The organism is Nostoc spongiaeforme FACHB-130, from assembly GCF_014698475.1.
Taxonomy (GTDB): Bacteria; Cyanobacteriota; Cyanobacteriia; order Cyanobacteriales; family Nostocaceae; genus Nostoc_B; species Nostoc_B spongiaeforme.
The window spans coordinates 1-49,397 of sequence record NZ_JACJTB010000049.1; the positions used below are offsets into that span (position 1 = coordinate 1).

Here is a 49,397-nt window from a genome sequence, read left to right on the forward strand (position 1 = left end):
GAGGTACTCATTTTTTAGCATTTGAGCCTCTGTTTCACTCTATGATTCTGCTTTTATTTTCTGTCGAGAGTGATTGACTACTCACACCTTTGTAAAAAACCTACACCTGTCAGCCATCCTCCCCACCCTTCCCACACCCCACACCCCTGACAGGTGTAGGTTTTTTACGTTCTGCCCCAAAAATCTTGATTTGGGGTGTGAGGGTGATGAAACTCTGATTAAATCGTGATTTTTAGAGTCGCTACTCATCACTCTGTTAAAAACCTACACTTGTGAGACCCCACACCCTCCCCACACTTTCCACACTCCCCACTCACCACTCCCTCCGTGAACGTTAACTTACTTTAAAGTTACTCTCATAAAATAAAGCTTTACCTATATATGTTTACAATGTGTGGTATTTAGTAGAGATAAGCTCAAACCCTGAATTAGCAAAGATTTTATCGCTGCTCAAGTTGATTTTTCTTTGAAGCAGCTTGTGTTGTTACTGTCTGTTTTTTTAATTAAAACTTAAGATTTTTGACAGATTGGCCTCCAAGGGGCGATCGCACGTATTGTAGAAGATGAAAGATAGTTATTGGGCTGTTGTGCGTTGTCTTCCTGGAGGTTGTCTTTCATGGCTTTTTTGTTGAACTTTCTGCGTTCCTTATTAGTGACGGTTATTTTTAGCTTTGTTGCACCAATATTTTTCGTAGGCGGTATCTTGTTACTTTTAGCTGTGATTGGTTATTTGCCAGGATTACAAACAATCACAGAAGCTAGTGCCGCCAGCATATTACATTTTCTGGCGATTTTTGGTAATGGTACACCCCTACGCGGGCTAGTAATCATCGGTTTAACCTGGAGTTTTGTCGGCGCATTATTTGATTCTTATGCGTATTATCGTTGTCAAATTCTTCGCATAGATTCTTAAGTAAATTGTGTAAATCTTCAGGTTTTAATCTGCTAGAAAAAGTTTAAAAATCAACTAGAATAAGCGTTTGAGATTTTAAAGCCCATCCTATTCGGGATAGGAATTATAAATTTAAATTGTAAAATTAATTACTTAATTATTAATCATCACAATCGAAGTTGGGCAGAAGTTAGCAACTGCGATCGCAAAATTGTTCACAAAAAAGCCCATAGCCCCCAGACTGAAGTTTGGGGCTAGATAAACTATGCTTGAATAGCGGAATGCCCATTTATTTTAAGCTCTGGGCATTTTATAGTGGGATTATATACGAGGTTTTTTGACTGCTCATGGTTTGGCCGTTTAAATCCAAGTTTCGTAAACAAATTGCGCGGATTGAAATTACAGGTGCGATCGCAAGTGCTACTCGCAAACGTGTATTAGAAGCCCTCAAGACCGTAGAAGAAAAGAAATTTCCAGCTTTGCTTTTACGCATCGATAGCCCTGGGGGAACAGTAGGCGATTCCCAAGAAATTTACAGCGCCCTGAAGCGACTGCGCGAAAAAATCAAAATTGTTGCTAGTTTTGGTAATATTTCCGCTTCCGGTGGAGTTTACATCGGTATGGGAGCCGAACACATCATGGCTAACCCCGGAACTATCACCGGTAGCATTGGTGTAATTCTGCGTGGTAATAACTTAGAACGCTTGCTCGACAAAATCGGCGTTTCTTTCAAAGTCATTAAGTCAGGGCCTTACAAAGACATTTTGGCATTTGATCGAGAATTAACAGAACCAGAACAACACATTCTGCAAGAATTGATTGACACCAGTTACCAGCAGTTTGTCCAAACTGTAGCCGAGGGTCGTTCTTTAGCCGTAGAAACTGTGAGAAGTTTTGCCGATGGACGGATTTTTACCGGACAGCAAGCTTTAGAATTGGGAATTGTAGACCGCCTAGGAACAGAAGAAGATGCGCGTCGGTGGACAGCAGAACTAGTCGGTCTTGACCCCGAAAAAACCCCATACTTTACCCTCGAAGAACCCAAACCTTTGTTAAGTCGGATTATACCGGGGAGTCGTCAGGTTTCATCAAGATTGAGTGCTGGTGCTGACTGGCTAGAATTTGAAATGTCTACTAGTGGTCTGCCATTGTGGTTATATAGACCATAAATGTCATTGGTTATTGGTCATTAGTCATTAGTAAAAGACAAATGACTAATAACAAAGGACAAAGGACAAATAAATTAAGGAGGATTTTTGGCGTGGAATGGCAAATGCGAGCAATTCGTGGAGCAACAACTGTTTCAGAAAATACAATTGAAGCTATGCGAGAAGCAGTTACAGAACTGCTAGATGAACTAGAACAACGCAATAAAATTCAACCACAGGACATGATTAGCGTGACTTTTTCGGTCACACGCGATTTAGATGCAATTTTTCCCGCCGCGATCGCCCGTACACGTTCTGGCTGGGATAATGTAGCGATGTTGGATGTACAACAAATGTATGTTGAAGGTAGTTTACAACGTTGCGTCCGCTTCTTAATTCATGCTTATTTGCCAGTCTCTGCGCCAATTCACCACATTTATTTACGTCACGCTTCTAATTTACGTCCCGACTGGAGTTTACCTCAGACTCTACATACATCACAGACAGCGATTGAAATACTGAACTCCTAACTAAGTAGTTGAACAAAATTTTTTTCAGCAAGCCCTAAAGAACTTCCAACTTAAAAAGTATACTATCACTGTGTAGGCAGAGGGGCAGGGGGAAAATAACGATGTCTTATCTCAAAAATTGGATAATTTATTTTCAGCAAGCCCTAAGTAATTAGTCAATAATTTAAAAATGTGATGATTGCCGTGGGATCACTCATGACAGGCTGTTGCTCAGTACGGTAAAAGAGTTGTAATCGAATTGCTATAAACGCCAAATAGCTTGAACATCAACTTATTCAAACGTAACCAAAATCAAGTAACTGCGACTAAGCGTCAGTTCCTGAAGGCGCTACGTCGGCGTGATGCTGCGGCTATCCAAGGCTTAACCATGCGGTCGCAAAATCTAATCGGCGAATCAAAATTAACCCAGATCGTCGATGAAGCATTGCGTGAGTGCGATGCTGAAAGCCACAGTTGGTTTTTTACTAATTTCCTAGGGCAATTTAGATATCAACAGATGCAGCAAGCTGCTCAAAATAATGTCTTTCATCTACTTGTCACCGCAGGTTTAGAACCGGGAAAGGACTTTAGTTTTGGGCTAGATGGTGAGATGATTGTCAGCGATCGCGCCAAGCAAATCTTACTTGATCACCTCCCGCACGAACAGCGAAAACTGTTTGCGGCACAATTGCAAGTCTCGGCAGTGGCAGATCCGATTGTGGCAATTGAACAGCAATTGGGTTGTCCCTTTTATCAAAATTTAACTAAAATTGCGGCGGATAAACTCAAGCAACTAAATAACAAGCAAGCTGCTGCTTATTTAGGAGTCTTACTAGCTGGTTTAGTCAAGCGCCATCCAGCCCTGCAAGATGTTGACTTTCCCACAAAGTTTATTTTGAATACTCTGCAAGGCTTACCACAGCAGCGAGCCACAGCTATATTAAACGATCCCGAAACCGATCCGCAGTTTGATGAAGTAATTATCTTCCAAGATTTATTAGCTGCAATGGCAGAACCGGAAACTAGCGAAACAGAAAACTGTAATAGCTTAGAACAACTCAAAAAACTCGATAGAGTTTGGTGTGGTGAATATCGCCTTGCCGAAATCGTCGCCAGCTTGGAAGAGTTATCTAGGGAATAATAAATCCCCAGATAAGATTACGTCAAACCTTGAGTTTGGCTAAGTTTATACTGGCACTACGAATTTCTCGCTACCAGCAAGCTCAAAGGCTGCATGAATCGCTTGTAAAGCTTTCACGCCTTGTTCTTGGGCGACAACACAACTAATTTTGATTTCTGAGGTAGCAATCATTTGAATATTGATTTGGTGTTGCGCCAACGCTTCAAACATTTTGGCTGCTACACCTGGTTGTGCTACCATCCCTGCGCCGACAATGCTAACTTTAGCGATCGCACTATCTAACACAACTTCACCCCAACCTAATTCTGCGGCAACTTGAGTTAGCAGTTTTTGGGCAGTTTCCCCATCCATCCGTGGAACTGTAAAAGCAATATCTCGTTTGGGAACACCATCAATGATGCGACAGCGTTGCGATTGAATAATCATATCCACGCTGATATTGTGCTGTGCTAATATCCCAAACAACTTAGCCGCCATCCCTGCTTTATCAGGAACTTGGCGAATTGCCAGACGCGCTTGGTTCAAGTCTAAGGCAACACCGCGCACAGGGGAAGAAGAAACGGGGCAGGGCGCAGGGAGTGGGGGGCAAGGAAATACCTCTTGTTCCCTGGTTGTTGTTTCCTCTGTCTCTCCCTTAGCTGCAATTTCAAAGGCGTTACTGAGTGCAGTAACGGCGCGATCGCAATCTATAGCATCAACGACACAGCTAACTTTGACTTCACTTGTAGAAATCATTTGAATGTTCACCCCGGCTTCTGCAAGGGTAGCGAACATTTTCGCCGCCACCCCAGGACGGCCAATCATCCCTGCACCTGCAATGCTGACTTTGGCGATGTCTTGTTCGATCATTACTTCCGCTTCGTCTGATTTCGGGTTGGCTGGATTTCTCAGGGCGGGTGCGATCGCTGCTGCTACTGCTTCGGCTCGTTTTAATATTGGTGTGGTGACTGTAAAGGCAATGTCGTTACTATTACCTTCGTGGATTGATTGAATAATTAAGTCTACATCGACGTTTTGCCGAGCAATTTCTCCAAATAACTTAGCTGCTACCCCTGGCTTATCGGGGACTCGTAACAAAGCCACCTTGGCTTGATTTGTATCAAATTCTACCGCATCTACAGGACGGGCAATTTCTAGATTGATCAGCGATCGCTCTTGGGGTTTCGATGATGTTACCCAAGTACCAGGATCATCTGTCCAACTAGACCGCACTACTAAAGGTACACCATAGTTCCGGGCAATTTCTACTGAACGCGGATGTAATACTTTTGCCCCCAAGCTTGCCAGTTCTAGCATTTCATTGCAGGTAATCGCATCCATTAACTGGGCTTCGGGAACTAAGCGGGGGTCTGTAGTTAAAATCCCTGGTACGTCTGTATAAATTTCACAAAAATCTGCCTGGATGGCTGCGGCTAAGGCCACGGCTGAAGTATCAGAACCACCACGTCCCAAGGTCGTAATTTCTAACTCTCCGGTGCTGGATATGCCTTGAAAGCCAGCTACCACAACTACTTTACCTTCCCTAATATGACGCAAAAGGCGGTCTGTTTCGATGCGTAAAATTCGGGCGCGGGTGTGTTCAGCTTCTGTTACAATTCCTACTTGTGCGCCAGTCATGGAAATTGCTGGTTGTCCAATTTCTTGCAATGCCATACTGAGTAAAGCAATCGTGACTTGTTCCCCAGTAGATAGCAACATATCCATTTCCCGGCGGTTAGGATTTTGAGAAATTTCGCTGGCTAGTTTGACAAGTCCATCTGTAGTTTTTCCCATTGCGGAAACCACGACAACCAAAGAGTTTCCGGCTTTAACTGTTTTAGAGACACGCTGTGCAACAGCTTGGATGCGTTCGACTGAACCGACAGATGTACCACCGAATTTCTGAACTATAAGCGCCATATCTTTGTCTTAAATGAAGTTTGCCTACTTTCATCAAGGCTCCTACCGGGTTAGGAAGCTTTGAAGGCATTAGCAGTAGTTATTTAGTTTACAGAAAATAGTGGGAAGTTTGAAATTTTCATAAAAATAAAAGGCAAAAGTCAAAAGAAATAATTTTGACTTTTGCCTTTTTACTTTTTACTTATATTTATTCGCCTGCTGCACGCTTAACTTGTCGGGATTCCAACCACAAGGGAATAGCAATCACAGCAACTAAAATCAGTAAAGCTGCGATCGCAAATTGGCTAACCCAAGCTACTAATTGTTCTAAAGAAATTACTTTGCCTGCAAAAAAAGCTAATGTCACCATCACAGCAGCCCAGGTGGTTGCTCCTGCTAGGTTATATAAGAAGAATTTTGGAAACGGGATTTCTGCAATTCCAGCTAATGGAGCCGCAAAAATTCGCAACAAAGCAAAAAATCTGCCGAAAAATACAGCTTTAATAGCATTTTGACTAAATTGCTCTTTAATATTTAGTAATCTGTCTTCAGAAATCCTAAATATTTTCCCGATTTGCAGCAGGAAAGGCCAGCCTCCCAGTCTCCCAATCCAATAGCCGCAAGCACCACCAATCACAGCACCTGCAACTGCATCACCCACAACTAACCAGTAACTTAGTTCATCACTACCAGCTAGAAACCCACCGACAAGGGTGACGGTTTCACCAGGAAGAGGAATGCCCAAGTTTTCTAGTAAAATTCCCAAAAAAATTGCCCAGTAACCATACTGGTGAGCAAATTCCTGGATGTTTTCTAGTGAAATAAATTCAAGAGACATCCCGCACCGCCGCCTTTACAATTTTTTACCTTTACTCTATCTTGGCGTGTTTGTGGCTGGAGTGTCAATCAAAGTACTGTTTTAACAACTCTTATTAGTTGCAGTATATCGCGGTACTCATTGCTAAAGCTTGATGATATTTATAACTTACTTGGTATTGACTATTATGCTTTTAAGCGTTACTAACACAGTTGCATAGTGTATCAAACAAATCAATAAATTTTTTATGAAAAATTCACAAAAATCTCGTTAAATTATAAAAATATTGTAAAAGCTACTATTGATACTGAATTTACTAGGCGTTTGTGCCTATATTTAGAAGAGTTAGTACAAATTATACGGCATGAATACGTAAGCTTATGAGGTTGAGTTCACAGCACCTGTGAATCAGCAGTTTTTCATTATTGAAACCGCGCAGTATTGATGTCAATTTTCATTTTGTCCAGTAGTTCAGCTACCCAGATAAATACATGACTATCGCACAAGAATTGCAAGTGGTTTTATTCAAACCCCAAGGAAGCATAGATTTGCAGGGTGGTATGGCTCTTAGCCAAAGCATGGCAGAAGTGATACCCCAACCCGATCAACTTTGGGTCATTGACCTCGCAGAAGTAGATTTCATGGATAGTTCTGGTTTAGTGCCGTTAGTTAAAGCACTGACAACAGCCCGACAATGCGGTTGTCGCTTAGTGATTTGTAATGCTAAAGCGCCTGTAAGGTTAATTTTAGAACTGACCCAGTTGGATTCGGTTTTTGAAATTTTTAACACTTACGAAGAAATCACCAATGTGATTAATCAACAGCCTTTGCCACTAGCAAGCTAACTTACTATCATAGCAATAAACAGCAATTATCTTTGTTACTGTGAATAAATTGATAGCGATCGCTAGATTGGTGTAGTGCTAAAATTTCACACTTGCACAACACAAATAAAATAAAAGTCTCAACTTAGGAACAGCAAAGACTTTGAGAGCCTGTAATTGCAGGCTTTATTTTTTTTTAAGCATTTTGTACCGCCGAAACATTTCCTTGTCCTGTGGTGGAGCGAGGAAAGTTAGGCAAGTCAATACCACTGTGACTGGAATTACGAGTTTTCAGTGCCAAACGATAGCTGACGCTTTGTAGTTCTGCTTGCAGTTTGCGATTTTCTCGTTGCAACATCGCAACTTTTTCTCTGATGGGAGTCATTCGTTCCTCAAACTTCCGACGATAAATTTGAGGTAATTCTTGTACTACCTGCTCCAACATCCGGCTGCGGTCTGTTAACTCTTGGACAGACTGGCGCAGTTGATAAATTTCGCCATCACGAGTGGCGATTTGCTCTTGATAAAAAGTTACCTGCTGCTCAACAGCTTGTAATTGTTCTCGTAACGCTTGCAACTGACTTAAATCGCGCTCTGATTCAGAACGTTGGGGCATGAAATTAGCATTGCCCTTCACCAGCCGGAAGAGTTCTTGAGATAACTGCTGCACTAATTGGTCTCGCAGTTGCAACTCTTGGCGCAATTGCGATACTTCTTGAGAGAGAGCTTGGATGTTGGGTATGTCAGTTTGGCTCACAGTGGCTTACAGCTCCCGTTGACGAATCTTGGATCATCTTAGGTATAACGGCGATCGTACTGCCTTTGGCAAGTACTTGTTAATTTAGCATTCCCAACCGAAGCACAAAAAAGTCAAAGGTAAAAAAAATTTTTGTTTTACTGTATCCAGTACTGAGTTTTGTAGTATAAAAACCCAGTACTCAGTACTTAATTATGTCCTTAGTACAGTATGGCGTAAATCAAGCAAGCAATTGAAACAAGTGCAAAGCTGAGAAGAAAAACACTCTTTCTTTTTACTTTTGCCTTCTTACAAAGTTAGGCGGGACGGAAACCGACACCGCCTACTTTGCGCTTTTTACTTTTGCCTTTTTGTACTATGCAGTTACGGCAACTTTTTCTGCTGCTGGTGCTGCAACTTCTTGCTTAATGGTCAAGTAGCGAATTACTTCTTCACTCAAACGCATAGCACGTTCTAAAGGAGAAACAATGGTTCCTGGCCCGTTGTAGTTCATTTGGATGTAGATTCCATCCCGTTGCTTTTTGATTTCGTAAGCCAGACGACGCTTACCCCGATTTTGAATTTCAATATTTTCGGCACCTTGCTCTTGAATCAAGGTTTGGTATTTAGCGATCGCTTGATCTACCTGTTCGTCATTGAGATCAGGACGCAGGATATACATTGTTTCGTAAACTGTGGACATGAGTTAAAAATCCCTTTTGGACAAGTTGGCTGCTAGAGTTAAATGATACAAATATTCCTAGAGAATATCCGTACACTTCAACATCTGAAGCAACAAGGAACTATAATCTTACCAGTTTTTTATATGAATCATCAGCAAAATCTGCCAAAATTCGTATTTTAGCCAAAAGTTATTTTATGGATGAGAAGGAGTCAATAAGAGGAAAGGGCGTAGGTGGCAGGGAGCGGAGGGGAAGACAACCGGATGTGGGCATCTGCCCTGTATACGTATCCTGAAAGGGCGGGGATGGTACCCATTTTCGGCTCGGCTCTTGCAGGATAATTGGGTAAATTCTCCGCCCTGTTTCCTGCTGCTTTTCCCCTCCCCTGCCTCTTCCGGTAAACAACCGCAAATTAATTGATCTATTGGCTGAACCAACAGGTATGCTTCCCAAAGGGGGCTATTAACTCCTGGTTCTCACTACTGAAGATTCTTTGTACTTACGGCTCTTAATTGCAGACAATAAGGATATTATCAAGGTTATGGCACAGCGTTATGTGCGAGTTCAAAATCTAGAAGGCAAAATTTATTATGGGTTGCTCCAACTATCTCTGAATGTACAGGTGTTGGATGCGCCGCCTTGGTTACAAGGACAACCAACAGATTTAGTTTTAGAACCCGATAGTTACCAAATTTTGTCTCCTTGCGCTCCCTCAAAAATTATAGCGGTTGGTAAGAATTATGCAGACCACGCAGCAGAGATGGGAACACCTGTACCGAGTGAGCCGTTGATTTTCCTCAAGCCGCCAACATCGATTATTGCAACTGATGCCAACATCAAATATCCCATTCAGTCTCACAGAGTTGATTATGAAGGTGAATTAGCATTGGTAATTGGCGATCGCGCTTTTGACTGCACCCCAGAGGAAGCCCAAACCAAAATTTGGGGTTATACAATCGCTAATGATGTGACAGCGCGAGATTTACAACAAAAAGACGGTCAATGGACTAGAGCCAAGGGGTTTGATACCTTTTGTCCCCTAGGCCCTTGGATCGTCCGAGAATTGAATCCAGGTGCAAGACTGCAAACTTTCATCAACGATGAGGCAAATCCCGTGCAATCTGCGGGGATTGATCAAATGGTGTTTGCCCCTGATGTTTTGGTATCTTACATCAGTAAAGTGATGACTCTGATTCCAGGGGATGTGGTACTAACGGGTACACCATTAGGCATTGGCCCCTTGCATATAGGCGATCGCATCCGGGTAGAAATCGAAGGCATTGGTCGTTTAGAAAACACCATCGTAGCCCGTTAAAAAGTGCTGAGTGCTGAGGAGCCACTGCGTTGCGGTGAGCAGTCCGTTGGGCGGCTTCGCCGACTTGAAGGAACTGCGAACCCGAAGGGAGGTTCCCTCCGTTGAAGCAAGTGGCGTTGCTGAGTCACAAAACTAGCCCCTAGCCTCTAGCTCCTAATTCATCCAGTTACCGCACCTGCATGTAAACGGCATCGGAAATTGCAGGAATTTCTGCGTAACGTCCCAAAAGCGACTGGACGACTGAATATGCTACTGCTGCTACAATACCTAGAAAAATAGTGCTGTATAGAGTTTGCAGGGCAAAACCACCATTGGGAATTAGCCCCACAATATCAGTGAGGATGCCACACAAAAAGATAATAATGTCTAACAGAATTGCTTGCATGGTGTTGAAACGAATGAAGTGAGATATCTTTTCGTTTCTGACTACTAACAGCCATAAAGCAAAGAAAATAATTAATCCAGCAAATCTTACACGTCTATATAATGACCATAAAATTAGTACAGGCCCAAACACAACTGTCAGCGCCGGGAACTGTTGTAATAAAACAAAACCAAAACTGAGTACCTCAATCAAAGGCAGTAAATAAGGTAAACAAGCAAAAATTCGATCAGAAACGTTTGTCGAACCACGCCAGGCCATTTTGCGTTCTCCTGTGGCAGAATTTTCAGAGCTACTTGAGCCTAGGATAACGCAGTTGTCTAGTCTACCAGCAGCAAAAATCAGCGAATTTCGGCAATCCGAAAGCCCATGATACACTCATACTGTTCTGGTTGTTGTTCGGTGAGTTTGCGAATAGCTTGACCGCAATGCAGTTGTCCACCATTCCAACGAGGTTGACCACTTCTATTCGCAAGTACACAAGACTGACACACCTGCTCAGGAGCAAGGATTTGATCATCCATTAAAATGACTAACATCCAACAACTTCCTGTAAATTTCAAAATTATTAATCTTGGTTCAGCTAAGAAAATTTTTGTTGGCAGCTCAAGAACTGCTGGTGACAGAATTTACCCAAGTTCTACATCAAAGCCAAATTGCTTTGGTGTAAGAATTCAGCACTCAGGAGTCAGAAGTCAGAATAATAAAGTTCAGTAGTAAGTCAGGAAATAAATTTATCAAATATTGTTCCTTATTCTTTAACCCTTCTGGCTCCTGAATTCTGACTCCTGAATTCTTAAGCTTTGATTTAGCTGCGTAGTTGGGCTGTGCTGCTCCTCTAAAGCTGTTTTTGAAAAAAATGAGGTTAATCGCCAAAGATTCCTCAGTGAACCTTAACTTTATTTTATGTTGAGTTTTTCGGAGATTGAGTTATGAAGTCATAACTCAATACATAAATTTTTAACCCAAGGTTAAGTAATGTTTGTTGTATTCTCTAGATAACTGTTAAGTTCATGTTCCAGAAAGAGCTTTATAATAATTAACACATCAATGGGACTTCATCGGGCTGGGAGCTAAGTAATCAATTTTAGTTACTACCAATAGTGAATAGTCGGCAGTCAATAAATCGCAATGTAAACATATATCTTGCACTTAGCCCCGACGAATAGAATTCGCGGCTATAAAAACAAAGTCCGCCTACGCGGACTAATTTAAAATCAAGGGTTTTGAACCCGCGTAGGTGGTCACTGAGCTTGTCGAAGTGCGGGTTTTGTCTGTGTAGCCGAGCCAGTGCGTTGGGGAGACAGCGCCGTGGGCGGGTTTCCCGACTTGAGGCGACTGTCGTCGGCTTTGCCGACTTGAAGCATCTGGCGTGCGACTTCAGTCGCTTGGTGCAAGATGTGAATAAAACTTTGACTGCGAGTTATTACTTTGAAACTCAGTTCCAAAAAATACCATTGTCCAAATTTCCACTAAGGATAGTTAAAGTGACTAGGACTAATTCAGATTTTCTTGCATCTTCTGACCCTGCGATCGCCGGATTAATAAATGAAGAACTCCAGCGTCAACGCGACCACCTAGAATTGATTGCGAGTGAAAACTTTACCTCTGCGGCTGTACTAGCGGCTCAGGGTTCAGTTTTAACTAATAAATATGCTGAAGGACTACCCGGTAAACGTTATTATGGCGGCTGTGAGTTTGTTGATAAAGTCGAACAAATCGCTATTGACCGAGCTAAACAAATGTTTGGGGCGGCTCATGCTAACGTCCAACCCCATTCCGGCGCACAAGCCAACTTTGCAGTTTTCCTGACTTTACTCGAACCAGGCGACAAAATCATGGGAATGGATTTGTCTCATGGTGGACACCTGACTCACGGTTCGCCTGTCAACGTTTCCGGTAAGTGGTTCCAAGTCAGTCACTACGGTGTCAGTAAAGAAACAGAACAACTCGACTACGACCAAATTCGAGAGCTGGCGTTAAGGGAGCGTCCAAAGCTCTTGATTTGTGGTTATTCGGCTTATCCTCGGATTATTGACTTTGAAAAATTCCGTAGTATTGCTGATGAAGTTGGTGCTTATTTACTAGCTGATATTGCTCACATCGCTGGTTTAGTGGCTTCTGGCTTACATCCTGATCCCCTTCCTTACTGTGATGTAGTGACGACAACTACTCACAAAACCTTGCGCGGCCCCAGAGGCGGGTTAATCTTAACTAAAGATGCTGAATTGGGTAAGAAGCTGGATAAATCAGTTTTCCCAGGAACCCAAGGCGGGCCTTTAGAACACGTCATTGCAGGTAAAGCAGTGGCTTTTGGCGAAGTTTTAAAGCCTGAATTTAAAACCTATTCTGCACAGGTAATTGAAAATGCACGAGCTTTAGCCACACAACTGCAAAACCGTGGCTTAAAGTTAGTATCTGATGGTACAGATAACCATTTGATGCTTGTAGATTTACGCTCCATTGGTTTGACAGGTAAACAAGCCGATCAACTGGTAAGCGGTGTAAATATTACTGCAAATAAAAATACCGTACCCTTTGATCCCCAATCACCGTTTGTTACCAGTGGTTTGAGACTAGGTTCTCCCGCTATGACTACCAGAGGATTAGGTGTAGCAGAATTTACTGAAATTGGTGATATTATTGCCGATCGCCTGCTCAACCCCGAATCAGAAGCAGTCGCAGCTGATTGTAAACATCGGGTAGCGGCATTGTGCGATCGCTTCCCCCTATACCCACACCTGCAAATTCCCGTACCCGCACTAGCATAAAGTCAAAAGTAAAAAGGCAAAAGGAACTATTGGTTTTTCCTTTTGCCTTTTACCTTTTGACTTAAAAATCTTCTGCTGATAAAAACCGAAAATGTAGTAGATATTAAGTAGAACCCTCCCTCGGCAGAGTTTTGTCTTAACCACTACTTAATTTAAAATACAGATGCCTGCTCAGATTTATCATCTGATTGCCTTCTTAGTCGCAGCCGTAGTCGTTCTCTGGACTACGCCTGATGTAAAAAACATTGGTATAAAAAGTGGAACTGTAGATAAACCTGGTGGTCGAAAAGTTCATGAACGCCCAATGGTACGTCTGGGTGGAGTTTCTATCTTCGCAGGTACTCTCATTTCTCTACTCATTGTTTGGTGGCTAGGTGGATTTGCCAATTTACCACCTGACAAAGAATGGCAAATTTGGGGCGTTACCTTGGGGGGTTTAGGCTTTTTTCTCATTGGTTTAGCAGACGATTTACTCAATCTCTCTCCCTTGGGAAGACTTATTTTACAAGTAATCGTTGCTGCTGGGGCGTGGAAAGCAGGTGTAAGTATAGACTTTATCAAAGTCCCCACAATGGGTATAGTTGACCTGAACTGGCTAAGTTTACCGATCACTGTGATTTGGTTGGTGGGGATGGTGAACGCTATCAATTGGATTGATGGTTTAGATGGTTTAGCTGCTGGTGTGTCGGGAATTGCAGCCATAGTTATGCTTTTGGTGTCTTTATTTATGCACCAACCAGCCGCAGCCTTAATCGCAGCTGCTTTAGCTGGCGCAGCATTAGGTTTTCTCCGCTATAATTTCAACCCCGCCCAAATCTTTATGGGAGATGGCGGGTCTTATTTTATGGGATTCACCCTAGCGGCTGTAGGCGTAATTGGGTTGGTGAAAGTTCCAGCTTTTACCGCCGTAATTTTGCCTTATTTAATTTTGGCAGTACCAATTTTAGATATGTCAGCAGTCATTGTGACACGCCTTCGCCGTGGTCAATTGCCTTGGGTAGCAGATAGATGTCACTTACACCATCGATTACTACAAGCGGGTTTATCTCATCGCTGGACTGTGTTATTTATTTATACACTCACACTCTGGGTTGGCAGTTTAGCCTTAGCTGTAGCTGGTATCCCTAGTGGTATTGCTTATGCTTTTGGTGCTACCTCACTTTTAACTTACACCAGTTGGCGAGTTTGGAAACGCTCTCAGCAAAAGTAAAAACTAGCAAGGTAAAAGAAATACAGTATTTTAAATAAGAATACAGAAATCAGAATCCAGAATTCAGAATTAATAAGTGGAGGAAAAACCACCACCACCACTAATAAGCGAAAGACTTAGCTGGTTACTTTAAAGTTTATCCGCCATTCTGACTCCTGACTCCTGCATTCTTTTTAGATTAAGTCTGTTTCTTTTACCTTTTGTTTTAATTATTATGAGTGCAGAAATTATTTGTGTTGGTACTGAACTGTTATTAGGCGATATCCTCAACAGTAATTCTCAATTCCTCGCCCAACAATTAGCAAAACTCGGCATTCCTCACTATTATCAAACCGTGGTGGGGGATAATCCCGAAAGATTAAAGCAAGTTATTGAAGTTGCGATTGCGAGAGCGAATATTTTAATTTTTACTGGTGGTCTTGGCCCCACACCAGATGATTTAACTTGTGAAACCATTGCAGATTTTTTTGGCGCACCTTTAGTAGAAGATCCAGAAATTATCGAGGATATTACTCAGAAATTTGCTCAACGGGGTCGAGTGATGACTCCTACTAACCGCAAGCAAGCTTTAATTCCTCAAGGCGCTGAAGTTCTCCCCAACCCTACAGGAACCGCACCGGGGATTATTTGGCAACCTCGTCCTGAAGTTACAATTTTTACCTTTCCTGGTGTACCGAGTGAAATGTACAGAATGTGGCAAGAAACAGCAGTACCGTTTCTGAAAAATCAAGGCTGGGGTAAAGAAATTATTTATAGCCGGAGTTTAAGATTTTGGGGTATTGGTGAATCAGCTTTAGCGGAAAAAGTTTCTTCTTATTTCAACTTACCTAACCCAACAGTTGCACCTTACGCGGGTAAGGGAGAGGTGAGATTGAGAATTTCTGCCAAAGCACCATCAGAAACCGCCGCCGAGAAATTGATTGCACCTATTGAACAACAACTGAAAGAAATCGCCGGGTTAGATTGTTATGGTGCTGATGATGATACTTTAGCTTCTGTGGTGGGTGAGTTGTTGCGTTCAGCAGGCGAAACGGTATCAGTAGCAGAATCTTGTACTGGTGGTGGACTGGGGCAAATGTTCACAGAAATTGCTGGTAGTTCTGATTATTTTTGGGGTGGGGTAATTTCTTACGACAACTCGGCAAAGGTGCGGTTATTGGGGGTAAACCCAGAAGATTTAGAGAAATTTGGGGCTGTGAGTCCTGTGGTAGCAGAACAAATGGCAATTGGAGTAAAAAGCCGTTTAGAAACTAGTTGGGGATTGAGTATTACTGGTATTGCTGGCCCTGGTGGCGGAACGGAGACTAAGCCTGTGGGTTTAGTTTATATCGGTTTAGCCGGGCCAAATAACGAAGTGAAAAGTTTTGAGCAGCGTTTTGGGACAATGCGCGATCGCTGGTTTATTCGTCACTTAAGTGTATGTACAGCAATCGATTTGCTGCGTCGGCGCTTGTTGATGCGGTAGGGAGTCGGGAGTGGGGAATAGGGAGTAGATTTGTTTATAGCTAACTTCGGATTTTTTATCTAAATGAGGTGCATTTCTCTAGTCCCTAACCTCTAATCTCTAGCCTTTCTGAACTATATGAACAAAATTCCTATCCTCCAACCAAATCAGTCTTACACCTTCCGGAGCTATTTTGAGATGTCATTTGAGCCAGAAGATATCTTGGCTGAATTTGGTTATTCTTTAAAACGTTCTACTCTAAATTTGCCAAAGTCAAATGCTGAATTAGACAGATTAATTAATCTCAAATCCAGAATCGAAGAAAGTTTGCCATATATAAGTTTAACTAGTGAAGCAGCCCGCAGAGAGTTATTAATCGCGCCAATTTTATTAGATGTTATTCATTACACCCGCGCTCAACTGAGAATTGAATATCCTTTAACGGTTACAGAACAGTTAAAAGGTTCCCTTGATTACTATCTGCATACTGACCAGAAGCTTTTAGTTGTAGAAGCTAAAAATGCTGATTTAGCCAGAGGATTTACTCAACTAGCAGTAGAGTTAATTGCTTTAGATACGTGGACTGATTCTCAAGAGGTTTATCTACAAGGGGCAGTTTCTACAGGTGATATCTGGCAATTTGGTAGATTAAATCGAGAAAATAAACAAATAACTCAGGACTTAGATTTATATAGAGTTCCGGCAGATATAGAAGAGCTAATTAGAATTTTAGTAGCGATATTAGGTTATTGAAAAAAGAGCGATCGCACTAAACAAGCGATCGCTCTTTTTTAGTCCTCAGTCTAGAGTTACATGCTGACGAGGTGACAATACAGCTAAAAGCTTTGTTGATCAAAGCTTTAATCTATTTGACCTCTTATAAGCGATGAAAAATATGAAAATACATTCTAATCTACAATATTTATCACTTATTCTTGGTCAAAAATTGAAAAATATTTTAGTTCTTAATTACTGTGGTAATGAAGATATTAATTATTCATCAATTCATGAGATTCAACTAAAGTTTGAGGAATTAAAATCACTGAGATTATTCTGCGGAGTTGATGGTTCATCAATTTGTTGGGATAACAGTGAACTGCAAGCAATTAGTATGGGTGAACATGGTGAATTAAGAATATGTAATTTATTGGGTTCTGACACAATATGTAAAAATTTATTTGATAAAAAACTTGAAAAAATTTATTTAGTTACATCAGAGAGAGAAGACTGTATATTTTCACTTAAATTTGTTTTTGCTAATGCTCTAGAATTATTTATCTCAAATATTGGAGACGATTTAAAATTACAAGAACAACTTCCAATTGAAACTATTCAAGAAGAAAAGTCTCAATTCTTAGACATACATCAAATTGATATTGATAATTCGGGATTAAAGTAATTATTTGGCTCATCTGGATAACCACGGGGATTACAAATAATCCGAGTCTGTCCAATTTGATAATCTAGTGAATGGTGTATGTGACCATGAATCCAGAATAATGCGCTAGATTCTGCAACTAAATCATCTAGATTTGAAGCATAAGCCGCGCTTAAAATATCTTCTTTATATTCAAAAGGTATAGATTTTATACTAGGAGCGTGATGGCTAATAATTACAGTTTTACCAGATAAACTAGGTAATGTATTTTTTAACCAGTTCACTGACTTTTTACAAATTATGGCTGTATCAATACTTCTTAATCTTGAGTATTGTGGACTTACTCTGATTTTTTTGTAATCATTCATAACATAATTAGCTTCGGCTCCTGCAATACGTGACTCACCAAATAACTTAAAGTCAGTCCATAAACTACAACCTAGAAAATTTACGTCTTCAATAGTAAATAAATCATTCTCTAGAACAGTAACATTAGTACCTAATGAATAATTTTTGAGTTTTTCAACAAGCTTTGGATATGCACTACCATAGTATTCATGATTGCCTAATACATATATAACTGGTTTATTAGTAATATTTTCAATAGCCCATTTAATTCCTCTTTCTCGTAAATTAATATCTCCAGCTAAGATAACAATATCAGCATCTATATCAGGAATATTGAAGGGCTGAAATTCAAGATGTAAATCACTTAAGACATGAATTTTCATGAGAATTATATAATTCAACAGATTTTAGTAGTGATATTGGGTTACTACAAAAATAGTGAGTATCTTAAAATTGTCAATTTTCATCGATGCTCTAGCTACTCCAAAATCGGTTTAAGTCTATACCCTTTAAAAATTGACGTATAAAATTTGCGTATTTCATCAAAACTTGCTCTAAACTTTCTTCATCCTCAATAGATTGAAGAATAGTAGCTAAATAAATAGTCCATACCAAACTATAAGCCACGTCACTTTTAGAAGTTCCTTCACTGATATCCACTATGGCAGTGAGCAAATGAAAAATGCTATGACTAGCGATATCGAGTGGCTCTTTAAGTGATAATTCTTCTGTCTCTAAAACAGTACTTAAATCATCCAAAGCATCTTGACAATTTTCAAGTGTTGCTTCTCCATTCAGCCATCTTTCTACACTATAAAATCCTCTTTCAAAGGGTAGATCACAGTAATTATTCAACAGATTGATTGCGCTTGTAATACATTGGTGAGTTATCCACACAAGGGGTTTTGGTTTTGCTTTGGAACAAGTTATCATCCAAATTAACCAATCTCCCCTGGGACATTCGCTCACAGCCAGGGGAAAATTATTTCCATAAGCTTTTGCCCAAAGTAAGGCTTCAAATTTATTAGGGATATCAGACGGAACTTTAAATAATAGTTCTACAGTCTTTTTAGTCATTTTGATAATTATCAGAGCGTGTTAAATACAGATAATAAAATGTATTTTAATGATAAGATATCTTAATTTTTATGGAACCCAACAAAATCTTGATGATGTTGGGTTATGCTGTCGCTTCAACGCCACTTGCTACAACGTAGGAAACCCGCGCAACGCAGTGGCTCCCCAACCTACTATTTCTACTATTTCTGGCTTGTCATCAATAATAAAAAAGCGATGGTTTTGATGATAAGCGATCTCTGTTCGTCAAGCGATTGCTTATCATCAAAAATATCAGGTGCGATCGCTCAAATTATCACCCCTATACCCTCACACCCTTAATTCCCCTGTAGTCTCACACCCCTGTTCCCTGATCACCAAGGTGTTTGGTAAATTAAATACAGCGCAGATATTTATCTAGCGCCTGAATTTTACCAGGCAGCTGTTACTACCAAAGATTGTTTACCCAAATCAACCCAGATACCACCTTTGTCCAGCATCTATGCTGAAGTCCGTACACAGTAACATTTGTCCTCAAAACCTCATCCAGTCTCAGGTTGACGGTTTATTGGGTCAAAATGTTATAACGTCTTCAATTCTAGATGCAAAATGGGAACACTAGCTCATGACTAGTGACTCATGCTTGGGAAAAATTCAACTTGGTTTCTAAATTCAAAGCCGAGCGAACAAAGTTGATAAGCAATGCTGAACTGAGCATCGCTGAGTATCTTTAGGTGGATGGGTCAAGAGTGATGAATGAAGCTGACACCTCAAACAACAGGGCTGTGATGGAATCTCTCAATTCTGCTAACTCGCTACAACCAGAGCCAACAAGCTGTCCTTTTTATGCAGTTGTGCCTTCTGAAAATCTGGCTATTAGGCAATTGCCACTCCTCAAACCAGCAGAAGAAACACCACAAGAACTGCCAAATTCTGAATCTGTGGAAAATGTTACCCCAGAAGACTGGGTAGCAGAACCGAACAGTGAACAACAAGCAGTCATTGACGAAGAATTCCAGAAACTGCTGTTGTTAAATGAAGAACTGCGTACAGCTAACAATGAATTGTACGAACAAGTAGAGAATTTTAAAGATGAATTAGCTGAGTCAGAAAAAGCTTTGCAGTGGCAAAAAAGGCGCTCTAGCGTTACTGAATCAATGCTAAATCAACAAGCTCAAGAACTAATTGCAGCCCAAGAACAAATTCAGTCACTCTTTCAACAGCTAGACACCACAGCACAAACCGTTCAACGTCAAGAAACTTTGATTGAAACTTATAAAGCACAGCTGCAAATTAGTCAGCAACGTCTCGCCCAGTTAGAACGAGAATGTGCCTTATTGCAAACGAGCTATCATGAACAGTCTCAACAAGTGTTGCAGTCAGAAACTACTTGTCGAGAGTTGCGGACTCGCCTCATGCGCCAACAGCGCCAAACCCTGCAATTTAAAGCCGCTTTAGAAAAATGTCTCGAACCACCCACTGCTAACGACGACTCATCCGACGAAACAGCAAATAATAATTACAGCAGTACTACTAAACAAAGCAGATTTTCGAGAAAAGCCCGGTCTTTATTTCCTAACGTACAACCTATTAGACCTTGGTCAGCAGAACCAGAATCTCCGGCGGAAAATGTCGCTCATCCTTGGGGTGAATCTTCTGTACCACCCGCATCTAGCTATAGTAACTCTACTCCCCAACCCTCATCACCTTGGAACTGGCCGACTAAGGAAGAAACATCTGCAACCACTGAATCTGATACTTCCACAGAAAGCGATGATGAGCCAATTACTGCCGAAACAGTTTCATCAGGAGATTCATCAGCCAAACTAGATGAGCAAATAGATAGTCTCATCCAAATGTTTTTTGCTACCCAACCGGGAACCACACCACCTACTAGCAGTGAAACTAATGTCACCAGTAACCAATCTGAAAAACCTCTTTGGGAAACTTGGGCAACAGATGAAGCACAGCCAGAAACTACCCTAGAGCAGCAATTCGCTGCATTAGAAACAGAAAATTCTCCACCAATTACTGTGCCTAGTTCCGTAATTGAAGAGTCAACAATTTTACCAGATAAAAATTCGCCAATTTCTTTCACTGTACCGTTGACGAAGAAGACAACAGAAGAGGTAGAAAATTTTTGGTCAGAAACTACATCACAAAATACTGAGGAACTATCAGAGACAGAATTACCACCAGAAACTGATTACAGTAATGATAATGATGCTCAATCACCATCACCAGTGGTTTATCCCCAGCGTCCACCCAAGGGACGTAAATCGTTAGCATCTGTAGAATTGCCGAATTTTCGCCCGAATGGCCAAATATAGAAGGGTGTCTCAGTTTGATTGTTTACTGATGTCTTAAGGTCATGAAATTTAAGATATTAAGTTTGGTATTGCGATCGCAACACCAAACTTAATTTTTCTTGAGGCTAAACAAATTCTAGAGTTGCCATCTCAAGTACAAATATCCCCGGAATCTTACTTAACTGTTCAATCGACAACACATAATCATTGAAATGATCCATATTCTCATCTGCATCAGAAGTAATTTCTAGTTGGGAATTGCAGGTGGCGATCATTGCTTTGTCTGGATGATTTTGACCAAAGCGATTTGCCATTTCCTGTGATTCTTGTAAAACAGATGGTTCTGTATCTAAATAAATGTACAGTGACCAGCCATCAAAAGTTAATCTCAGACGGTCATCACCCCGTGAAACACTCATTGATGGCTTAGTAGAATCACGATTAAAAAACTGGACAAGCTTGATCTCCGCATCTGCAAGTGTAATATTACAATCAGGGGCTATGAGAGCTAAAGCATTGTAGGAAATTTGAGCCATTCTCAACTCCAAACCAGAATCATTCTTTTTAACTCACGAATTACGAATTGGAATTACCGCTTCTGGGTTGACGGTGGATGTTTGGTTGAGCGATCGCGGTTTACCTGTGGTAATTGCGTAGCGTAGTGCTAATAATTGTAACCACAGTCCTGGGTTTCGAGGTTCGAGCCAAGGTTGAATTTGTCCCAGGAAGCGCGGAAACCAAGAACTCAACAAAGTACTAACTAAAGCATATTGACTAAAGTTAAAATAACTACCCAGCCATCTGAATAAATCTCTAGGGCCAGCTAGTTCCCAAATCCACAACAGCAAGGCGGGGTTTTTCCGGGCGGCTTTGAGTGCGAGGCGGTTAAAGGTGAACCAATCACATCTATCTTTGATGAAATTATCTGCAACCTCTTGTGGTTCACTGGCTAATAACCCAAAGAAAGTATTCAGCATGGAGTTAATACGCTGGGGTGAAATGAATTTTCCTGTCGGAACCATCATCCCTTTAGAAAATAGCCAGGTAATTGAGACATTGCTTTGATAAGCGCGAATTTGATTGAGGTGGTGGGAACTCAATAAGTCATGTTTGAGGGCGGTATCTAATAGAGTTGTCAACCGTTCCAAGTTCCGCACCAAAGAACCAAAACCAGTAAACACCAAGGGAGATTGTAAAGAAGCCGCATCACCGATCGCAATTAATCTATCAAAAGCAACTTTGCGATCGCTACTATTCACACTAAAATGCCCTGGAATATAGCCAAATGTCGGCTTTTTCCACACCAATTTATCCATGTCGCAGCGTCGATACTCTGGCAAAATTGTGAAAAAGTCCTCGTACATTTCCAACAGAGAACCGGGGTTGTCGGGGTGGACTTGGTGGTAATGAAACAAATAAATGGTTAGTTCCTCACCCGCACCGGGAAACAATTCCCAAATCAACTGTCTCCCTCGCGAAATATCGCCGTGACTGTACAGCACATCACCATACTGAGAATCCCAAACTTGTGGTTCAAATCCGCCATTAATTACTGCACCCACAGTTGGACAAACACTATCAAAAGCCCTACCACCATTTAATTGCCATGCAATCGGTGAAGCGGTTCCCATTGCATCGACTAACAACCGCCCTGTTGCTTGCTTTTCTGTTTGACTAGGTAAATGCTGAACTGTAGCGACAACTTGGGAATTATCAATATCTGCGCGGAGAAATTCGGTTTCGTCCCAAATCTCACCACCAGCCGCCCGTAGTTTTTGACCGCATAGTTGCAACCATTTTTCTGAGTCTAGAGCAATATTTAAAACTGTGGGCGTGTGGAGAATTGGCGATCGCAATTTTAGCGGATTATTCCCATCAAAAAATTTATTAAATCCGTCTTTGTATTCCCTGACAATAATGCTTTCTAACTCGCTGCTTGTCACCAAACCCAGATTTAATAAGCTTTGCAACTCATCACGCGAAATATTCCATTCGCGGTTCATCTTACCAAAAGGCAAACGTTCCACCAACAGCACTTTATATCCCAATTTAGCCATCACCGCCGCATGGACAACCCCTAATGCGCCACCGATGTAAATCAAATCGTAATCCAATTTTGAATTTTGGCTTTGAGATTTTGGATTGGTAAATACTACCTGACGCGGCGCTTGGGGATGACGCACACCTTCGCGCCAGCGTTGTTCCCACCAATAGGCGCGTGTGAGGTCGTATTCCCCATTCGGCATTTTCTGAAAATATTTAACCGTGAGTGGGTAATCAGATGCTAACGCTTCAAAAATTGATTGTTGGGATAAATCAATCACCGGTGGCTTGGGGTACTGATGGGGAAAACGTTGTCTAATTTCTTTCTTTAGGCGGAGTAAAATCTCCTTCTCTTGGGGGAACGGCTGATCTGACCAACGGAAGACCTTTAAATAAGTAGTTCTCTGGACTGACCACACAAAAATTGATAGTTCTGTCGGTAATTTTTCGGAAATAGTTTGGTCAGATGCTGTATAGTCTGTAGGTAATTTCAGGCAAAAGCCATCTGGAGTCAGTGATTTTTCGCCAAATCCTGGTTGAAAATCCACTTGTAGCCATTGGCGTACTGCTGTTGTGTCTGGAATTGGCACTTCTAAATAAAGGACTTCTTTCATGTTTCGTTGACATCTCCGCTTAAAATACTCATTTCGGCAGATTTATTAACTGCGAAAATTCCTGTAAACTCCGCCCTATTACTCAAAATAAAGATTCTGTAAAGAACTTTTAATAATTTGTCAAAATTTTTTTTCCATTTTGTAACTTTGTAAACCCACGCCATGAATTATCCCATTCCAGATAGCCCTCAAGATATTCTTGCGTTACAACAAAAGCCCGTTGATGAAGAACTTGTAGCTTCCGCGATCGCAGGAGTAATTAAAATTGTCCGTTCTCAAGGTAAATCTTTAGAAGACTTAACCGCACAAGTCCTCGAAGATGATCAACTGCTGGATAGACAGCAACGACGTTGGCTAAGTCAATTGCTGGCTCAAGCCTGGGAAAGTTTTACTTAAAAGTTTAGGGGTTAGAGGCTGGAGGCTAGAGGCTAGGGAGCAGTTGTGAAAAAAATCCCAAACTCTCCCCGTCTTCTTTACGCCTCTGTGTGAAACAAAACCCCATCCTACAACACCCTATACAGAAAATCTTAGAAAACAAGAACTTTACGCTTCATGGAGAGGTGTGAAGAGTAACAATAAATTACTTGTAGGACTGACGCAAAAAACCTCTCAAACTCTCATTCCTCTTTGAACTCCCGAAGTTTGCTCAACGCGAGGAACCCGCGCACGCAACTTCTCTCTGCGTCTCTGTAATTAGATTTTTCGTGGGCTGTGCGTAATTCCTGACTTGTTTAACATTCGATACTCTGATTCATACAATAGGACTCATATTTGATTTATGAAAAAAATCAGTACACCCAGATCAGCCATCTTTCCTACTCCCTACTCCCCATTCCCTACTCTCTGCTTACACAACTAGATTCAGGAATCAAACCGTATTCCTAAAGATGTCTAATGTTGTTATTTAAAACCTGAAAAGCCAAGATTAGGCAACACTTTGAAAAATTTGTTCCACAGTCAAATTTAACTCTGGGAAAGTTTGTGAGACAAGGCGCTCATGATTTCGGAATTGCTGCACTTAGTATTCCCCATCAACCAACGTGTAAACCGAGATAGTGGGTTGTTTGGGATTGCCAATAAACCGCCTACCACCTAAAGCCGCATAATCGACAATCCAATATTCGGGGATGCCTACTGCTTCATAGTCAGCTGCTTTTTTTAAATAATCATCTCGCCAGTTAGTACTCACGACCTCAATTACTAAAGGAATTGATTCAGCTTGGCTAACAGTTGATGCTTTTTTCCACAGAGGCTCATTAAATAAATTAGGCTGATTTAATATCAGTACATCTGGTGAGTAAGCTGATTCACCTTCTAATGGTTTCACAAAAGCTGTTTTGGGAATGATATAAGGAAGTTTTAGTCGCCTAATTTCGGCAGCTATCTCCAACATCAAAAAACTGATAACTTCTTCATGATCACCTGTTGGCGGTGGCATTTCAACAATTACTCCATCGTGCAATTCATAAAGTCGCTGTGGGTTATTGGGATACCAAGCGATAAATTCATCAAATGTAACTAGTTTACGTAAGGTTTGAGTCATCTGAGTATTGAGTATTGAGTGCTGAGTGCTGAGTGGGGGTAGACAAGGTAGAAAGATTGCTTCCTTATCTTCCTTATCTTCCTTATCTTCCTTATCTTCCTTATCTTCCTTGTCCCCCTTGTCTCTCTAATCTCTAAGCCTTCACTGCGGCTTCGGCTTGGGAATGTAATAACAACCCGTATTCCAAACCCTCAACCACTGCTTGATAGGAAGCAGCCAAGATATTTGCCGAAACACCGATAGTTGTCCAGCGTTGATGACCATTGCCTGATTCTACTAAGGCTCTGGTTTTGGCGGCTGTTCCGGCGTGTCCGTCGAGAATTCGCACTTTGTAATCTGTCAATTCAAAGCTGGCGAGTTGGGGATAAAAGTTGACTAAAGCTTTGCGTAAGGCGGTATCTAATGCCGCAACGGGGCCGTTACCTTCGGCGGCTTCTAAGATATTCTGACCGTTAACAGCGACTTTCACGGTGGCTAAAGCACTGCTGGTTTCTTTCCCTTCTACCAAGTCACAGTGTACTTGAAAGCCTTTGACCTCAAAAAATTCTTGCCGCGCCCCTAAAGCTTCATACATTAACAAGGCAAAACTCGCTTCGGCGGCTTCAAATTGATAACCTTGACTTTCTAATTGTTTGAGGCGTTGAAGAATTTGTTTTGCTTCTGGTGTTTGCTTATCTAATTCAATGCCAAAGGTACGGGCTTTGGCTAAGACGTTACTGAGTCCTGCTTGTTCCGAAATGACTATTCGCCGACGATTCCCGACTGTTTCTGGTTGGATGTGTTCATAAGTCAGGGGGTTACGTTGCACGGCGGAAACATGGACACCGCCTTTATGGGCAAAAGCCGAACGTCCGACAAAGGGCGCGTGTTCATCTGGTGCAAGATTGACTACTTCACTAACAAAGCGGCTGGCTTCTGTGAGTTGAGTAAGCTGGTGTTCTGTGATACAGCTATAACCCATTTTTAGCTGTAAGTTGGGAATTAAAGAACAAAGGTTAGCATTGCCGCAGCGTTCACCATATCCATTTATTGTTCCTTGTACCATTGTTGCCCCAGCCATGACAGCAGCTAGGGCATTGGCTACGGCTAGATCACAATCATTGTGAGTGTGAATGCCGATTTGAGGAATTGTCCTTTGTCCTGGGTCATTAGTCATTGATTTTTGACAAAGGACAAATGACAAATGACCTTTAACAGTTGTCACACTTTCGCTGACTTCGTGAGGCAAAGTTCCGCCATTGGTATCACATAAAACTAACCATTCCGCGCCAGATGCGATCGCTGCTTCTAATGTTTGCAAAGCATAATCTCGATTATGTTTGTAACCATCAAACCAATGTTCGGCATCGTAAATCACGCGCCGCCCATGTGAGCGAAAATACTCGATAGTGTCGCGGATCATGGCCAAATTTTCTTCTAAAGTTGTCTTGAGACCTTCTGTAACGTGTAAATCCCAAGATTTGCCAAAAATTGTCACCCAGTGAGAACCCGCAGTTAAAATTGCTTGCAACATTGGTTCAGATGCAGCGACTGTATTGGGGCGACGTGTAGAACAAAATGCCACAATTTCTGCTTGTTTGAGCGGATCTTCTTGGAGTTGCCAGAAAAACTGAACATCCTTTGGGTTAGCGCCAGGCCAACCACCTTCAATGAAGGGAATACCCAGTTGGTCTAATCTTTTAGCAATGCGTAGCTTGTCTTCAATAGACACTGATAGCCCTTCGCATTGAGTGCCATCCCGTAATGTTGTGTCATAAAGCCAAATTTGAGGAGAGGGATTTGTGGTCATAAGACAAGATCATGCGAGACAACTGTAGAGGAAATGTGCCAATATACTACAAAAAGCCGATTCGTTAATTTAAATATGCCCAAAGTACTAACACAGGGTACGAACAATACGTTGGTCTGGCGCTGCATCCCATATTGGATGCAGTTAAATTAAGGCTTGTATGAAGAATTTGGGTTTTAAATTACGAAAAGTTTTGCAACAAAATGGTGTTGATCTCTAAAATGGCGGTGCAGAAGTAAAAAACAGTCAGTTAGTTGGTAGTGATGGTATGAGTGTGATCGATAAAGTGATGTGTTGACTGTGAATTAGCGTCACAAAAGCAGCGATCGCTTCTTTCCCATTCTCCTACAATAGACCTGCATTTAGCCGCTCATACAGAGGATTTTACGGATTATTGGATCAGGGATATCGAATAAGAAAGGAAATCAAAAGGTTAGGTTACACAAGGAGAAAAACAATATGGGTAGATGGACACCGCTTATTCTCATGGGTGGAGGCTTGGCAATTTTATTAGGTACATTGCTAGGCATTAACTTTCCAATGGGTGGAGGGCAACAAACTGCCAGTAATAATGCTCCCGGCGGCAAAACCTCGCGCGTTCTCCCAGCTAATATTAATGTTAATAGCACTGCCCCCAGCAGAGGTAGCCGTGGCTTAAGCGAAGACAGAGCCAGCACTCCTCAAGAAGATAATGTTCCCACAGAAGCTAGAGGCAGCAGAAGCGTTAGACAGGAAAATTTAAATACCAACACAACTGAGCGTCGAACCAGCGTCGCTCAAAATAGCACTCCCAGCGAATCATTTTCAACTCCTGACAATACATCATCAGAGCCGACTACCAGAGAAGTACAATCAACCGAAACTCAATCAACTGATAGCTTCAGCGATAATGAGTCTACTAGAGAGCCAATTCGGGCTTTGTGGTAGGAAAAAGGGGGCAGGGGGCAGGAGGCAGGGAGCAGGGGGAATAATTTTTTACTCAGCACTCAGCACTCAGCACTCAGCACTTTGTCAAAACTAGTCATTGGTTACAAGTTATTAGTTATAAGTTATGTAGTTGTGTACTAATGATCAATGGCTAATAACCAATGACTAATGACTAATGACTAGCGATGTTTTAATTATTGGTGGCGGTGTTATTGGCTTGGCGATCGCCGTCGAACTTAAATTGCGCGGGACAAATGTCACCGTGCTTTGTCGTGATTTCCAGGCTGCTGCTACCCATGCTGCTGCTGGCATGTTAGCACCAGATGCAGAAATTATCCAAGATGAGATGATGGGTAAGTTGTGCAGGCGATCGCGTGCCTTATACCCAGAATGGACAAGCAAACTTGAAGATTTAACTGGGATTAATCCTGGATACTGGGCTTGTGGCATTCTTGCGCCTGTTTATCAACCACCAAAGTCTGCTGCGACTGGTGATTCACCTGCTTATTGGTTAGATAAAACTGCAATTCATCAATATCAGCCAGGATTGAGTAATGATGTCGTCGGTGGCTGGTGGTATCCTGAAGATGCTCAAGTTGATAATCGGGCATTAGCCCAAGCACTGAGGACTGCGGCTCAATCCCTCGGCATTGAAATCAAAGATAACATTACAGTTGCCGGATTAATCCAACAGCAAGGACAAGTCATCGGCGTACAAACCAACCAAGGCGTAATGCGTGCCGGTCACTATGTTTTAGCGGCTGGCGCTTGGTCTAATGAATTGTTACCTTTGCCTGTGACTCCCCGCAAAGGGCAAATGTTGAGTATCCGCTTACCCGACTTTGTGCCGGAATTGCCTTTGCGACGAGTGTTATTTGGCGAAAATATTTACATCGTACCCCGGCGCGATCGCTCGATTATTTTGGGTGCGACTAGCGAAGATGTGGGTTTTGCCCCGAATAACACCCCCGCAGGTATCCAATCTTTACTTCAGCAAGCAATTCGCCTCTATCCCCAATTACAAGATTATTCCATTCAAGAATTTTGGTGGGGTTTTCGTCCGGCTACCCCAGATGAATTACCAATTCTCGGCACTAGCCACTGTGCAAACTTGACTTTGGCTACAGGTCATTATCGCAACGGCATTTTACTAGCGCCTGCGACAGCCGCCTTAATTGCTGATTTAATTTGCGAACAAAAATCAGATTCTTTATTGGCACATTTCCATTATTCTCGGTTTCATACCCAGCCATCTACCGCCCCTATGCTCACTCATTCTGCCAATTTTACCAACGGCGATCGCCCAGCTTTATCATCACTCCCTAACTCCCCACTTCCCGACTCTCCACTTGTCATTGCTGGTAAAACCTTTCAATCTCGCTTGATGACAGGAACAGGCAAATATCGCAGCATTGCAGAAATGCAGCAAAGTATTGTTGCTAGTGGCTGTGAAATTGTCACCGTTGCAGTGCGGCGAGTCCAAACCAAAACCCCAGGACATGAGGGGTTAGCAGAAGCACTAGATTGGTCAAAAATTTGGATGTTGCCGAATACTGCTGGTTGTCAAACTGCCGAAGAAGCGATTCGTGTTGCCCGTTTGGGTCGAGAAATGGCAAAATTACTGGGGCAGGAAGATAATAACTTTGTGAAATTAGAAGTTATCCCCGATGCAAAATATTTACTCCCTGACCCGATTGGGACACTGCAAGCCGCCGAACAATTGGTAAAAGAAGGGTTTGCGGTATTGCCGTATATTAATGCTGACCCGATGTTAGCCAAACGCTTAGAAGAAGTTGGCTGTGCAACAGTCATGCCTTTAGCTTCCCCCATCGGTTCGGGACAAGGATTAAAAACCACCGCCAATATCCAAATCATTATTGAAAACGCTAAAGTGCCGGTTGTGGTAGATGCAGGTATTGGTTCACCTTCCGAAGCTTCTCAAGCAATGGAATTAGGTGCAGATGCTTTATTAATTAATAGTGCGATCGCCCTAGCCCAAAATCCCCCAGCAATGGCTTACGCAATGAATTTGGCAACTGTCGCCGGTCGTTTAGCATACCTCGCTGGCAGAATGCCCATCAAATCCTATGCTAGTGCTAGTTCCCCTGTGACTGGCACGATTAATTAATTCAAATCTCCGACTTCTCTAAAGATACAGCTGGCGAATGAGGGGGGTTACTCCCTCAAAAAACCACAGAATGAGAGTGAAAAAAGAGCGATCACTTCTCAGCAATCAGCACTGAGCAACAGGCTCTTTTTTTACTCGATTTACTGAACAAGTGCTAAAATCCTCAGATGGACAGTTAGGATATCCCAATGCCAGTTGTAGCTAGCTCAATCAAATTTGGTACAGATGGCTGGCGGGGTGTGATTGGTGAAGAATTCACCTTTGAACGCCTTGCCTTGGTAGCGCCAGTAGCCGCGAAAGTCTTATATGATACTTATTACTCGACAGTCGGTAGCCGCACTATTATCGTCGGTTATGATCGCCGTTTTATGGCGGAAGACTTTGCTCGTGCTGTGGCTGATGCTGTCACCGCCGTCGGATTTGATGTTTTGCTGAGTGAAACATTCGCCCCAACACCGGCTTTTAGCTGGGCTGCTAAAGAACTCAATGCTTTAGGGGCGTTGGTAATTACAGCGAGTCATAATCCTGGTGCATATTTAGGGTTAAAAGTCAAAGGATATTTTGGTGGTTCGGTACCGCCAGAATTTACCAAAGAGATCGAAGCACTGCTACCGCATGGTGTACCAACAGCAGCTACTCCAGGTAACTTGGATAAGTTTGACCCTTGGCCTAGTTACACAACAGGATTACAAGGCAAAGTAGATATTGCCAAAATTCGAGAAGCGATCGCCTCTGGTAAACTGACGGTATTCGCAGATGTGATGCACGGTGCAGCAGCTGGCGGACTGGCAAGATTATTGGGTGATCAGGTCAAAGAAATCAATAGCAACCGTGACCCATTATTTGGTGGTGGTGCGCCGGAACCATTACCGAAATATCTTTCTAAGTTATTTGAAGTCATCAAAACTCACCACGAAACTCATCAATCTGGTTTAACGGTTGGTTTAGTATTTGATGGAGATTGCGATCGCATTGCAGCAGTAGACCAAGAAGCTAATTTCTTAAGTTCGCAAATTTTAATCCCGATATTAATTGACCACTTAACCTTGCGACGTGGTTTTACAGGGGAAATTATCAAAACTGTCAGTGGTTCTGACTTGATTCCCCGTGTCGCAGCACTGCACAATCTGTCATTGTTTGAAACAGCAGTCGGGTACAAATACATCGCCGACAGAATGTTAGTCTCGCAAGTACTCTTAGGTGGGGAAGAATCTGGTGGAATTGGTTATGGTAGCCACATTCCAGAACGAGACGCACTACTTTCGGCTTTGTATGTCCTAGAAGCGATTGTCGAATCTGGGCGAGATTTGAGCGAATATTATTCTGATTTGCAACAACAAACAGGGTTTAATTCGGCTTACGATCGCATCGATTTACCCTTAGCTAGTATGGAAGTGCGATCGCGTCTTTTGCAACAACTCCAAACCCAACCCTTAACCGAAATTGCCGGAAAAGCAGTCATCGATTGTCAAACAATCGACGGTTATAAATTCCGCCTAGCTGACAACAGTTGGTTAATGATTCGCTTTAGCGGTACTGAACCAGTCTTGCGCCTCTATTGCGAAGCCGCCACCATCGAAGAAGTACATAAAACCCTTGATTGGGCGAGACAGTGGGCAGAATAATATCAGTAAACAGTTATCAGTTGTCAGTTATCACGTTTAATTGTTAACTGTTAACTGTTAACTGTTAGCTGAAAATATGACCAAATTACTCGTAGTTGCTACAAGCAATCCAGGTAAGTTGCGAGAAATGCAAGCTTACCTGACAGATTCTGGTTGGGAATTAACGCTGAAGCCAGAAGAATTAGAAGTTGAAGAAACAGGTGAGACATTTGCGGCTAACGCTTGTTTAAAAGCCTCCGAAGTTGCCAAAGCTACAGGACAATGGGCGATCGCTGATGATTCTGGTTTACAGGTAGATGCTTTGAATGGTGTACCGGGAGTATATTCGGCACGTTATGGCAAAACCGACGCAGAGCGAATTTCTCGGTTATTAAGAGAGTTAGGTAATGAAACTAACAGACAAGCACAATTTGTCTGTGCAGTAGCGATCGCCCGTCCAGATGGTGAGATAGCTGTACAATGCGAAGGTATTTGTCGTGGTGAAATACTTCATGCACCCCGTGGTGAGGGTGGTTTTGGCTATGATCCTGTATTTTATGTCCCCGAAAAACAGTTAACCTTTGCCCAAATGTCACCAGAAGAGAAAAAATCAGTTAGTCATCGTGGTCAGGCATTTGCGGCGTTAATCCCACAACTGAGTACAATACTGAGTGCTGAGTAAAGTTTCGACTTTCTATTTTTATCGACTTAGCAATTACCATTTACAAATTACTATGGCTATAGCGATCGCACTTAATACAGATTCGATTAACAAATTAGATTTGTCGCCTGCTTTAGAAGTAATTGAACCACTTTTGCAAGAGGGAATTGCTGCTTATGAACAGCAATTAAGCTTTGACATCGACTACCCTTTAGATCCCGGCGACCCCCGCGAACTTTCCGAAGTTGCAGAGTTACGCCTGTGGTTTATTCGTTTAGATGCAAAATATCCTTGGATACCTTTTTTATTAGATTGGAAAAATGGGGAATTAGCTCGTTATGCTGCTATGCTTGTACCACATCAATTCAGTAATAAAGAAGGCATTCAATATAATCCTGAAGCATTAGAAATATTTTTAATGCACAAAATCTTCGTTTTGACTGACTGGTTAAAACAACAAGCAATTCCCAGTTCATCACGGCTAAAATCGATGGCGCAAATGCTGGGTTATGAATTAGATGACGGATTTTTTGAGATGTTTTAAATCAGAGTTTACAGGCGAATTTTGAGTAAGAATTCAGGAGTCAAAATCCAGGAGCCAGAATTTTAAAAAATTTAATCACACATGCGCTCATTATTTTTAAATTCTGACTTCTGACTTCTGTGTGCTGAATTCTTATAACTTTGATGTTCGCTTGTAAACATTACATTCAATTTCCGGTTTTATTTACCCAATAGAGATAATATCTTTCAGTATCTACCCAAGCTCTCTTAAAACTTTTGATAGGAACAATATTTAAATCATTCCTATTGAAATTAAGCTCTTTATTTAAAATCAATAAAATTCTGCTTTCAATGGCTTGACTTTGAAATAAAGCGTGAACTTGTCTCAATATCTCCGGCTGGTCAACATCTTGACGACCTTGTTTAAATAGGGTGAAACTTCCCATCATTTGCCGTTCAGGATAGTAGAATTTCCGATTCAAATACCCTGATAACGCCGCCATATTCGCATCTCGACTGGCTATAATAAATTCATTATTTAACTGATTGTGTTGGATGTAATGAGCAGTTTCTCTGCTAGCAGAAAATGGGATAATCAAATCTCTAGCAAAGCCGTAAATTCCTCCAAATAATTGAGCGGACAGAATTAAAGTAAAAACTACGTAATGCCATTTTTGCGCTAAATTAAATAATTTCGGCGTTGGAGACAATTTATTTTCCGACACTAGAGAATTTTGATAATAACCCTCTAGCCATAAGGCTGCTATAAAAACTAAATAAAAATGTCCAAAGTGACGATGATTTCCAGTAAACCGTAAATAGGTAAATGCCAGTAGGATAAAATTTACCACTGTATACATAAACAGCACCACTGGTTTTCTAGAAAATTTCATCAAATATAAACTAAATATCAAAATGCTGATGATAGTACAGATAAATAAATCTAGCAATCTTTTTTTTGGGATAATCAACAAATAACTGGCAAACAATCTGTTGATGCTCTTTAACAAATTGAATACATCTAAATTTGTTGACCATCCATGATTTAATCCCCCATGTAAATAACTATTTGCAGGCGGAGTAATAATATAAACTGATAATATTAAAGAAAATACAACTATTAAAAAACTTAAAATTAAATCATACTGTTTACTTTGTCCAAAATAATTTTTTCTATGCTCACTATCAAAACAAAATTCAAATAGTAGTGTTAATGATAACGCAAATGACACTAGTAAACCATAAGCACTACTGTTTGCCAATAATCCTATAAAACTAGATAAATACAAATAAGTTGTTTTTCGGGATGGAAAAACAGCACAGAAAGCAAAAATAAACAGGAGACTAAAAGCATAATTGCGAGAAATTAAAAAATATTCATAAAATGGAAAATACCCAAATATAAACAGTAGTTTGTGTTTGTATTTAAAGGGACTATATAAGTAAAATATGAGAACCGCAGTAATTGTAATAGATAGGTGAAACAATTGCATAATCAAGGGATTGTCGGCAATTTTTCTCAAAAATGCTAGAGAAAAATACCACAAGACTGGATGCCCTTCATATTTAATATTGGCAATTAAATCTGTGAAAGATTCACTATCTCTCACAATCAACCAAGGGTTGAGTTCATCTCGCCACATTGAATGATTGAGAATACCTATAAAACCTAGTATTGAAAAAATAATTACAATCAACCAAGGATAAAGAGAAAATAGGTTAGAAATCCGATTAATTGCTTTTTTAGCTAACATTGGTTGGAAATTATGTTTTCAATTTAATAGGTGGTTATGCCAATTCTATAAGACGTTGCATTATATAAATCCTGTAGAGACGTTGTATACAACGTCTCTACAACAACTTGCTATTATTACAATACTACCTATGAGTTTTAAGCAGCGATTTTTTCTAGCGGATGAGAATTTTGCTGAAACAGTTGAGTAATTCTCTCAGCAGGTACAGGAATGCCAAAGTAATATCCTTGACCTTCTTGACAGCCACATTTTTGTAAATACTCTAGCTGTTCTTGTGTTTCTACTCCTTCTGCGGTGATTTTTAACTGGAGGCTTTTGGCTAAGGCAATAATGGCATCGGTGATAGCTGTACTATCAGAATTAGATATGACATCTTGCACAAATGAACGGTCAATTTTGATCATATTTACAGGGAAACGCTTCAAGTAGTTTAAAGAAGAATAGCCAGTCCCGAAGTCATCTAAGGCTAACCATACACCTAGTTCTCGTAATTGTTTAAGGGTGTTCACAGAACGTTGAATGTCCCCCATTAAAGAGCTTTCGGTAACTTCTAATTCTAAGTACGATGGTGGCAATTCGGTTTCTTGCAGGACTTGTTTGACAACCTCTACTAAGTTTGGTTCTTCAAACTGTCTGGCTGAAAGGTTGACTGACATCCGAATTGGTTCCATTCCAGCTAATTGCCAAGCACGATTTTGAGCGCAGGCGGTACGTAACACCCATTTTCCAATCGGGATAATTAAACCATTGTCTTCAGCAATGGGGATAAATTTGGCAGGAGAAATCAACCCGCGTGTGGGATGTTGCCAACGTACAAGTGCTTCTAGTGCGGTTACTTGTCTAGTATTTAGATCAATTAAGGGTTGATAGTAAACTACCATTTCTCCACGTTCTAATGCTTCCCGTAATTCATTTTCTAGTGTTAATCGCTCTTGCAATTGAGCATTAATTTCTGGGGAATAAAAGCGATATTGACTACGCCCTTGCTGTTTTGCTTGGTATAGGGCGATGTGAGCTTGTTGTAATAATTGATCTACAGAATTACGATCGCCTACACTGTTAATGGTGATGCCTACGCTGGCAGTAATGTGAATTTGCTGCCCTTCGATTAAGAAAGGTTTGGAGATTGTATTTAAAAGTAACTGCGAGAGTTTGATGACATTCTCAAAGGAAAGTATATCAGTGTTGGCGATCGCAAATTCATCTTGGTTCAAATGGGACAGGATATCTGTTTGACCCATACAATTAGTTAAACGTTGGGCAACTGCTCTTAAAAGCAAGTTCGATTTTTCATGCTCTAACCCATGACTGATACCTGCAAAATCGTCAATTCCCAGCACCAGAACTGCTGCAAGCTGCTGCTGATTGTGCGATTGTGATATGTTCTGATACAGGCGATCGCAGAATAAATCTCGATTGGGTAATCCAGTTAAATTATCATAGTTAGTAATTTGATGAATTAACTCATCTAATTTGTGCAGAGTTTGGGTGGTATCTGCCATTAATGTACCTGCCTCATCAACATATTCTGTAGGCAGTTCCGGTAATTTTTTAGTATGAAAATAATCTTGTAGTGCCGCCGAAGTTAAAATAACTGGAGCCAGAAGATATCGCAGTGCATACAATGTTGCAGCTGTACCCGCAAGTGTGGCAAATAAAGCAATTAACAACACTTTTACTGCTATCTCCCAAGAATAGGAGTTAGATGTAACAAACCAGAATAGTAAAGTCAGTAATGGTACATGAGTTCCTAAAAAAGCTACCAGCATGATTTTTGCTGTATAGCTATTTTTAATCCACCGAAATTTAGCGAGAGATGAGTATAGGTAAAGTTGGTGATTCAGCTTCATAGACTCTATTTGATAGTAGATAGTTGGCAAATTAATTACTAGGATTTTCCTGGCAGAAAAATTGTGGGAATTTATTACCTTACTTTCCAGAAAAATGCAGTGATTCAAATTCCTCTATTTAGTTTATAAAATACTCTCTATAGTTTTTGTAAATGTAAATCCATAGCCTATTTACGTACTAAAAACTGATTAGTACAATTACTGTTTAAAATATGAATTATAGATAAATTTTTATAGTTGCTTTAATTGAATTTAATAGCAGTAATATTTTAGATATTTCACCTAAGCTTCAGGTCTTGTCCAGAGCATTTAATGTGATTATGAAATGATTGATAAGTAAAAAAATAGATGTTTTATATGCCTAAAACCATCTAAAATTAAGGACTTTTACTACGAATTAAAATATAAAAACAAAATTTTATCTAACTTGCAACTGATAAAAATAACCTAATATATCTAATAAATCTATGAGACTAGTGATAACTACAACCAATCTTATTTGAGAGAACTTGTCTTGATTTATAGAATGAAATAATTTAAGAAAATTTTAAAATTAACAGCCTAATTATATGCTTAACTTAGCAATTATCATTATTATGATACTAGACCACCTAAGTATTTGCTGAATGATAGCACATAAAAAATGCTTTTTTCTTAACCAAATCATTAACTATTAATTGTGTAGTCATCCGACTGGAGAATAAAACATATTTACTTAAAATTTAAGCAAATAAAGTCAAAAAACAGCCTGTAACCTAGATAAACAAGCTGTTTTTGCTCACTGTTTAGTTTTGATCAAAATAGATGTTCTAGAAAATTAAAAACAGTATCTATCTAAAGATAGTTTTTGTAGATGGTCTGGTATGCTAAAAACAACGAGTTGCTATTTCTGGCTTGGTTTGATACTTATCTGATTCACAGTAGGTGGGCGGAAAAATTTATAACTATGTTATGGCAAACGCAGCGATAGCGAAGTGAAGCAATCACAAGGGTTTTGAGTCTTTTACATTTTGTTACATAGTTGGGTTTATTTGTGCCTACCTACTTAATAGGAATTACACAACGCTGATAATGTCATTGCGACCAGAACGGAGTTTAGGGAAGCAATTCCAGCATCAGGGAATATCACTTCGCTATCGTTCATAATAACGGAGTTACGTTATTGTTGCGTAAGTCCTGGAATCTATCTAAGTGAATATTGCTTGTTAGATAGTGTTTATGAGATTTTTCAAGGTAATAAACCTCTGGAAAATACTGCCATGAAAAAAAAATCAGTAGTTATTGCTACAGTAATTTCTGCCTGTGCTTGCTTGACGACAATAACTAAAGCTGAAGCTTTTGAATTAACTCCTTTCACTAGTTATACTCCTAACCCTAATGGGCTAACATTTATTGTTAATTTCAACCCAAGTGGCCCTTATGATGGGTATGCAGTCAAGAGTATTAAAAACTTAAAACTCTTTAGTGATCAGAATGAAACTTATAATATAAGTTTTGCCACAGGTTCTACTAAAGAGTTGGGAAGACTAAAAATTCTCAACTATAACAATGATCGCGCTCTAGAAGCCCATCTTAGTATTGCAGAGGCTTTACGTAGTCTGACATTACCGGATGGATTGCGCGTTAATGCCTTAGAAGATTTGGCAGGTAATAAACAGTATGAATGGAGCATTCTTGGGAATTGGTTTTGGTGGACAGGTTTCTGGAGTGCAGAGTATGGTTACAGTGGTGTATTACTAGAAGGCCCCTTCGGAGGTAGCACTTTACTGTATAGTAGGAAAACTTACACTATTTTTAGCCCACAAGTACCAGAACCTATCACTTTTATCGGTAGTCTAACAGCACTAGGCTTTGGTATTGCTATCAAAAAGAAATTTGTATCGACACAGAAGTAAGCATAACTTAGTTAGCAAGACTGTATTAATCTGAACCGATGCAATATTGAGTAAACTAAAAACTAGCTAGTACAACAAGGCAAAAGTAAAAAGGCAAAAGTAAAAAGAAAGAATAGTTATACTACAAGCCTTTTAGCAATTCCAGATGGTCTGTTTATTTACGCCGCACTGTACTGGTGTATTGTGAGTATTAGTTAGAGTCACAGCTTATACAGGTATTAACGCATAAGCTTGTTTCAGTTCAACTAATTAGTCAGCAAGAAAATTTGCGTTAAGTAGACTTCACCTTGCTGATTAGTAGCTACGCCAACACCAGTTAGATTGTAATTGCCTTTGATATTCTTCAAATGTCCTGGACTTTCTAACCAACCAATTACAGCTTGAGTGGCTGGATTACTATATCCTTGGTTGACTGCCACATTTTCGCCTGCACTATTAAAGCGAATTGAAGTAGACATGACGCGCTTTTCAAATCCGTTATGACTGAAGGGAACTTTCCCTTTAGCCATATTTTGACTGTGAATTCTGGCTTGTCGAGAGATATTGGCATTCAAAGTTAATTTTGGTAGTTTTTTAGAAACTCTGTAGCGGTTGATTTGTTCAAAAACTGATTTTTCTAATGCAGTGGTGTTAAAGGTAGTAGTTGACGAGGCTAGTTGACTAGAAGCGACTGGTTGAGTTGTGCTGTTGGTAGATGAATGGCTTGGTATTGGAGTAGTGATAAATCCACTAGCAAGGACAAGCGTACTTAAAGCGATGCCAAAAGCAGGTTGTCGTAACATGGAGAATTACAAAGTATAGATGATTAAGACCTATACTCTACCTTCGACTTCCTAGAATCTGTAACAGGATATTATTAAAAATTGCTCAATTTGGGAAGGAGGGGTTAGCCCGAATTTCTCACGTATGGGTAGCGGGTGTGGGGAGAGAGGGGAGTGTGGGAAGTGTGGGGGGAAAGATTTCTTCACCATCCTCCCAGACTTCCCACCCCTCCCACACCTCCACACCCCTGGATTTCTCACAAGAGAGAAATCCAGGTCATTCTGCCTCCTGCCATATCTTCCTAACGTGTGCGGATAAATATTTGGGTGAAGTAAACCGCACCTTGTGGACTTTTCGCCACACCAACACCTGTGAGGTTGTAATTACCTTTGATATTAGCCAGATGTCCTGAACTTCTCAGCCAACCTTGCACAGCCTGGGTTGCAGGATCTCTATATCCCTGGTTGTAAGCCACATTTTCTGCTGCTGCGCTGTAGGGAATTGTAACTGCGATCGCTTGAATTCTTGCGCCAAAACCATCATGACCAAATGCAACTCGCCCCTGAGCCATGTTTTGACTGTGAATCCTGGCTTGATTGTCAATAGTTGAATTACGGCTTAACGCTGGTAGACCAAGTGAAGCTCGATATTGATTGATTTGAGTGAAAACAGCAGCCTCTAACGCCGCAGTATTCACAGTTGATTGTGCCAGTTGGATGCTATTGTCTGACATCTTAGGTTGTTGCAAGGTGGCAGTTTGAACTGGTGCGGAAAAAGCGGTTACGCCTCCAAATAAGGCTAGAGTCGCTACACCAGCACTGAAGATTTTATTCTGAATCATTAATAGGTAGCCCTAAACACACTGAAAGAGAACACTTCCAGATAATGTACCGGACTCATGTAAACTGGACAAATAGGCTATGAGCCAGCATCTGGGGATTTATGCTGCTCTACCTTGCAAAATTGCCAGCCAACGTACGTATTCATAAATTTCCATACATCATCATTCTCTAGGCAGAGAAATAAATGCTGACACACCTAAATTATGTGTTCAGTTGGCAGAGGTGTAGAGTCAGATATTCTTCCTCTACACCCAGCACTCAGTACTTTCTACTCAGCACTTTTTACTGCGGAGTTAAAAACTTAGCGACGGTTTGCACATCTTTGTCACCACGTCCAGAACAGTTAATGATAATTTTGGGACTACCGCTAAGTTGGGGACAGAGGGTTTCGAGATAGGCGATCGCATGGGAGGTTTCCAAAGCAGGGATAATACCTTCTAAGCGAGACAGTTTCTGGAATGCTGCCAAAGCCTCTGCATCTGTCACACTGTAATATTCTGCCCGATTTGTATCTTTTAAATAACTGTGTTCTGGCCCTACACCGGGATAATCTAACCCCGCGCTAATTGAGTGTGCTTCGGTGACTTGTCCATCTTCATCTTGCAGTAGATAGCTCATCGCGCCGTGTAATACACCAACTCGTCCTTTTGTCAAGGTAGCAGCGTGTTTCTCTGTATTCACACCTTCGCCAGCAGCTTCTACCCCAATTAACCGCACAGATTGTTCATTGACAAACTCATAAAACAGCCCCATTGCATTGGAACCACCACCCACACAAGCCAAGAGAATATCAGGTAAACCGCCCCACTTTTCTAAAGCTTGGGCGCGAGTTTCTTGACCAATCACCGCGTGAAAATCCCGCACCATCATTGGGTAAGGATGGGGGCCCGCAACAGAACCAAGAATGTAGTGAGTTGTTTCAACATTTGTCACCCAATCCCGAATCGCTTCCGAAGTCGCATCCTTGAGTGTACCTGTACCAGCTTCCACCGGACGGACTTCTGCTCCCATCAACCGCATTCTAAACACGTTTAAAGCTTGGCGTTCCATATCGTGAACACCCATGTAAATCACACATTCCAAGCCAAATCGGGCGCAAACTGTGGCTGTTGCAACTCCGTGCTGTCCAGCGCCAGTTTCAGCAATAATTCGCTGCTTACCCATACGCTTGGCTAACAATACCTGACCCAAAGCGTTATTAATTTTGTGTGCGCCAGTGTGATTTAAATCTTCCCGCTTTAAATAAATCTGCGGCCCTGTGCCATCAGGTCGGGCATAATGAGCAGTCAGCCGTTCAGCAAAATACAATGGTGTAGCGCGTCCCACATAATCCCGCAGCAGTTGTTGGAGTTCTGCTTGAAACTCTGGGTCATGACGATATTGCTGATAAGCTGTTTCTAGTTCAGCTAAAGCAGGCATCAGCGTTTCCGGGACGTACTTACCGCCAAAGCGTCCAAAGCGTCCTTGTGTATCGGGAACCTGAGCAGTTATGGAAGAATTTGGAGAAAGGGGAGTAGTAGTCACGGAATTATCTTGATGACAAGTAAAGACTTCATTAATTATAAGGAGTCTGGGGTGGATAATACTAATTCATAATTCAAAACCAATTCTCTATTAAAGAGACCTCCGCGTAACTTTGTCTTGAAAAATTTGCTCAACGCGGGGAACCCGCGCACGCAAGTTCTCTCCGCACGCAACTTTTCGCTGCGTTAACCTCTGCGTACCTTTGCGTTTTAAGATTAAACTCGCGTGATCTCACACCATAATAAATGTAGTAGAACTGATCACCGTCGCAATTTTGTATGTCCTCCAAATCCAACTCTGATAAAAAAATTGTCTACCAAGAATTCGGGAACGATAACTCCGCCGCCACCGAACGACCAACTCAGGAACTTCCAGCGCAACAACAAAATTTAAGAATCCAAGCCACACGCGCCGGACGCAAGGGTAAAACGGTCACAGTAATTACAGGGTTTCAAGCCAAACCCGAAACTTTAGCAGATTTAGTCAAGCAGTTAAAAACCCAATGCGGTACAGGTGGGACAGTCAAAGATAACACCATTGAAATTCAAGGCGAACACAAGCAGAAAATTTTAGAAATTGTTACCAAATTAGGTTACAAAGCCAAAATTAGCGGAGGCTAAACATTCAAGTATTGATAACTCAAGAAGCACCATTAAATTCTTGCAATGTATGAAAAAAATCCTGTAACTAACATAAAGTGAAATATAGCAGTCCTAAATCATTTGTAAAATTTCTATATCTTTTTCTTCTTTCTTACCTTTGCGTCCTAGGCGTTCTTGGCGGTTCGTTTCTATATCTATGTTTTTCACGACTCATTTAGGATTGCTATATCAACTCTTGTAGAGCAACTCAAATCCTATAATTTAAGTCTGATTGTACCAGAAGCTTGGCGAACTCATGAAACCACGAGTGTTAGCCATTGAATCTGAAGGAGCGCGTCAGTTAAGTGAATTAATCAACAGCTTTTTATACGCGCCTTGTTGAGCGTGGTAAATCTAAGAAATTGGCTCTGACTGCTTGCGCTCATAAAACGTTAGTCATTTTAAATGCTATTGTCAGAGACAATTTACCTTGGCGTATCACTGATGAATCTGCAACTTTGTCTCTATAAATTGAGATCCTCTTTATTTATTCCGCTTCTTTCACCGCCTCTGCTTTATCAATCATTGGTACAACTAGCACCTTATCAACTCGATTACCATCCATATCCATCACCTCAACCCGCATTCCTTCCCATTCAAAATGATCGGCGGCGGAGGGGATACGGCCTAAATGGGTGATGACAAAGCCGCCCAAGGTTTGATAGCTACCGCGTTCGTCATCCCATTCTTCCATTTCAAAAAGTTCAAAAAACTTTTCTACAGGTAACATACCGTCCAACAGCCAAGAACCATCTTCTCTCTGTACATATTGGGGTTCATCTTCATCGAGATCGGCGGGAACATCACCGACGATTTCGCTCATAATGTCGTTAAGGGTGACTAATCCTTGAATTACGCCGTATTCATCCACCACAATGGCCATGTGGGTGATCGTTTGCTTGAATAACTCCAAAACTTTCAAGCCACGGGTGCTTTCTGGCACAAATACAGGTTGACGCAATCCCACTGTTAAATCTAAAGCTTCATTCCGAAAACTCCGTGCAAGTAAATCGGTGACAGGGATGATCCCCAAGACATTATCAAGCCCTCCCTGACAAACCGGATACCGGGAATAACCATTCTCAGTCATTTTTTGGCGGTTTTCTTCGGCGGTGTCTTCTAAGTCTAGCCAGACGATATCAGGGCGGGGTGTCATGAAAGAACTGACAGGGCGATCGCCTAAACGAAACACTCGCTCTACCATATCCTGTTCTGCTTCTTCAAAGGTTCCCGCTTCTGTACCTTGCTCAATCAGGATTTTAATTTCTTCTTCAGTAACTTGTGGTTCTTCTGAAGGGGTGATCCCTAAAATTCGCAACACCAATTCTGTAGAAGCACTTAATAAATGCACTGCTGGGGAAGCTATTGCCGCTAAAGCCCGCATTGGTATAGCAACAAACGCCGCAATTCTTTCTGGGTTGTTTAATGCCAACCGCTTCGGCACTAATTCCCCGATAATCAGAGATAGATACGTAATAATTAAAACGACTATCCCAAAAGATACTGGTTCACTGTAAGGAGCCAAAACCGGGATCAGTTTTATATAAACTGCCAACCGATTAGCAATTGTCGCTCCCCCAAAGGCACCAGTCAGAATACCAATCAGGGAAATTCCGACTTGAACGGTAGATAAGAAATTATTGGGAGACTCTGCTAGTTTCAATGCTGCCCTGGCGTTGGCATCTCCTTGATTGGCAAGCTGCTGGAGCCTGACTTTCCGGGCTGAGACAACAGCCATTTCAGACATTGAGAAGATGCCGTTGGCAATAATTAGTACCAAAATGATTAAAATTTCAGAAGTGATGGAGGACATGTTTGGATTTGCCGCTATAGGGAGCGAACTATGCTTAACCCCTAGTATCTAGTATTAAACGTTATTCAAGTGCTGACATACATGCTTTAACCAAAAAAGGCGAAAGACTCAAGACTGAAATCTAGACTTGGCGATAGAAGGTCAAAGTACTACTAATCGCAGAATTTACTCTTTGAAAATGTCTCAATTCTCTGACTATAGCCATATACTTCATACTTTATACTTCATATTTCATACTTCCTCATTCTTCCACAGAAGTAATAAGTGGAGTGTCAACCCTTTTAAAATAGTGAACATAAACTACCTATAAATTTTCTTATCACTGAAGACTTCCATCTCTAGTAGAACTTATGGCATTTTCTTCGATTGTGCGTGCCTTGGCGCGATCGCCACTCACCACAGAACTACTTTCTAAGCTCAATCGGCAACAAGATTTACGCTTAAATGGTATTCCCCGTCTACCAAAGGGCTTGGTAGCATCGGCATTAGCACAAAATTCAGGAAGTAATTTATTTGTCGTCTGTGCCACCCTGGAGGAAGCTGGCCGCGCCTACGCTCAATTAGAGGCGATGGGCTGGTCAACAGTACATTTCTACCCAACTTCAGAAGCATCTCCTTACGAACCTTTTGACCCCGAAACCGAAATGACCTGGGGACAAATGCAAGTGCTGGCAGATTTGGTGAAGGGTCAGTCATCAGTTATCAGTCATCAATTATCAGTTAACAGTCAACAGTCAACAGTCAATGGTCAAAATAAGACGATAGCGGTGGTTGCTACTACGGGGGCGTTACAGCCGCATTTGCCACCGCCAGCAGCTTTTACACCTCTAAGTCTGACCTTGAACAAAGGGATGGAATTTGACCTAAATACCTTTAGTACCAAAATTACTACCTTGGGTTACGAGCGAGTACCCCTAGTAGAAACAGAAGGGCAATGGAGTCGGCGCGGTGATATTGTCGATGTTTTTCCTGTTTCTTCAGAATTGCCAGTGCGCTTGGAATGGTTTGGCGACGAAATCGAGCAAATCAGAGAATTTGACCCGTCAACTCAGCGTTCTGCCCTTGACAAAATAAACCAAGTTGTGCTTACTCCAACAAGCTTCACTCCGATCATCCTGGATGCACTCAAGGATAATGTTGAATTCCAAGTGCTGAAGGATGAGTTAAAGTCAGATGCACAACTTGAAACTGAAGACACAGGAGTTTTAGAAGGAAGTCGGCGGTTTTTAGGATTGGCTTTTGAAAAGCCAGCATCGATTTTAGATTATCTGCCTGAAAATACTTTAATTGCTATTGATGAACCAGAACAATGTCACGCCCATAGCGATCGCTGGGTAGAAAATGCTGAGGAACAATGGTCACTAGGGACTGGGGAATTAGATTTGGGTTCTCTACAATTGCCCAAAATCCATCGGTCTTTTGATGATTGTCTGGCGGAAGTTACTCAATTTCCCACTGTTTACTTATCAGAAATAGCAGAAGAAAACAACGGGATTAATTTAGCTAGTCGGTCTGTACCCGTTACACCGCATCAGTTTGGTAAATTAGCTGAAACATTAAGACAAGAACGCGATCGCAATTTCTCAATCTGGCTAATTTCTGCCCAACCTTCCCGTTCTGTTTCCTTACTCCAAGAACACGACTGTCCGGCGCAGTTTATCCCCAACCCGCGCGATTACCAAGCCATTGAAAAGCAGCAAATCAACCACGTACCAGTCGCCCTGAAATATTCAGGTTTGGCGGAACTCGAAGGGTTTATTCTGCCAACGTACCGCTTGGTAGTTGTCACCGACCGCGAATTTTACGGTCAGCACTCCCTCGCCACACCCGGATATATTCGCAAGCGTCGCAAAGCTGCTTCTAAGCAAGTTGACCCGAATAAACTGCGTCCGGGTGATTATGTAGTTCACCGTAGCCACGGGATTGGGAAATTTGTTAAGCTGGAAAGTCTGACGATTAACGATGAAACCCGTGATTACATAGTCGTGCAGTACGCCGATGGTCTTTTGCGAGTCGCGGCTGACCAAGTTGGTTCATTGTCTCGCTTCCGCGCTACAGGCGATAAAGCCCCAGAACTGCACAAAATGACGGGGAAGGCTTGGGACAATACTAAAAACCGCGTCCGTAAAGCTATCAAAAAATTAGCGGTAGACTTGCTGAAATTGTATGCAGCGCGATCGCAACAACAAGGTTACGCCTATCCTCACGATATGCCTTGGCAAGAGGAAATGGAAGATTCTTTCCCTTACCAACCTACGACAGACCAGCTAAAAGCCGTCCAAGATGTGAAACGGGACATGGAAAGCGATCGCCCAATGGATAGGTTAGTTTGTGGTGACGTTGGTTTCGGTAAAACGGAAGTTGCAATCCGCGCAATTTTCAAAGCTGTGACTTCTGGTAAACAAGTCGCACTCTTAGCACCAACTACCATCCTTACTCAGCAACACTACCACACCCTTAAGGAACGCTTTGCACCCTATCCTGTAAATGTCGGCTTACTCAACCGCTTCCGTACTGCTGAAGAACGTCGTAATATTCAAAAGCGATTAGCAACGGGTGAGTTAGATATTGTTGTGGGTACACACCAACTTTTAGGAAAAGGCGTATCATTCCGCGATTTAGGTTTGTTGGTGGTGGATGAAGAACAAAGATTTGGGGTAAATCAAAAAGAGAAAATCAAATCCTTGAAAACTCAGGTTGATGTACTGACGCTTTCCGCCACACCTATTCCGCGTACTTTGTATATGTCCTTGTCGGGTATCCGGGAAATGAGTTTGATTACCACTCCACCCCCAACCCGCCGACCAATTCAAACCCATCTTTCACCCTTGAATCCTGAAACAGTCCGCAGTGCAATTCGCCAAGAACTAGATCGAGGCGGACAGGTTTTTTATGTAGTTCCGCGCGTGGAAGGAATTGAAGAAACCACAGCAAAATTGCGAGAGATGATACCGGGAGGAAGATTTGCGATCGCTCACGGTCAGATGGACGAAAGCGAGTTAGAATCAACCATGCTCACCTTTAGTAATGGTGAAGCAGACATCTTAGTATGTACGACAATTATTGAATCTGGGTTAGATATTCCCCGCGTCAACACCATCTTAATTGAAGACGCGCACCGCTTTGGATTATCGCAACTATACCAATTGCGCGGTCGTGTCGGACGTGCAGGTATTCAAGCCCATGCTTGGTTATTTTATCCCAAGCAGCGAACCTTATCTGATGCAGCGCGGCAAAGGTTACGGGCGATTCAAGAATTTACGCAACTCGGTTCCGGGTATCAACTAGCGATGCGCGATATGGAAATCCGCGGCGTGGGTAACTTGCTAGGTGCAGAACAATCCGGTCAAATGGATGCGATCGGTTTTGACTTGTACATGGAAATGTTAGAAGAGGCGATTCGAGAAATTCGCGGTCAAGAAATTCCCCAAGTTGATGATACGCAAATTGACCTCAACCTCACTGCATTTATTCCAGCTGATTACATTCCCGATATTGATCAAAAGATGAGTGCATACCGTGCGGTGGCTGCGGCGAAATCCAAAGAAGAACTAACGCAGATTGCAGCAGAATGGAGCGATCGCTATGGTACTTTACCCGTGCCAGCAAATCAACTTTTGCGCGTCATGGAACTGAAACAAGTAGCGAAAAAATTAGGATTTAGCCGGATTAAACCAGAGAACAAACAACACGTAATTTTAGAAACACCAATGGAAGAACCTGCATGGAATTTACTCGCAGCCAACTTACCAGAACATCTGAAAACACGCTTTGTTTACTCTCCTGGTAAAGTCACAGTCCGAGGTTTAGCCGTGATGAAAGCCGACCAACAATTGCAAAGCTTGATTGATGCAATGGGGAGAATGCAAGGTGCGATCGCAGAGGCTGCTGTTGTTTAAATAGTAGATTAGGACTAATCACCCACTAGAACTATATGTCAAACTTACTGAGCAGAATTACAATTAATCCCAAACAATGCGGCGGTCGCCCATGTATTCGAGGTATGAGAATTCGGGTGTCAGATGTATTAGACTTGTTTGCTGCTGGACTCAGTGCTGAACAAATCTTAGAAGAAATGCCTGATCTAGAAGCAGATGACCTCAAAGCAACACTACTATATGCTTCGCGGAAGCTGAATCATCCAGTGTTAGTAGCATGACAATCTGGATAGATGCACATTTATCGCCTGCAATTGCGACTTGGATCAGTAACACTTTTGGTATAACAGCTTTAGCTTTACGCGATGTTGGTCTGAGAGACGCTGAAGACCTTGAGATTTTTGAGGCAGCAAAAACTCAAGGAGTTATCTTTGTAACTAAGGATAGCGACTTTGTTGACTTGGTTGAGCGTCTGGGAACACCACCGCAAATTATCTGGTTGACGTGCGGAAATACATCAAATTCTCGGTTACAAGAGATTTTAATTGCTACTTTGCCAAAAGCATTAGAGTTTTTGCGAACAGGTGAAAAGTTAGTAGAAATCAGTGGAGAATAGGGAAGATAGTCCCCAATGGTACAGACAACAGCCAAAAATTTGACATTAGAGGAGTTTCTCAAACTACCAGAAACTAAACCTGCTAGTGAGTACATTGATGGTCAGATCATTCAGAAACCTATGCCACAGGGTGAACACAGTACAATTCAAGGTGAACTAATTATTAATATCAATGCAGTCACTAAGCCACAAAAAATTGCACGAGCATTCCCAGAGTTGCGCTGCATTTTTGCTGGACGTGCGATCGTCCCAGATGTATCTGTGTTTCTTTGGGAAAGAATTCCTCGAAATGAAAATGGTGGTGTGGCAAATGTTTTCGCTCTAGCACCCGATTGGATAATTGAAATCCTTTCTCCTGAGCAAAGCCAAAGTAAAGTTATTGCTAAAATCTTACATTCTTTGAAGCATGGAACTCAAATGGGTTGGTTGATTGACCCAAGTGAAAGAGTAGTATTTGTTTATTTCTCAAATCGGCCACCAGAGTTATTTGATGAAGCAGATCAGTTACTTCCTGTGCCATCTTTTGCAAGTGAGTTACAGCTTACCGTAGGCAGTTTATTCGGTTGGTTATTAGAGTAGAAAGTGAATGTGAATATTAATCTTAATTTGCCACCAGAGCTAGAAAAAGAGCTTTGTAATGAAGCCTCTCCGCTTAACTTGATTCTATCTGAATATATTCTTCGTGTTCTGACTATCCGGCAAGTTTTAATAAATCAACCAAAGACAGGTGCAGAACTTGTTGCTTATTGGCAGAGTGAAGGCGTGATCAATTCAAGATATTACAGATAGTCAAGCCTACGCTCGTCAGTTGCGCCATGATGCTGAAACCCGTGAACGAACTTAGGTTAGGTTGATGTATTTGCTATATATAGAGGTATTATTTATACTATAAAAACTCTGTTGTATGATGATTTTTATAGAGTTATAAATTCAAGCTTCTTAAAGAAAATTTAAAAATAAAATTATTGTTATTTTTTTCAAAAAACTAAAAATATGGGCGGACAAGTATACCATTTTACACCTGATTTTCTAAATCTGTTAGTAGATACTATTCCACGCCTTATGTGAGATGGGGTAGCAAAAAAGAAGGGGAAACCACAAGATAAAGGTAACGACACCAAAGCTTGAGGTCTCCCAATGAATATGGTAGACGGTTCGACCCTGTTGA

General features: G+C 41.4%; 42 protein-coding genes and 3 pseudogenes. 26 read left to right on the forward strand and 19 right to left on the reverse strand.

Annotated features, from left to right (window positions below):
• Positions 1-616 precede the first annotated feature (616 nt).
• From H6G74_RS25755 to H6G74_RS25770, 4 genes are all read left to right on the forward strand, one after another.
• Positions 617-913, forward strand: a complete 297-nt coding sequence (locus tag H6G74_RS25755) for a hypothetical protein (protein ID WP_190592381.1) — start codon at positions 617-619, stop codon at positions 911-913.
• A gap of 326 nt (positions 914-1,239) precedes the next feature.
• The gene (gene sppA / locus H6G74_RS25760; RefSeq protein ID WP_190970354.1) at positions 1,240-2,061 is read left to right on the forward strand and encodes a signal peptide peptidase SppA; all 822 of its coding nucleotides are present in this window, start codon (positions 1,240-1,242) and stop codon (positions 2,059-2,061) included.
• Positions 2,062-2,153: 92 nt separating this feature from the next.
• The gene (aroH, locus tag H6G74_RS25765; protein ID WP_190970393.1) at positions 2,154-2,570 is read left to right on the forward strand and encodes a chorismate mutase; all 417 of its coding nucleotides are present in this window, start codon (positions 2,154-2,156) and stop codon (positions 2,568-2,570) included.
• A 259-nt stretch (positions 2,571-2,829) separates the two neighbouring features.
• The gene (locus H6G74_RS25770) at positions 2,830-3,690 is read left to right on the forward strand and encodes a hypothetical protein (protein ID WP_190970355.1); all 861 of its coding nucleotides are present in this window, start codon (positions 2,830-2,832) and stop codon (positions 3,688-3,690) included.
• 45 nt (positions 3,691-3,735) lie between these two features.
• On the opposite strand, the gene H6G74_RS25775 is transcribed toward H6G74_RS25770, so the two are convergent.
• Together H6G74_RS25775 and H6G74_RS25780 are read right to left on the reverse strand one after the other, a co-directional pair.
• A complete protein-coding gene (locus H6G74_RS25775) occupies positions 3,736-5,589 on the reverse strand; it encodes an aspartate kinase (RefSeq protein WP_190970356.1) in 1,854 nt (617 codons plus the stop codon).
• Between the two features lie 187 nt (positions 5,590-5,776).
• Positions 5,777-6,406, reverse strand: a complete 630-nt coding sequence (locus H6G74_RS25780) for a DedA family protein (protein ID WP_190970357.1) — start codon at positions 6,404-6,406, stop codon at positions 5,777-5,779.
• Between the two features lie 470 nt (positions 6,407-6,876).
• On the opposite strand from H6G74_RS25780, the gene H6G74_RS25785 reads away from it, so the two are divergent.
• Positions 6,877-7,230 carry an STAS domain-containing protein gene (locus tag H6G74_RS25785; protein ID WP_190970358.1) on the forward strand — a complete coding sequence of 118 codons (354 nt, stop codon included), beginning with the start codon at positions 6,877-6,879 and terminating at the stop codon, positions 7,228-7,230.
• A 175-nt stretch (positions 7,231-7,405) separates the two neighbouring features.
• Here the strand turns inward: H6G74_RS25785 and H6G74_RS25790 are convergent, their stop codons facing one another.
• Both H6G74_RS25790 and rpsF read right to left on the reverse strand, forming a co-directional pair.
• On the reverse strand, positions 7,406-7,966 hold the full coding sequence (locus H6G74_RS25790; RefSeq protein WP_190970359.1) for an Npun_F5560 family protein: 561 nt from the start codon (positions 7,964-7,966) through the stop codon (positions 7,406-7,408).
• Between the two features lie 355 nt (positions 7,967-8,321).
• The gene (rpsF, locus tag H6G74_RS25795) at positions 8,322-8,648 is read right to left on the reverse strand and encodes a 30S ribosomal protein S6 (protein ID WP_190970360.1); all 327 of its coding nucleotides are present in this window, start codon (positions 8,646-8,648) and stop codon (positions 8,322-8,324) included.
• 521 nt (positions 8,649-9,169) lie between these two features.
• Between rpsF and H6G74_RS25800 the strand changes: the two genes are divergently transcribed.
• Positions 9,170-9,943 carry a fumarylacetoacetate hydrolase family protein gene (locus H6G74_RS25800; protein WP_190970361.1) on the forward strand — a complete coding sequence of 258 codons (774 nt, stop codon included), beginning with the start codon at positions 9,170-9,172 and terminating at the stop codon, positions 9,941-9,943.
• Between the two features lie 166 nt (positions 9,944-10,109).
• Here H6G74_RS25800 and H6G74_RS25805 read toward each other — a convergent pair whose 3' ends face one another.
• The 3 genes from H6G74_RS25805 to H6G74_RS25815 all read right to left on the reverse strand — a co-directional run bounded on the left by H6G74_RS25805 (position 10,110) and on the right by H6G74_RS25815 (position 11,722).
• Positions 10,110-10,586, reverse strand: a complete 477-nt coding sequence (locus H6G74_RS25805) for a Tic20 family protein (protein WP_190970362.1) — start codon at positions 10,584-10,586, stop codon at positions 10,110-10,112.
• An 80-nt stretch (positions 10,587-10,666) separates the two neighbouring features.
• The gene (locus tag H6G74_RS25810; RefSeq protein WP_190591465.1) at positions 10,667-10,864 is read right to left on the reverse strand and encodes a hypothetical protein; all 198 of its coding nucleotides are present in this window, start codon (positions 10,862-10,864) and stop codon (positions 10,667-10,669) included.
• Between the two features lie 705 nt (positions 10,865-11,569).
• On the reverse strand, positions 11,570-11,722 hold the full coding sequence (locus H6G74_RS25815) for a hypothetical protein (protein ID WP_206756995.1): 153 nt from the start codon (positions 11,720-11,722) through the stop codon (positions 11,570-11,572).
• Positions 11,723-11,812: 90 nt separating this feature from the next.
• Here H6G74_RS25815 and glyA point away from each other — a divergent pair, with 90 nt between their 5' ends.
• The 5 genes from glyA (at position 11,813) to H6G74_RS25840 (ending at position 17,149) form a co-directional block, all read left to right on the forward strand.
• Positions 11,813-13,096: a serine hydroxymethyltransferase gene (glyA, locus tag H6G74_RS25820; RefSeq protein ID WP_190970364.1), complete on the forward strand. Its 1,284-nt coding sequence runs from the start codon at positions 11,813-11,815 to the stop codon at positions 13,094-13,096.
• 163 nt (positions 13,097-13,259) lie between these two features.
• Positions 13,260-14,306 (forward strand): glycosyltransferase family 4 protein, encoded by a 1,047-nt coding sequence (locus tag H6G74_RS25825; RefSeq protein ID WP_190970365.1) that lies wholly within the window; start codon positions 13,260-13,262, stop codon positions 14,304-14,306.
• Positions 14,307-14,520: 214 nt separating this feature from the next.
• Positions 14,521-15,771 (forward strand): competence/damage-inducible protein A, encoded by a 1,251-nt coding sequence (locus tag H6G74_RS25830; protein WP_190970366.1) that lies wholly within the window; start codon positions 14,521-14,523, stop codon positions 15,769-15,771.
• A 117-nt stretch (positions 15,772-15,888) separates the two neighbouring features.
• A complete protein-coding gene (locus tag H6G74_RS25835; protein WP_190970367.1) occupies positions 15,889-16,503 on the forward strand; it encodes a hypothetical protein in 615 nt (204 codons plus the stop codon).
• 142 nt (positions 16,504-16,645) lie between these two features.
• Positions 16,646-17,149: a hypothetical protein gene (locus H6G74_RS25840; protein ID WP_206756994.1), complete on the forward strand. Its 504-nt coding sequence runs from the start codon at positions 16,646-16,648 to the stop codon at positions 17,147-17,149.
• Here H6G74_RS25840 and H6G74_RS25845 read toward each other — a convergent pair.
• Positions 17,116-17,859, reverse strand: coding sequence for a metallophosphoesterase (locus H6G74_RS25845; protein ID WP_190970369.1), 744 nt, complete (start codon positions 17,857-17,859; stop codon positions 17,116-17,118). The two genes, H6G74_RS25840 and H6G74_RS25845, sit on opposite strands and share 34 nt — an antisense overlap.
• Positions 17,860-17,950: 91 nt before the next feature.
• Positions 17,951-18,553 carry a hypothetical protein gene (locus tag H6G74_RS25850; RefSeq protein ID WP_190970370.1) on the reverse strand — a complete coding sequence of 201 codons (603 nt, stop codon included), beginning with the start codon at positions 18,551-18,553 and terminating at the stop codon, positions 17,951-17,953.
• 731 nt (positions 18,554-19,284) lie between these two features.
• Between H6G74_RS25850 and H6G74_RS25855 the strand changes: the two genes are divergently transcribed.
• Positions 19,285-20,862, forward strand: coding sequence for a hypothetical protein (locus H6G74_RS25855; protein WP_190970371.1), 1,578 nt, complete (start codon positions 19,285-19,287; stop codon positions 20,860-20,862).
• Positions 20,863-20,966: 104 nt separating this feature from the next.
• Here the strand turns inward: H6G74_RS25855 and H6G74_RS25860 are convergent, their stop codons facing one another.
• Together H6G74_RS25860 and H6G74_RS25865 are read right to left on the reverse strand one after the other, a co-directional pair.
• Positions 20,967-21,377, reverse strand: coding sequence for a hypothetical protein (locus tag H6G74_RS25860; protein ID WP_190970372.1), 411 nt, complete (start codon positions 21,375-21,377; stop codon positions 20,967-20,969).
• Between the two features lie 33 nt (positions 21,378-21,410).
• Positions 21,411-23,498: a flavin-dependent dehydrogenase gene (locus H6G74_RS25865; protein WP_190970373.1), complete on the reverse strand. Its 2,088-nt coding sequence runs from the start codon at positions 23,496-23,498 to the stop codon at positions 21,411-21,413.
• Between the two features lie 162 nt (positions 23,499-23,660).
• On the opposite strand from H6G74_RS25865, the gene H6G74_RS25870 reads away from it, so the two are divergent.
• A complete protein-coding gene (locus tag H6G74_RS25870; protein WP_190970374.1) occupies positions 23,661-23,894 on the forward strand; it encodes a hypothetical protein in 234 nt (77 codons plus the stop codon).
• Positions 23,895-24,423: 529 nt separating this feature from the next.
• Here the strand turns inward: H6G74_RS25870 and H6G74_RS25875 are convergent.
• A pseudogene (locus tag H6G74_RS25875) lies at positions 24,424-25,041 on the reverse strand (Uma2 family endonuclease).
• Between the two features lie 133 nt (positions 25,042-25,174).
• Positions 25,175-26,830 (reverse strand): citramalate synthase, encoded by a 1,656-nt coding sequence (gene cimA, locus H6G74_RS25880; RefSeq protein WP_190970375.1) that lies wholly within the window; start codon positions 26,828-26,830, stop codon positions 25,175-25,177.
• 459 nt (positions 26,831-27,289) lie between these two features.
• On the opposite strand from cimA, the gene H6G74_RS25885 reads away from it, so the two are divergent.
• From H6G74_RS25885 to H6G74_RS25905, 5 genes are all read left to right on the forward strand, one after another.
• Positions 27,290-27,757 carry a hypothetical protein gene (locus H6G74_RS25885; protein ID WP_190970376.1) on the forward strand — a complete coding sequence of 156 codons (468 nt, stop codon included), beginning with the start codon at positions 27,290-27,292 and terminating at the stop codon, positions 27,755-27,757.
• A 175-nt stretch (positions 27,758-27,932) separates the two neighbouring features.
• Complete coding sequence (thiO, locus tag H6G74_RS25890) at positions 27,933-29,885, forward strand: glycine oxidase ThiO (RefSeq protein ID WP_190970377.1); 1,953 nt, start codon at positions 27,933-27,935, stop codon at positions 29,883-29,885.
• Between the two features lie 188 nt (positions 29,886-30,073).
• On the forward strand, positions 30,074-31,510 hold the full coding sequence (locus H6G74_RS25895; RefSeq protein WP_190970378.1) for a phosphoglucomutase/phosphomannomutase family protein: 1,437 nt from the start codon (positions 30,074-30,076) through the stop codon (positions 31,508-31,510).
• A gap of 76 nt (positions 31,511-31,586) precedes the next feature.
• Positions 31,587-32,171: an RdgB/HAM1 family non-canonical purine NTP pyrophosphatase gene (gene rdgB, locus H6G74_RS25900; protein ID WP_190970379.1), complete on the forward strand. Its 585-nt coding sequence runs from the start codon at positions 31,587-31,589 to the stop codon at positions 32,169-32,171.
• 52 nt (positions 32,172-32,223) lie between these two features.
• Complete coding sequence (locus H6G74_RS25905) at positions 32,224-32,694, forward strand: CRR6 family NdhI maturation factor (RefSeq protein WP_190970380.1); 471 nt, start codon at positions 32,224-32,226, stop codon at positions 32,692-32,694.
• Between the two features lie 166 nt (positions 32,695-32,860).
• On the opposite strand, the gene H6G74_RS25910 is transcribed toward H6G74_RS25905, so the two are convergent.
• Both H6G74_RS25910 and H6G74_RS25915 read right to left on the reverse strand, forming a co-directional pair.
• Positions 32,861-34,408 carry a hypothetical protein gene (locus H6G74_RS25910; protein ID WP_190970381.1) on the reverse strand — a complete coding sequence of 516 codons (1,548 nt, stop codon included), beginning with the start codon at positions 34,406-34,408 and terminating at the stop codon, positions 32,861-32,863.
• A gap of 137 nt (positions 34,409-34,545) precedes the next feature.
• Positions 34,546-36,258: a putative bifunctional diguanylate cyclase/phosphodiesterase gene (locus tag H6G74_RS25915; protein WP_190970382.1), complete on the reverse strand. Its 1,713-nt coding sequence runs from the start codon at positions 36,256-36,258 to the stop codon at positions 34,546-34,548.
• 1,259 nt (positions 36,259-37,517) lie between these two features.
• Here H6G74_RS25915 and H6G74_RS25920 point away from each other — a divergent pair.
• A complete protein-coding gene (locus tag H6G74_RS25920) occupies positions 37,518-38,153 on the forward strand; it encodes a PEP-CTERM sorting domain-containing protein (protein ID WP_190970383.1) in 636 nt (211 codons plus the stop codon).
• A gap of 245 nt (positions 38,154-38,398) precedes the next feature.
• Here the strand turns inward: H6G74_RS25920 and H6G74_RS25925 are convergent, their stop codons facing one another.
• The 3 genes from H6G74_RS25925 to trpB all read right to left on the reverse strand — a co-directional run bounded on the left by H6G74_RS25925 (position 38,399) and on the right by trpB (position 41,281).
• Positions 38,399-38,935 carry a CAP domain-containing protein gene (locus tag H6G74_RS25925; RefSeq protein ID WP_190970384.1) on the reverse strand — a complete coding sequence of 179 codons (537 nt, stop codon included), beginning with the start codon at positions 38,933-38,935 and terminating at the stop codon, positions 38,399-38,401.
• A gap of 281 nt (positions 38,936-39,216) precedes the next feature.
• Positions 39,217-39,756 carry a CAP domain-containing protein gene (locus H6G74_RS25930; RefSeq protein WP_190970385.1) on the reverse strand — a complete coding sequence of 180 codons (540 nt, stop codon included), beginning with the start codon at positions 39,754-39,756 and terminating at the stop codon, positions 39,217-39,219.
• A gap of 283 nt (positions 39,757-40,039) precedes the next feature.
• Positions 40,040-41,281, reverse strand: coding sequence for a tryptophan synthase subunit beta (trpB, locus tag H6G74_RS25935; protein ID WP_190970386.1), 1,242 nt, complete (start codon positions 41,279-41,281; stop codon positions 40,040-40,042).
• Between the two features lie 278 nt (positions 41,282-41,559).
• On the opposite strand from trpB, the gene H6G74_RS25940 reads away from it, so the two are divergent.
• Together H6G74_RS25940 and H6G74_RS31385 are read left to right on the forward strand one after the other, a co-directional pair.
• The gene (locus tag H6G74_RS25940) at positions 41,560-41,901 is read left to right on the forward strand and encodes a translation initiation factor (protein WP_190970387.1); all 342 of its coding nucleotides are present in this window, start codon (positions 41,560-41,562) and stop codon (positions 41,899-41,901) included.
• A gap of 341 nt (positions 41,902-42,242) precedes the next feature.
• Positions 42,243-42,392: pseudogene (locus H6G74_RS31385) on the forward strand (IS110 family transposase); the annotation flags it as partial.
• A gap of 17 nt (positions 42,393-42,409) precedes the next feature.
• Here the strand turns inward: H6G74_RS31385 and H6G74_RS25945 are convergent.
• The gene (locus H6G74_RS25945; RefSeq protein WP_190970388.1) at positions 42,410-43,735 is read right to left on the reverse strand and encodes a hemolysin family protein; all 1,326 of its coding nucleotides are present in this window, start codon (positions 43,733-43,735) and stop codon (positions 42,410-42,412) included.
• Positions 43,736-44,085: 350 nt separating this feature from the next.
• On the opposite strand from H6G74_RS25945, the gene mfd reads away from it, so the two are divergent.
• The 5 genes and pseudogenes from mfd (at position 44,086) to H6G74_RS25970 (ending at position 49,073) form a co-directional block, all read left to right on the forward strand.
• Positions 44,086-47,634, forward strand: a complete 3,549-nt coding sequence (gene mfd / locus H6G74_RS25950; RefSeq protein WP_190970389.1) for a transcription-repair coupling factor — start codon at positions 44,086-44,088, stop codon at positions 47,632-47,634.
• 35 nt (positions 47,635-47,669) lie between these two features.
• Positions 47,670-47,894 (forward strand): DUF433 domain-containing protein, encoded by a 225-nt coding sequence (locus H6G74_RS25955; protein WP_190970390.1) that lies wholly within the window; start codon positions 47,670-47,672, stop codon positions 47,892-47,894.
• Complete coding sequence (locus tag H6G74_RS25960; RefSeq protein ID WP_190970391.1) at positions 47,891-48,229, forward strand: DUF5615 family PIN-like protein; 339 nt, start codon at positions 47,891-47,893, stop codon at positions 48,227-48,229. Before H6G74_RS25955 ends, H6G74_RS25960 begins: the two co-directional genes overlap by 4 nt.
• Before the next feature lie 15 nt (positions 48,230-48,244).
• Positions 48,245-48,808: a Uma2 family endonuclease gene (locus tag H6G74_RS25965; protein WP_190970392.1), complete on the forward strand. Its 564-nt coding sequence runs from the start codon at positions 48,245-48,247 to the stop codon at positions 48,806-48,808.
• A gap of 9 nt (positions 48,809-48,817) precedes the next feature.
• A pseudogene (locus tag H6G74_RS25970) lies at positions 48,818-49,073 on the forward strand (hypothetical protein).
• Positions 49,074-49,397 lie beyond the last annotated feature (324 nt).

Coding starts and splice junctions, on each gene's coding strand:
- H6G74_RS25755 (WP_190592381.1), top strand. CDS start 617: ATGGCTTTTTTGTTGAACTTTCTGCGTTCCTTATTAGTGACGGTTATT.
- sppA (WP_190970354.1), top strand. CDS start 1,240: ATGGTTTGGCCGTTTAAATCCAAGTTTCGTAAACAAATTGCGCGGATT.
- H6G74_RS25775 (WP_190970356.1), bottom strand. CDS start 5,589: ATGGCGCTTATAGTTCAGAAATTCGGTGGTACATCTGTCGGTTCAGTC.
- H6G74_RS25780 (WP_190970357.1), bottom strand. CDS start 6,406: ATGTCTCTTGAATTTATTTCACTAGAAAACATCCAGGAATTTGCTCAC.
- H6G74_RS25785 (WP_190970358.1), top strand. CDS start 6,877: ATGACTATCGCACAAGAATTGCAAGTGGTTTTATTCAAACCCCAAGGA.
- rpsF (WP_190970360.1), bottom strand. CDS start 8,648: ATGTCCACAGTTTACGAAACAATGTATATCCTGCGTCCTGATCTCAAT.
- H6G74_RS25800 (WP_190970361.1), top strand. CDS start 9,170: ATGGCACAGCGTTATGTGCGAGTTCAAAATCTAGAAGGCAAAATTTAT.
- H6G74_RS25805 (WP_190970362.1), bottom strand. CDS start 10,586: ATGGCCTGGCGTGGTTCGACAAACGTTTCTGATCGAATTTTTGCTTGT.
- H6G74_RS25810 (WP_190591465.1), bottom strand. CDS start 10,864: ATGTTAGTCATTTTAATGGATGATCAAATCCTTGCTCCTGAGCAGGTG.
- H6G74_RS25825 (WP_190970365.1), top strand. CDS start 13,260: ATGCCTGCTCAGATTTATCATCTGATTGCCTTCTTAGTCGCAGCCGTA.
- H6G74_RS25830 (WP_190970366.1), top strand. CDS start 14,521: ATGAGTGCAGAAATTATTTGTGTTGGTACTGAACTGTTATTAGGCGAT.
- H6G74_RS25835 (WP_190970367.1), top strand. CDS start 15,889: ATGAACAAAATTCCTATCCTCCAACCAAATCAGTCTTACACCTTCCGG.
- H6G74_RS25840 (WP_206756994.1), top strand. CDS start 16,646: ATGAAAATACATTCTAATCTACAATATTTATCACTTATTCTTGGTCAA.
- H6G74_RS25845 (WP_190970369.1), bottom strand. CDS start 17,859: ATGAAAATTCATGTCTTAAGTGATTTACATCTTGAATTTCAGCCCTTC.
- H6G74_RS25850 (WP_190970370.1), bottom strand. CDS start 18,553: ATGACTAAAAAGACTGTAGAACTATTATTTAAAGTTCCGTCTGATATC.
- H6G74_RS25855 (WP_190970371.1), top strand. CDS start 19,285: ATGAATGAAGCTGACACCTCAAACAACAGGGCTGTGATGGAATCTCTC.
- H6G74_RS25860 (WP_190970372.1), bottom strand. CDS start 21,377: ATGGCTCAAATTTCCTACAATGCTTTAGCTCTCATAGCCCCTGATTGT.
- H6G74_RS25865 (WP_190970373.1), bottom strand. CDS start 23,498: ATGAAAGAAGTCCTTTATTTAGAAGTGCCAATTCCAGACACAACAGCA.
- H6G74_RS25870 (WP_190970374.1), top strand. CDS start 23,661: ATGAATTATCCCATTCCAGATAGCCCTCAAGATATTCTTGCGTTACAA.
- cimA (WP_190970375.1), bottom strand. CDS start 26,830: ATGACCACAAATCCCTCTCCTCAAATTTGGCTTTATGACACAACATTA.
- H6G74_RS25885 (WP_190970376.1), top strand. CDS start 27,290: ATGGGTAGATGGACACCGCTTATTCTCATGGGTGGAGGCTTGGCAATT.
- thiO (WP_190970377.1), top strand. CDS start 27,933: ATGACTAGCGATGTTTTAATTATTGGTGGCGGTGTTATTGGCTTGGCG.
- H6G74_RS25895 (WP_190970378.1), top strand. CDS start 30,074: ATGCCAGTTGTAGCTAGCTCAATCAAATTTGGTACAGATGGCTGGCGG.
- rdgB (WP_190970379.1), top strand. CDS start 31,587: ATGACCAAATTACTCGTAGTTGCTACAAGCAATCCAGGTAAGTTGCGA.
- H6G74_RS25905 (WP_190970380.1), top strand. CDS start 32,224: ATGGCTATAGCGATCGCACTTAATACAGATTCGATTAACAAATTAGAT.
- H6G74_RS25910 (WP_190970381.1), bottom strand. CDS start 34,408: ATGTTAGCTAAAAAAGCAATTAATCGGATTTCTAACCTATTTTCTCTT.
- H6G74_RS25915 (WP_190970382.1), bottom strand. CDS start 36,258: ATGAAGCTGAATCACCAACTTTACCTATACTCATCTCTCGCTAAATTT.
- H6G74_RS25920 (WP_190970383.1), top strand. CDS start 37,518: ATGAAAAAAAAATCAGTAGTTATTGCTACAGTAATTTCTGCCTGTGCT.
- H6G74_RS25925 (WP_190970384.1), bottom strand. CDS start 38,935: ATGTTACGACAACCTGCTTTTGGCATCGCTTTAAGTACGCTTGTCCTT.
- H6G74_RS25930 (WP_190970385.1), bottom strand. CDS start 39,756: ATGATTCAGAATAAAATCTTCAGTGCTGGTGTAGCGACTCTAGCCTTA.
- H6G74_RS25940 (WP_190970387.1), top strand. CDS start 41,560: ATGTCCTCCAAATCCAACTCTGATAAAAAAATTGTCTACCAAGAATTC.
- H6G74_RS25945 (WP_190970388.1), bottom strand. CDS start 43,735: ATGTCCTCCATCACTTCTGAAATTTTAATCATTTTGGTACTAATTATT.
- mfd (WP_190970389.1), top strand. CDS start 44,086: ATGGCATTTTCTTCGATTGTGCGTGCCTTGGCGCGATCGCCACTCACC.
- H6G74_RS25955 (WP_190970390.1), top strand. CDS start 47,670: ATGTCAAACTTACTGAGCAGAATTACAATTAATCCCAAACAATGCGGC.
- H6G74_RS25960 (WP_190970391.1), top strand. CDS start 47,891: ATGACAATCTGGATAGATGCACATTTATCGCCTGCAATTGCGACTTGG.
- H6G74_RS25965 (WP_190970392.1), top strand. CDS start 48,245: ATGGTACAGACAACAGCCAAAAATTTGACATTAGAGGAGTTTCTCAAA.